Annotated in this window: 52 protein-coding genes, 7 tRNA genes and 1 other RNA gene (2 of these 60 running past the window's edge); 43 read left to right on the forward strand and 17 right to left on the reverse strand. The window is 40.2% G+C overall.

Translation table 11 applies throughout. The annotated features are described in order from the left end of the window. Positions 1-598: the end of an aerobic respiration two-component sensor histidine kinase ArcB gene (arcB, locus tag PTET_RS02950; protein ID WP_096038170.1), read on the forward strand. Its footprint begins 1,721 nt before the window's first position; 598 of the gene's 2,319 nt are visible here — the last part of the coding sequence; its start codon lies off the left edge, out of view; the stop codon is at positions 596-598. 7 nt (positions 599-605) lie between these two features. On the opposite strand, the gene arcA is transcribed toward arcB, so the two are convergent. The 4 genes from arcA to trmB all read right to left on the reverse strand — a co-directional run bounded on the left by arcA (position 606) and on the right by trmB (position 5,363). Continuing rightward, on the reverse strand, positions 606-1,328 hold the full coding sequence (arcA, locus tag PTET_RS02955; protein WP_096038171.1) for a two-component system response regulator ArcA: 723 nt from the start codon (positions 1,326-1,328) through the stop codon (positions 606-608). A 459-nt stretch (positions 1,329-1,787) separates the two neighbouring features. Next, a complete protein-coding gene (locus tag PTET_RS02960) occupies positions 1,788-3,392 on the reverse strand; it encodes an ATP-binding protein (protein WP_024601260.1) in 1,605 nt (534 codons plus the stop codon). Positions 3,393-3,575: 183 nt separating this feature from the next. After that, complete coding sequence (locus PTET_RS02965; protein ID WP_024601261.1) at positions 3,576-4,601, reverse strand: methyltransferase; 1,026 nt, start codon at positions 4,599-4,601, stop codon at positions 3,576-3,578. Positions 4,602-4,637: 36 nt separating this feature from the next. Then, complete coding sequence (gene trmB, locus PTET_RS02970) at positions 4,638-5,363, reverse strand: tRNA (guanosine(46)-N7)-methyltransferase TrmB (RefSeq protein ID WP_024601262.1); 726 nt, start codon at positions 5,361-5,363, stop codon at positions 4,638-4,640. Positions 5,364-5,513: 150 nt separating this feature from the next. Between trmB and mutY the strand changes: the two genes are divergently transcribed. Beyond that, positions 5,514-6,575, forward strand: a complete 1,062-nt coding sequence (gene mutY / locus PTET_RS02975) for an A/G-specific adenine glycosylase (protein WP_090494637.1) — start codon at positions 5,514-5,516, stop codon at positions 6,573-6,575. 33 nt (positions 6,576-6,608) lie between these two features. Then, complete coding sequence (locus PTET_RS02980) at positions 6,609-6,881, forward strand: oxidative damage protection protein (RefSeq protein WP_013464143.1); 273 nt, start codon at positions 6,609-6,611, stop codon at positions 6,879-6,881. A gap of 58 nt (positions 6,882-6,939) precedes the next feature. Here PTET_RS02980 and PTET_RS02985 read toward each other — a convergent pair whose 3' ends face one another. Next, positions 6,940-9,723, reverse strand: a complete 2,784-nt coding sequence (locus PTET_RS02985; protein ID WP_096038172.1) for an ATP-binding protein — start codon at positions 9,721-9,723, stop codon at positions 6,940-6,942. A gap of 306 nt (positions 9,724-10,029) precedes the next feature. Between PTET_RS02985 and PTET_RS02990 the strand changes: the two genes are divergently transcribed. The 8 genes from PTET_RS02990 to PTET_RS03025 all read left to right on the forward strand — a co-directional run bounded on the left by PTET_RS02990 (position 10,030) and on the right by PTET_RS03025 (position 16,608). Then, positions 10,030-10,105: transfer RNA gene (locus tag PTET_RS02990), tRNA-Phe, on the forward strand. Positions 10,106-10,177: 72 nt separating this feature from the next. After that, positions 10,178-10,253, forward strand: a tRNA-Thr gene (locus tag PTET_RS02995). A gap of 39 nt (positions 10,254-10,292) precedes the next feature. After that, positions 10,293-10,368, forward strand: a tRNA-Phe gene (locus PTET_RS03000). Between the two features lie 59 nt (positions 10,369-10,427). Further along, positions 10,428-10,503 (forward strand) — tRNA-Thr (locus tag PTET_RS03005). A 40-nt stretch (positions 10,504-10,543) separates the two neighbouring features. Beyond that, positions 10,544-10,619: transfer RNA gene (locus tag PTET_RS03010), tRNA-Phe, on the forward strand. Between the two features lie 306 nt (positions 10,620-10,925). Beyond that, complete coding sequence (locus PTET_RS03015) at positions 10,926-12,335, forward strand: TolC family protein (RefSeq protein WP_096038173.1); 1,410 nt, start codon at positions 10,926-10,928, stop codon at positions 12,333-12,335. Continuing rightward, entirely contained in the window at positions 12,332-13,528 is a 1,197-nt protein-coding gene (locus tag PTET_RS03020; protein ID WP_013464147.1) for an efflux RND transporter periplasmic adaptor subunit, read from the forward strand. The genes PTET_RS03015 and PTET_RS03020 overlap by 4 nt, the downstream gene beginning before the upstream one ends. Continuing rightward, positions 13,525-16,608: an efflux RND transporter permease subunit gene (locus tag PTET_RS03025; RefSeq protein ID WP_096038174.1), complete on the forward strand. Its 3,084-nt coding sequence runs from the start codon at positions 13,525-13,527 to the stop codon at positions 16,606-16,608. Before PTET_RS03020 ends, PTET_RS03025 begins: the two co-directional genes overlap by 4 nt. A gap of 163 nt (positions 16,609-16,771) precedes the next feature. Here PTET_RS03025 and ssrS read toward each other — a convergent pair. Further along, positions 16,772-16,955: non-coding RNA, 6S RNA (gene ssrS, locus PTET_RS03030), on the reverse strand. Positions 16,956-17,180: 225 nt separating this feature from the next. On the opposite strand from ssrS, the gene PTET_RS03035 reads away from it, so the two are divergent. From PTET_RS03035 to PTET_RS03050, 4 genes are read left to right on the forward strand one after another with little or no spacing between them, the layout of a single operon-like run. After that, complete coding sequence (locus PTET_RS03035) at positions 17,181-17,744, forward strand: UPF0149 family protein (RefSeq protein ID WP_024600851.1); 564 nt, start codon at positions 17,181-17,183, stop codon at positions 17,742-17,744. A gap of 36 nt (positions 17,745-17,780) precedes the next feature. Further along, positions 17,781-19,103, forward strand: a complete 1,323-nt coding sequence (gene pepP, locus PTET_RS03040; protein WP_096038175.1) for a Xaa-Pro aminopeptidase — start codon at positions 17,781-17,783, stop codon at positions 19,101-19,103. A gap of 14 nt (positions 19,104-19,117) precedes the next feature. Next, positions 19,118-20,305, forward strand: a complete 1,188-nt coding sequence (gene ubiH / locus PTET_RS03045; protein ID WP_096038176.1) for a 2-octaprenyl-6-methoxyphenyl hydroxylase — start codon at positions 19,118-19,120, stop codon at positions 20,303-20,305. Next, positions 20,302-21,468: an FAD-dependent monooxygenase gene (locus PTET_RS03050; RefSeq protein WP_096038177.1), complete on the forward strand. Its 1,167-nt coding sequence runs from the start codon at positions 20,302-20,304 to the stop codon at positions 21,466-21,468. The genes ubiH and PTET_RS03050 overlap by 4 nt, the downstream gene beginning before the upstream one ends. Before the next feature lie 160 nt (positions 21,469-21,628). On the opposite strand, the gene PTET_RS03055 is transcribed toward PTET_RS03050, so the two are convergent. After that, positions 21,629-22,828, reverse strand: a complete 1,200-nt coding sequence (locus PTET_RS03055) for an alpha/beta hydrolase-fold protein (protein WP_096038178.1) — start codon at positions 22,826-22,828, stop codon at positions 21,629-21,631. A 403-nt stretch (positions 22,829-23,231) separates the two neighbouring features. Between PTET_RS03055 and rpsF the strand changes: the two genes are divergently transcribed. From rpsF to alr, 9 genes are all read left to right on the forward strand, one after another. Continuing rightward, positions 23,232-23,573 (forward strand): 30S ribosomal protein S6, encoded by a 342-nt coding sequence (gene rpsF, locus PTET_RS03060; protein ID WP_008110420.1) that lies wholly within the window; start codon positions 23,232-23,234, stop codon positions 23,571-23,573. A 43-nt stretch (positions 23,574-23,616) separates the two neighbouring features. Continuing rightward, entirely contained in the window at positions 23,617-23,934 is a 318-nt protein-coding gene (gene priB / locus PTET_RS03065) for a primosomal replication protein N (RefSeq protein ID WP_008466122.1), read from the forward strand. A 12-nt stretch (positions 23,935-23,946) separates the two neighbouring features. Beyond that, a complete protein-coding gene (gene rpsR, locus PTET_RS03070) occupies positions 23,947-24,174 on the forward strand; it encodes a 30S ribosomal protein S18 (protein ID WP_002962753.1) in 228 nt (75 codons plus the stop codon). A gap of 36 nt (positions 24,175-24,210) precedes the next feature. Next, positions 24,211-24,663 carry a 50S ribosomal protein L9 gene (gene rplI / locus PTET_RS03075; protein WP_008110407.1) on the forward strand — a complete coding sequence of 151 codons (453 nt, stop codon included), beginning with the start codon at positions 24,211-24,213 and terminating at the stop codon, positions 24,661-24,663. A 223-nt stretch (positions 24,664-24,886) separates the two neighbouring features. Further along, a complete protein-coding gene (locus tag PTET_RS03080) occupies positions 24,887-25,438 on the forward strand; it encodes an RNA polymerase sigma factor (protein ID WP_024601518.1) in 552 nt (183 codons plus the stop codon). Continuing rightward, positions 25,431-25,910, forward strand: a complete 480-nt coding sequence (locus PTET_RS03085) for a hypothetical protein (protein ID WP_016900128.1) — start codon at positions 25,431-25,433, stop codon at positions 25,908-25,910. Before PTET_RS03080 ends, PTET_RS03085 begins: the two co-directional genes overlap by 8 nt. Positions 25,911-25,919: 9 nt before the next feature. Next, positions 25,920-26,858 (forward strand): DUF4097 family beta strand repeat-containing protein, encoded by a 939-nt coding sequence (locus PTET_RS03090; protein ID WP_024601519.1) that lies wholly within the window; start codon positions 25,920-25,922, stop codon positions 26,856-26,858. Between the two features lie 112 nt (positions 26,859-26,970). Continuing rightward, positions 26,971-28,350 (forward strand): replicative DNA helicase, encoded by a 1,380-nt coding sequence (gene dnaB, locus PTET_RS03095; RefSeq protein ID WP_016900130.1) that lies wholly within the window; start codon positions 26,971-26,973, stop codon positions 28,348-28,350. After that, positions 28,350-29,429, forward strand: a complete 1,080-nt coding sequence (gene alr, locus PTET_RS03100) for an alanine racemase (RefSeq protein WP_016900131.1) — start codon at positions 28,350-28,352, stop codon at positions 29,427-29,429. Before dnaB ends, alr begins: the two co-directional genes overlap by 1 nt. 70 nt (positions 29,430-29,499) lie before the next feature. On the opposite strand, the gene PTET_RS03105 is transcribed toward alr, so the two are convergent. Further along, on the reverse strand, positions 29,500-29,739 hold the full coding sequence (locus PTET_RS03105) for a DUF2960 domain-containing protein (protein ID WP_004588463.1): 240 nt from the start codon (positions 29,737-29,739) through the stop codon (positions 29,500-29,502). A 100-nt stretch (positions 29,740-29,839) separates the two neighbouring features. Between PTET_RS03105 and PTET_RS03110 the strand changes: the two genes are divergently transcribed. Genes PTET_RS03110 through PTET_RS03120 form a run of 3 tightly spaced genes read left to right on the forward strand, consistent with a single transcriptional unit; the run spans position 29,840 to position 31,552 of the window. Further along, positions 29,840-30,091: a hypothetical protein gene (locus PTET_RS03110; protein WP_008110382.1), complete on the forward strand. Its 252-nt coding sequence runs from the start codon at positions 29,840-29,842 to the stop codon at positions 30,089-30,091. Positions 30,092-30,121: 30 nt separating this feature from the next. After that, on the forward strand, positions 30,122-30,745 hold the full coding sequence (pnuC, locus tag PTET_RS03115) for a nicotinamide riboside transporter PnuC (RefSeq protein WP_013464158.1): 624 nt from the start codon (positions 30,122-30,124) through the stop codon (positions 30,743-30,745). Between the two features lie 3 nt (positions 30,746-30,748). Next, positions 30,749-31,552 carry a phosphotransferase family protein gene (locus tag PTET_RS03120; protein ID WP_096038179.1) on the forward strand — a complete coding sequence of 268 codons (804 nt, stop codon included), beginning with the start codon at positions 30,749-30,751 and terminating at the stop codon, positions 31,550-31,552. On the opposite strand, the gene PTET_RS03125 is transcribed toward PTET_RS03120, so the two are convergent. Beyond that, positions 31,549-31,731, reverse strand: a complete 183-nt coding sequence (locus PTET_RS03125) for a hypothetical protein (RefSeq protein WP_008110377.1) — start codon at positions 31,729-31,731, stop codon at positions 31,549-31,551. The two genes, PTET_RS03120 and PTET_RS03125, sit on opposite strands and share 4 nt — an antisense overlap. Positions 31,732-31,968: 237 nt before the next feature. Here PTET_RS03125 and PTET_RS03130 point away from each other — a divergent pair. Next, positions 31,969-32,043: transfer RNA gene (locus tag PTET_RS03130), tRNA-Arg, on the forward strand. Between the two features lie 284 nt (positions 32,044-32,327). After that, on the forward strand, positions 32,328-33,545 hold the full coding sequence (locus PTET_RS03135) for an HD-GYP domain-containing protein (protein ID WP_013464161.1): 1,218 nt from the start codon (positions 32,328-32,330) through the stop codon (positions 33,543-33,545). Here the strand turns inward: PTET_RS03135 and PTET_RS03140 are convergent. Continuing rightward, a complete protein-coding gene (locus PTET_RS03140; protein ID WP_081745107.1) occupies positions 33,505-33,825 on the reverse strand; it encodes a hypothetical protein in 321 nt (106 codons plus the stop codon). The genes PTET_RS03135 and PTET_RS03140 overlap by 41 nt on opposite strands. A 282-nt stretch (positions 33,826-34,107) precedes the next feature. Between PTET_RS03140 and PTET_RS03145 the strand changes: the two genes are divergently transcribed. Next, complete coding sequence (locus PTET_RS03145; protein ID WP_013464163.1) at positions 34,108-35,397, forward strand: outer membrane protein transport protein; 1,290 nt, start codon at positions 34,108-34,110, stop codon at positions 35,395-35,397. Between the two features lie 150 nt (positions 35,398-35,547). Here the strand turns inward: PTET_RS03145 and PTET_RS03150 are convergent, their stop codons facing one another. The 3 genes from PTET_RS03150 to pepA form a co-directional block, all read right to left on the reverse strand. After that, on the reverse strand, positions 35,548-38,400 hold the full coding sequence (locus PTET_RS03150) for a valine--tRNA ligase (RefSeq protein ID WP_096038180.1): 2,853 nt from the start codon (positions 38,398-38,400) through the stop codon (positions 35,548-35,550). 58 nt (positions 38,401-38,458) lie between these two features. Beyond that, positions 38,459-38,905 carry a DNA polymerase III subunit chi gene (locus PTET_RS03155; protein WP_013464165.1) on the reverse strand — a complete coding sequence of 149 codons (447 nt, stop codon included), beginning with the start codon at positions 38,903-38,905 and terminating at the stop codon, positions 38,459-38,461. A gap of 172 nt (positions 38,906-39,077) precedes the next feature. Further along, positions 39,078-40,589 (reverse strand): leucyl aminopeptidase, encoded by a 1,512-nt coding sequence (pepA, locus tag PTET_RS03160; protein ID WP_016900137.1) that lies wholly within the window; start codon positions 40,587-40,589, stop codon positions 39,078-39,080. Positions 40,590-40,896: 307 nt separating this feature from the next. Here pepA and lptF point away from each other — a divergent pair, with 307 nt between their 5' ends. Both lptF and lptG read left to right on the forward strand, forming a co-directional pair. Then, complete coding sequence (gene lptF, locus PTET_RS03165) at positions 40,897-42,009, forward strand: LPS export ABC transporter permease LptF (RefSeq protein WP_024601523.1); 1,113 nt, start codon at positions 40,897-40,899, stop codon at positions 42,007-42,009. Beyond that, positions 42,006-43,073 carry an LPS export ABC transporter permease LptG gene (gene lptG, locus PTET_RS03170; RefSeq protein ID WP_016900139.1) on the forward strand — a complete coding sequence of 356 codons (1,068 nt, stop codon included), beginning with the start codon at positions 42,006-42,008 and terminating at the stop codon, positions 43,071-43,073. Before lptF ends, lptG begins: the two co-directional genes overlap by 4 nt. A 113-nt stretch (positions 43,074-43,186) precedes the next feature. Here lptG and PTET_RS03175 read toward each other — a convergent pair whose 3' ends face one another. Further along, positions 43,187-43,684 carry an RDD family protein gene (locus PTET_RS03175; RefSeq protein WP_024601524.1) on the reverse strand — a complete coding sequence of 166 codons (498 nt, stop codon included), beginning with the start codon at positions 43,682-43,684 and terminating at the stop codon, positions 43,187-43,189. Positions 43,685-43,955: 271 nt separating this feature from the next. Between PTET_RS03175 and PTET_RS03180 the strand changes: the two genes are divergently transcribed. The 5 genes from PTET_RS03180 to PTET_RS03200 all read left to right on the forward strand — a co-directional run bounded on the left by PTET_RS03180 (position 43,956) and on the right by PTET_RS03200 (position 49,119). Beyond that, positions 43,956-44,040 (forward strand) — tRNA-Leu (locus PTET_RS03180). 287 nt (positions 44,041-44,327) lie between these two features. Then, on the forward strand, positions 44,328-45,608 hold the full coding sequence (locus PTET_RS03185) for a diguanylate cyclase (protein ID WP_013464170.1): 1,281 nt from the start codon (positions 44,328-44,330) through the stop codon (positions 45,606-45,608). A gap of 1 nt (position 45,609) precedes the next feature. Continuing rightward, positions 45,610-46,419 (forward strand): substrate-binding periplasmic protein, encoded by an 810-nt coding sequence (locus PTET_RS03190; protein ID WP_041695842.1) that lies wholly within the window; start codon positions 45,610-45,612, stop codon positions 46,417-46,419. 165 nt (positions 46,420-46,584) lie between these two features. Continuing rightward, positions 46,585-47,577 carry a fatty acid desaturase gene (locus PTET_RS03195; protein ID WP_013464172.1) on the forward strand — a complete coding sequence of 331 codons (993 nt, stop codon included), beginning with the start codon at positions 46,585-46,587 and terminating at the stop codon, positions 47,575-47,577. Between the two features lie 402 nt (positions 47,578-47,979). Then, a complete protein-coding gene (locus PTET_RS03200; RefSeq protein WP_013464173.1) occupies positions 47,980-49,119 on the forward strand; it encodes a Na/Pi symporter in 1,140 nt (379 codons plus the stop codon). Between the two features lie 58 nt (positions 49,120-49,177). Here the strand turns inward: PTET_RS03200 and PTET_RS03205 are convergent, their stop codons facing one another. Next, complete coding sequence (locus PTET_RS03205) at positions 49,178-51,247, reverse strand: TonB-dependent receptor (protein WP_096038181.1); 2,070 nt, start codon at positions 51,245-51,247, stop codon at positions 49,178-49,180. Between the two features lie 56 nt (positions 51,248-51,303). Beyond that, positions 51,304-51,960 (reverse strand): YoaK family protein, encoded by a 657-nt coding sequence (locus PTET_RS03210; RefSeq protein WP_013464175.1) that lies wholly within the window; start codon positions 51,958-51,960, stop codon positions 51,304-51,306. Between the two features lie 143 nt (positions 51,961-52,103). Between PTET_RS03210 and PTET_RS03215 the strand changes: the two genes are divergently transcribed. The 4 genes from PTET_RS03215 (at position 52,104) to PTET_RS03230 (ending at position 54,567) form a co-directional block, all read left to right on the forward strand. Beyond that, on the forward strand, positions 52,104-52,352 hold the full coding sequence (locus PTET_RS03215) for a TIGR03643 family protein (protein ID WP_013464176.1): 249 nt from the start codon (positions 52,104-52,106) through the stop codon (positions 52,350-52,352). A gap of 73 nt (positions 52,353-52,425) precedes the next feature. Further along, positions 52,426-52,797, forward strand: coding sequence for a hypothetical protein (locus PTET_RS03220; protein WP_013464177.1), 372 nt, complete (start codon positions 52,426-52,428; stop codon positions 52,795-52,797). Between the two features lie 21 nt (positions 52,798-52,818). Beyond that, entirely contained in the window at positions 52,819-53,898 is a 1,080-nt protein-coding gene (locus PTET_RS03225; RefSeq protein WP_024601531.1) for an endonuclease/exonuclease/phosphatase family protein, read from the forward strand. Between the two features lie 132 nt (positions 53,899-54,030). Next, a complete protein-coding gene (locus PTET_RS03230; protein ID WP_013464179.1) occupies positions 54,031-54,567 on the forward strand; it encodes a DUF924 family protein in 537 nt (178 codons plus the stop codon). 71 nt (positions 54,568-54,638) lie between these two features. On the opposite strand, the gene PTET_RS03235 is transcribed toward PTET_RS03230, so the two are convergent. Next, entirely contained in the window at positions 54,639-56,015 is a 1,377-nt protein-coding gene (locus tag PTET_RS03235; protein ID WP_013464180.1) for an NAD-dependent succinate-semialdehyde dehydrogenase, read from the reverse strand. Between the two features lie 200 nt (positions 56,016-56,215). On the opposite strand from PTET_RS03235, the gene PTET_RS03240 reads away from it, so the two are divergent. Continuing rightward, entirely contained in the window at positions 56,216-57,250 is a 1,035-nt protein-coding gene (locus tag PTET_RS03240; protein WP_096038182.1) for an NAD(P)H-dependent flavin oxidoreductase, read from the forward strand. Positions 57,251-57,256: 6 nt separating this feature from the next. Continuing rightward, positions 57,257-57,671, forward strand: the 5' portion of a protein-coding gene (locus PTET_RS03245; RefSeq protein WP_028834352.1) for a Crp/Fnr family transcriptional regulator. 152 nt of this gene lie beyond the right edge of the window; the window shows 415 of its 567 coding nt (coding positions 1-415); its start codon is at positions 57,257-57,259; its stop codon lies off the right edge, out of view.

Raw genomic sequence — 57,671 nt, forward strand, 5'->3', positions numbered from 1 at the left:
TAATGGTGACGAAGTGGCAAGACAAATTCGTGCTCAAAGTCATTTTGATCAGCTACCAATAGTGGCATTAGCGGCCAATGTACGCAGTGCTGAAGAAGAGCTTGAGGGTATATCTATTCAAGGCGCACTAGCTAAACCAATAAACACAAGCAAGTTAGATAATATGCTCGCTGAACTCTTTGGCATTAAGCAAGCGCAAACCGAGGCTCCTCAACGAGTGGTCAATCAAGCGTTATTAAATCAAATTAATACTGACTTGTTGGATATTGAAACCATTGAAGACTTTGTAAATTCGATGGGCGTTGAAGTATTTAAACGCAGTAGCCAGTTGTTCGCAAAGCTAAATCCGCAGTACCAACAAGAGCTATTAGCTTCGTTAAACGCTGCTGATAGAGAAGAGTACAAATCGGTTGCGCACAAATTAAAAGGTGCCGCTGGTTCGGTGGGTCTTAATGATGTTCAGTTGCATGCAAAGCAAATGGAGCATGGGGCGCTGGAGCAAAGTGATGAAGTGTTAGCTGTGTGGCTTGAGGAGTTAACAGATAAAATAAATGAAGGACAACAGGCCCTTCATTTATTTTTACAGCAATTAGAGTAATAACTAATTAGCTGTCGATTTTACCAATGAAACGGTAACCTTCACCATGGATGGTGCTGATTAACTCAGATGTTGAGTTGTCGCTTTCAAAGTGTTTGCGGATACGACGAATTGTTACGTCAACCGTACGGTCGTTAGCGCGGAGCTCTCGGCCAGTCATGTGTTTAATTAGTTGCTCACGGCTAAATATACGACCCGGAGAGTCAAGCATTAAACGCAGTGCTCTGTATTCGCCTTTAGGTAGACGTAGACGTTTCGCGTCTCCGTTTGGAGAAGTAAGGCAACGACTGTTTTCGTCAAGTTCCCAACCGTTAAAGGTGATCACGCCATTTGTTTCAATAGCAGACTCTTCACCACCTAATGCAGTACGCGTAATTAAGTTACGAGCACGAATAGTTAATTCACGCGGGTTGAAAGGCTTAGTAATATAGTCATCAGCACCAATTTCAAGACCTAAAATACGGTCTACATCGTTGTCACGGCCTGTTAAGAAAATAAGACCAACTTTGCGTTTTTGGCGTAATTCGCGAGCTAAAATAAGCCCGTTTTTACCTGGCAGGTTGATGTCCATAACTACAAGATTGACGTCATCGTTATTTGTAAGCTTATCATGCATATCATCGCCATCAATGGCTTCAATAACTTTGTAACCTTCGGCTTCAAATAAACTAACGAGGTTTAGTCTAGTTACGTCTTCATCCTCTACGATCAGAATGACTGGCGTTTGCATTTTTAATTAACCTTTTTGGAGTGTGTTTTATTTTAAAATCGGTGTGATCATCAAAACCGACTACTAGAATTATAGGATTATATCTAAATGTTAACAAGTAAAAACAAATTAGATAAAAACAGCTGCGCGCCCAAACCTACTTTGACGTATTATTAAAAACCGCGGCTTAATTGATACTTAACGTTGGATGTATAATTTGAATTATAAAGTCGAAGCCATTTCCCTTTAATAATTGATACATCCATCAACCACCTAAAGATACTTAAAATAATCAGACTAATTCAAAACGGAATTATATCACTTTACAATTTTTCATCAATGTATGTGATATGTTAAACACAATTAAGTTCATTAATTGTGTGAAAATACAGCATTAATGGTACAACTGTTCAATGAGTGCTGTCTTAGTATGGTCATAAAGTCGTAATTCAAGAGCAGGCAACGGATTTATTTCACTTTTTAAAATAGCGTAATAATAAATCGTGCTCCTGATTGATACTCAGTATCTAACACAATCTCTCCAGCCAAAGCCTGGGTCACTAAGTTGTAAACTAAATGCATGCCTAATCCACTGGCTCCTTGACCGCGTTTTGAAGTAACAAAGGGGTCAAAAATTTTCGCTCTTATGTTGCTCTCTACACCTAGGCCGTTGTCGGTGTAGGTAATTTGTGTTTTTGTGTTTGTTGCCACAATATCAATTTGCACTACATTGTCACCGCCAGCTACAAATCCGTGTAGTAGGGAGTTTAAAATTAGTTGATGGAAAACTTGCTGCAGTGGCCCTTTTTTACTTTCAACGGTTAAATCTGCTGGACAATTTATAAGAACTTTAGGATTTTTTATTCTTAACTCTTGCCCCATAGACAATAATGTATCGTTTATGAGCTGCTGTAAGTGAACTGTGCTAGTGATTTCATCATCTTTAATCACGGCCACTTTTTTAAAGTTAGAAATAAGCTCTGCGACACGGTTTAAACTACTGTAGATGAGGTCTAAGTTTTCAATGCCATCGTTAGTAAATTGCTCAAATTGACTGGCAGTCAATGACTTATTTTGAAAGTTAATTTGTAGCTCCGCGAGTTTATCCCTTAGTAAAGTAGAACCGGTGATCCCAAGCCCTATAGGGGTATTTACCTCATGAGCTACACCTGCCACCATTTGCCCTAATGAAGCCATTTTTTTGTTTTCGACAATTTGAGTTTGGTATTGGTGCATCTTTTCAAGTGTAGATAGTAACTCTTTATTTGCTTCTCTGAGCGCGATGGTTCGTTGGCTTACTTTTTCTTCAAGATTTGAGTTTAGTAGCTTAATTTCTTTTTTATCTTCTTCGTGGCGCTCTATTTGTCTTTGTGTTCGCGCCAGCATTACATTTAAGCTGTTAGAAAGCCGGGTTATTTCAGTTAAGTTTGTTAAAGGCGCCCGGGCGTAGTAGTTATGATTTTTAGCTATGTTTTGCAGTAACAAGCTTAAGTTTTCTATTGGGCTGGCTATCCTTTTTTGTAGCCTTAAAATAATCAAAGAGATGAAGATAAGTATTAAAGCGATAATGGCAATATCAATTATAATTTTTTTAGTGATAAGCTTATTTAAGTTATCCAAGCTGCCCCTAATATACACATAACCCAGTAACTGATCATTATTGAGTATTGGAGTAATGTACTCAATAAACTCATCACCTACTTGGGGTTCTATAAAGTCGTTAATACTGTCTGTTTTGATTGGAACAGGTGGCGATTTTCGGGCATTAAAACTGGTAAAAAATACTGGTTTATTTGTTTGCTCATCTAGCGCATAAATATGTAAGTTTGTAACCGATGATACTTGTTGAAGAAGCTTTAACCGCCTTTCTTCTGCAGGTCTATTTTTATTTAGTAATGACGGCATTGCATCAAAGGCAATGATCTCTGACACCAGCACAAGTTTACTAATGAGCTGCTTTTTTTGCTCTTGTGTACTTAAGTAAGTAGAAATAGAAAGAGATAATAGCAAACAGATGGCTGTTATAAGCATGATGGTTTTAAACAATATGCTACGAATGCTATTTTGCTCTACAGTTTTAGGCATTGCGAGAGGGTCATCCGTGTCAATTGTGAGTGTAATAAATACTAGTTTAGCAAAAACAGGAAAAAGTGAAGAAAAAAGATTAGCTTAATTACACTATTTATTCTTAGTTAATCTACGTAATAAAGTAAATATGCGGCTAATATACCGCATATTTATGTTTTGATAGGGGATTAATAATAAGTTTTAGCTACTGTATACAGCAAACTTATTATTCTTAAACACCGTTTGATAACTATCAAATTGGGCTTCTAAAATAGGTGGATATTTTAAAAAGCTATTAGCAACAATAGTGAGCTTACCTGTTTTAGTTAGGTGCTGTTTGGCATTATTTAAAAACGATTCGGCCACTGTGTAGTCGGTCGCAATACCGGTATGAAATGGTGGGTTACTAATAATTAAATCAAACTTACCTGCAATGCTGTTTAAACCATCGCTCAGTACGGCTTCACCATTAACGTTATTAAGTTTAAGCGTTTGTGTTGTTGCATAGGCAGCCAGTGCGCTTACATCACTACATGTAAATGTAAGAGCCGGATTTTTTAGCCCTAAAAACGTAGCAATAAGCCCCGCGCCACAACCAAAATCAAGAACGTTACCGTGTTTTATATTTGGTGCATTTTCTAATAGCATTTTAGTGCCTGCATCAAGGCCGCCATGGTTAAACACGCCAGGAATACTTACAGCAGTAAATTCAATATCACTTACGTTGACCACAAACTCTTTGTGGTAAGTACTAATATCAAATGTTGAATTCAGGGTTATTTCTGAAAATGAATATAAAACGCAGTGTTTTGCAGAGTCAATTTTATTACTGAACGCCGTTTTATTGGCGAGTTGCTTTTCAATTGATTTTACACCGCTTTTGTTTTCGCCAACGACTAGCAGCTCAGCTTCTTTGCTTATCACTGCGCGTATGTTGTCTAATGCCATTAATAGCTCGGGCTTAGACTTGGGGTAATAAAGAATTACTAAATCATATTCACCGGCGCTAATCGTGTGATTAACTTCTACATTTATACCCGATATGTTTTTAGCAAATTCACCATTTGCATGGTTATAGCTAAAAGCCGTTATTTTACTTTGTGGGTTGAGCGTTTTTAGCTCATTTAAAAAGCCATCTTGAACAAAGTTGACCACCAATATTGATTTACCTTTTAGCTCCTCGCTGTTGCGAAGTAATAATAGGCTCGGATTGGTTAATACGCTCATAAATGGCTTTACCTTACTTGATTATTTAATTAACGGTTATTTAGTACGTTCGAACATTAAATCCCATACGCCATGGCCTAAACGATGGCCACGTTGTTCAAATTTAGTCAGCGGACGTAAATCAGGACGAGGTACATAGTCGTTAGTCTCTGATTGGTTTTTGTAACCAGGTGCTGCTTGCATTACTTCAAGCATATGCTCTGCATAGTTTTCCCAATCGGTTGCCATATGAAAAACGCCGCCAATTTTTAATTTAGAACGTAGCTTTTCTGCAAACTCAGTTTGTACAATACGGCGCTTATGGTGACGCTTTTTGTGCCATGGATCAGGGAAGAACAATTGTAAGGTCGATAAGCTTTCATCACTTATACAATCTGCAAGGACTTCAACGGCGTCGTGTTCAAATACACGAAGATTAGTAACGCCTGCTTCGTCGGCATCCATTAAACACGCGCCAACGCCTGGGCGATGTACTTCTATACCGATAAAGTTAAGATGTGGTGCGTTTTTTGCCATTTCAACCAATGACTTGCCCATACCAAAGCCAATTTCTAACACTACATCATTGTCATTGCCAAATACTGCGTTTAAATCAAGCAGGCCGTTTTTATGCTCAAGCCCCATTGTTGGCCAGCATTTTTCGATTGCAGCGGCTTGGCCTTTGGTTAATCGGCCTTCGCGTTTTACAAAACTACGAATAGTGCGGATATACTTACCTTCTTGCTTAGCTTGCTCAAGGTTGTTGTTACTTGATTCACTCATATTATTGGCCTGACAAAACAATGTGTTTAAAAATGGTTGCGTATTATCCCTGACCCGCGCGGGGTTGACAAGCTCTAGGGCGTTATAGCTTGATCTTTTCAACAACTACAATAGACTGAGCCGCCATTAAGCATTAGTAAAAAAGTAAATATGTTGGATTTAAAAAAGCAGCAGTCTGATTGGTTTTCTAACCAAGTAGTTGATTGGTATCATCTCCATGGGCGCAAAACATTGCCATGGCAATTAGCTAAAACACCTTATAAAGTATGGGTGTCTGAGGTGATGCTGCAGCAAACCCAAGTTGTGACTGTTATTCCCTATTTCGAAAAGTTTATGCAAAGCTTTCCCGATATTATTGCTTTAGCAAATGCTGATGAAGATCAGGTTCTGCATCACTGGACTGGTCTAGGTTACTACGCACGCGCGCGCAACTTACATAAAACGGCCAAAATAGTGCGAGACAAATATCAAGGCCAGTTTCCCAGCACGCTTGAAGAGGTAATGGATTTACCCGGAATAGGGCGCTCTACTGCGGGTGCTGTTTTATCTTTATCTTTGGGGCAGCATCATCCTATTCTTGATGGCAATGTAAAAAGGGTGCTTGCACGATTTTTCATGGTTGAAGGTTGGTATGGCGTCAAAAAGGTAGAAAATCAGCTGTGGCATTTAAGTGAACAACTCACCCCTAAAAATAATGTGACTGAGTTTAATCAAGCTATGATGGATTTAGGGGCAAGCCTTTGTTCACGAAGTCGTTTTGACTGTGAAGCATGCCCGTTAAAAACACAATGTGGTGCTTTTAATGCGGGTAAGGTTAAAGAGTTCCCACATTCTAAACCTAAAAAAGCAGTGCCTAAAAAAAGTTGTCATCAGTTAATTATTAAACATAACGACAAAGTACTCATGGAAAAACGCCCAAGTAGTGGCATTTGGGGGGGATTATTTGGATTTTTTGAATTTAATGAGCACAGTGAGCTCGATACTTTTTTAGCACAGCAAGGGCTAAAAAGTGAGCTTGAGATATTAGCGCCTTTTAGCCATGTGTTCTCACATTTTGAGCTAACCATAAACCCACATGTGCTCAATGTTCAGCAAATCCCTGATGTGGTGAACGACAAGCAATTAATATGGTATCCACTTGATCAATCAATAGAGGTGGGTTTAGCTGCACCGACTAAAAAGTTGGTTAAACAAATGAGCCCAATAGGTTAAACTAGCAGCATTTAGCGTTAGAGAGAATAAATCATGGCACGTACTGTATTTTGTCAAAAGTTACAAAAAGAAGCTGAAGGCCTTGGATTTCAACTTTATCCTGGGGAAATTGGCGAAAAGATTTTTAATAATATATCTAAAGAAGCATGGGGACAGTGGCAGCATAAACAAACGATGCTGATCAATGAAAAGCATTTAAATATGATGGACCCAGAACATCGTACCTTTTTAGAAGAGCAAATGGTTGGCTTTTTATTTGAAGGAAAAGAGGTTGAGATTGAAGGCTATAAGCCAGTAGAAAAATAATCGTTAAAAAAGGGCTATAAAAGCCCTTTTTTGTTGTGCATACCTATGAACAGTTTAGTTAAATCAAGTCATCTTGTTGATCGTGGTTTCTAATTTGTTCTTTTAAAAATTGTGCTGCTCTTGAATATTCAATTTCGAGCTCATCTCTCATCTCAATTAACTCATCGGCATTGATTTCATCAGCCTTACACTTATCCTCAAATGACTGCGCTAAATCAGCCACAATATTAGCCCCCACTGTTTTTGATATAGATTTCAATTGATGGCAGGCAGCTATAATTTCACTTTGACTCTTCTGTAGTACCGCAAAGTTGATTGATTTAATTTGTTCTTGGCTTTGCTCTAAATACATTTTAAAGAAGCGAATTTTTTTAGCATCATCGCCATTTATATATTTGTTGGCAGACTCCATGTTAATAGGCATGGCTGGCTTTTCAGCTGAGCTAATTTGTTTTGGCTGTTTATTATCTAAATCGCTCCATTGATTTAATATGTCCTCAAGCGCATTTAACTCAATCGGTTTAGTTATAAAGTCATTAATTCCCACAGCTAAACAGCGTTCTCTTTCGCCTTTTAAGGCATTGGCTGTTACAGCAATAATATAAGGTTGGGCGTCGATTGCTTCTAACAGTGCTGCTTCTTCTCTAATCTTTTCAACCATATCGTAGCCAGACATTTTCGGCATATGTAAATCGGTTAGGATGAGCGAATAGCTGTTTTTACGCCACATCTCTATGCCTTCCTCACCATTATTCGCTACTTCCACACTATACCCTAATATGTGTAACTGCTCGGTAAGTACCTCTTGGTTTAGTAAGTTATCTTCTACCAATAAAACAAGCCTATTCGCAGCGAGTGCTTCTTCTGAATTTAAGTAATGATTCATGCTTTTAGCTTTTTTTATTTGCTTAGGTTTATGTAAGCCCGCCGCAACCAAAATTGAAAGCATAAAGTTAGATTTGCACAGTGGTGAAGCATTAATATAAAAAATATTTTTATGATTAATAACGGCTTCATCTAGCTTACTTAATACCACCATTTGCTGATTATTATCTTCTAGTGAGTAAAGTAAACTTCTTAGCAAAGTGCTAATGCTACTCATGTCGTCAATACCATCAACAACCCAAATAATATCCTTTGTGTCTTGATGATCTTCTATATCTTTTTGCTCATGGGCATAGGTTATTTTGGCACCCATGAATGACAAGTAACGATAAATTACCTTGCCGCGTTCAGCATTGTCACTAACAACAACAACATGTTTATTATTGAGTGTATTTTTATGAGCAAATTCAGTTTTACCTGCCGTTGAAAAAGGCAGTTCAACGGTAAACTCACTACCAATCCCCTCATGGCTTGTAACATGTATAGTACCAAGCATTAGCTCGGTTAAGCTTTTACAAATTGAAAGCCCAAGTCCTGTACCGCCAAATTCTCGGGTAATTGAGCTTTCAGCTTGAGTAAACGGGCTGAATATTTTCCTTAATTGAGACTGACTCATTCCTTTACCGTTATCAACTACACAAAAACGGAGTGTAAAATGATCGGCAGTGTTGTGTGCAACTTCAACCGATATTTTCACCCTACCTTGAGTAGAGCCGTTAGTGCTGGTAAATTTAATGGCATTGCTACATAAGTTATAAAGTACTTGGCGAACCCTGACTGAGTCGCCCATAAGGTTATTAGGAATATCCGGTGCAATTGATAAATCGAGTTCTAGGTGACGGTTTTTTGCAACAGACGATAACACCTTTGCGACTTCTTCTAGCGTATCTGCAACAGAGAAGGGAGTCGGGTCTATATTGAGCTTTCCTGCTTCAATTTTAGAAAAATCCAAAATATCATCTAAGATACTGAGTAACGAAAATGCAGATTCACGAATAATTGTACTTAAACGTTGCTGTGCACCATCAAGTTCTGTTTGACGAAGTAAATCAATGGTACCGATTACACCATTCATTGGTGTTCTTATTTCATGACTCATAGTGGCTAAAAAGGTGGTTTTAGTTTCACTGGCTTTTAGCGCTTTTTGCGTTTGTTTCTCTAACTCAAAGGTTCTGCTTTGTACTTCTGTTTCAAGGCTTGTTTGTAATTTTTTTAACTCTTTTTTTGCCGCTTGATCGTCAGCTTGAACCTTACTCACCTTTTTGAGTAATAAATTAACTTGTTGAGCTACCGTTTCTAAACCACCCTCTAGTTGCTCATTTAGGGTGCTTTGATAGTTATCATTTTGCGTAATTTCTTTTAGTTCTTGAGTAAGTGAATCTGTATTTTTATGTAATCGCTTGTTAATGTATTTATTCAACATGAATGCTAATACAAACAGCACCACCAGTGCAGCAAAGGCTACAACATAGGCATTTAGTGGTGAGTGTTGATTTGATGGTGTAACTGAGGGCTGTGTTTGCTTAATAATAAGCTCTCCAATTATCTGCCCCTCTGATGAGATTAAATGATGAAGAGTATTTTGTTCTTTAATATGTTTATTAACAGCTAAAGGCGCAATTGCTTTACTGTTATTGCTATAAACTAACTCGGCTTGATTATTGGCATTAAAACGGTGGAGCGTATATTTATAATCATCATTGAGTAAGGTGGTCATATCGAGTAATTGCGTGACCTTGTCTTGCTCGTATATTGTTAATGCTTCTGCTAAAGGCTGATCAAGACGCTCAGCAAGTTTTGTTAACGATAAAGTAGAGGTTGGAGCAGATGCATTGTTATCAGCATTACTTTGTGAATAAAGCACAAAGGCGACTACAAATAATGCGGTTATTATAAGGTTACTAACTAAGAATAAAGGTAGTAGGCCTTTTATTGCTGAAGAGGGCTTGCTCTGCATGAGTTTTCCTGTGGTCTTATTATTAAAACGGTAAGCCTGTACCGAAAGTTATTATTCAATCGTAACACCTAAAAAAAATAATTCACTACGTTTTTTAAACTCTTTTGTTGGATAAATACACTGTATTAACGAAAATAGCCTCGAGTTGTTTGAAAACCGTTCAAACGATTATAAAGAATAAAAAAAAAGTTGACTTGTAGGGGCAAAACTCGTTTAATACGCCGCACGCCCAGATAGCCAGTCAGTAGAGCTAGCTGGGAATTGCATTAAAAATCCGTTGACATTTTTAATTAGCACTGTTTAAGTGCCTCGATAGCTCAGTTGGTAGAGCAGAGGATTGAAAATCCTCGTGTCCCTGGTTCGATTCCGGGTCGAGGCACCATTATTAAAGTAATAGTGTTTCAAATCATAAGATTAAACATTATTACGCGTGCCTTAGCACACAGTTTAGTGTGCCGACTTAGCTCAGCTGGTAGAGCAACTGACTTGTAATCAGTAGGTCAACCGTTCGACTCGGTTAGTCGGCACCATTTATTTAAATAGTTAATTTAACTATTGCACTGTTTAGTGCCTCGATAGCTCAGTTGGTAGAGCAGAGGATTGAAAATCCTCGTGTCCCTGGTTCGATTCCGGGTCGAGGCACCATTTATTAAAAGTTATCAATCTTTAAAATTGATAAAGTGCCTTAGCACACAGTTTAGTGTGCCGACTTAGCTCAGCTGGTAGAGCAACTGACTTGTAATCAGTAGGTCAACCGTTCGACTCGGTTAGTCGGCACCATTTATTTAAATAGTTAATTTAACTATTGCACTGTTTAAGTGCCTCGATAGCTCAGTTGGTAGAGCAGAGGATTGAAAATCCTCGTGTCCCTGGTTCGATTCCGGGTCGAGGCACCATTTATACAAAGCCTCGCTAATGCGGGGCTTTTTTGTTTCTAAGTTTTTTCTACCCTGCTCTATTTTTCCTGTATGTCATAAACAGTAAGTCCCTTTGTCCTTTTCGTACCGCTTTGAGAACTTTATTCAGCTTTTTTGACTAAAAATTAGATTGTTTATTAATTTGTGATCAATATGTTAATACTTGGCGTATCTACGGCACTTATAATTTCATCGCAAAGTATGTAATGTTATGTAAAGTCAATTGAGCAACGTTTGCTAAAGTGCTTGAATAACATTCATAAATAGCATTAATCAGGTTTAAAAATGATGTGGCAATATAAGCCATCTTTATTGGCAATAAGTATTATGCTGCTAAGTGGTTGTGCGAGTAACTTAAACCCGCAACTGCGTGAGCAAGCACCGAATATACTTCCAGAACAGTGGCAACAAACAGCTGTTGAATCAGTAGTTGCTGTCAACGACACATGGTTTAATAAACTTGCTTCACCAACAGTAAAGCAGCTAGTTACTCAAGCGCTAAAAAATAATCAGCAACTATTGCAAAACCGTTTTGATGTAGAAATACAAAAACAGCAATTAATTGTCACCGGTGCCGCTTTATGGCCCAGTTTAGATATTTCAACGCGAGTAGGGCGAAGCAAAGATAATCGTCCGGTTAGTTATAATAACTCAAGCTCTGTATCGTTAGAGTTAGGTTATGAAATTGATTTATGGGGTAAACTCTCTGATGCAAAGCGTAGAGACAACCTCAACTACCTTGCTCAGCAAGCTCGCTATGAGCAAACTAAACAACAGCTTATTGCAGATGTTATAACAAATTGGTTTAACTTAATCAGTGCAGAGCAATTACTTGATTTGTTTAAGCGCAGAGAAGCTAACGCCCAGCAAAACCTTGAGATTATTGAGTCGGGTTATCGCCAAGGTTTAAATGAAGCGTTAGATGTTTATTTAGCTCGCAATGAGTTAAACAATGAACGCTCCCGTATAGCAACCCAAAAAGCAAATTTGACTCAAGCTGCACGTAGCCTTGAGCGTTTATTGGGGGAGTATCCAAAAGGATTGATAGCAGCGAATAACGACCTACCTGTAATTAATGACGACATTCCTCTTGGTTTACCGTCGGAGCTTATTACTCGCAAACCTGCGTTGCGTGCTAGTTGGTATCAGTTATTAGCCAGCGACGCTTCGCTTGCGTATGCGCATAAACAGCGTTTTCCGAGTTTAAATTTAGCGGCAGGTTTAAGCGATAGCACTAACAGGGTAAGCGACTTATTTTCTGCTTCAAGTCTTGCGTGGTCACTTATTGGTAGCATTTCAGCGCCTATTTTTGACGCTGGGCGTCTCGCTGCGAACGAGGAAATAGCCAGTTTACAAACGCAAAAGCAAGAGCAAGCCTATCTGCAATCTTTATATGATGCATTTGGTGATGTTGAAAATGCTATTACCCAACAACAATCTTTAAAGGCACGCTACCAAAGCACCTTGCAGGCACAAGAAAATGCCTTAGCAGCAGAGCAATTATCGTTTGAACAATATCAAAGTGGTTTAGTGAGCTACACCACCGTATTAGATGCACAAGCACGCTCGTTTGATGCACAAAGTTCACTGATTGAAATTAAAAACCAATTACTCACAAATCGCATTAAATTACATGTTGCTCTTGGGGGCGACTTTGCAAAATCAAGATCCGCACAGGATGAGCAAGCACTATGAAACTAAACAAACAAAAAATAATTGTTCCCGCTGCTATCATTATAGCGACCATTTTTTTGGTGATGTTTATTAAGGGAAACCCGCCTAAAGCATCACGTTTTTCAGCACCGCCAAAAGCAAAAATTAATGTAGCGGTAAAACCATTGCAGTTAATTGACTACCCCGTTGAAATTGATAGCTTTGGTACGGTTAAACCACGGACTCAAAGTATGTTGGTGGCTCAGGTTTCTGGGCTGATTATTGATATAAATGAGCAGTTCCGCGAAGGCGGCTTTTTTGAAAAAGGCGATGTGTTACTTCAGCTAGATGATCGCGATTTAAAAGCGGAAGTTAAATCAGCACAAGCTAATTTGCTCAATGCCGAGCAAAACTTATTAGAAGAGCAAGCACGAGGCCGACAAGCGCTTACTGATTGGCAACGTTTAGGCAATGAGTCTGAACCGAGTATTTTAGTACTTAGAAAGCCACAGCTAGCTGCAGCGCAAGCACAGGTTTTGTCAGCACAAGCACAATTGGAAAAAGCGCAACTAAATCTTGAACGTACTAAAATTAAAGCCCCTTATGCTGGGCGAGTATTAAACCGCAGCGTTGACTTAGGTCAGGTGGTATCTAACAATATGCAGTTAGCGACAATTTATGCAACCGACAGTGTTGAAATACGCTTACCGATAAAGAATAAAGATCTGCCTTTTATTAATTTACCTGAGCAATATCGAGATGGTGCTAAAAATCAGCGTGGCTCAGCGGTTAATTTCACTTCAGATTTAATTGGCGAGCAACAATGGCAAGGCCAACTTATTCGTACTGAGGGCGCAATAGATGAAAGTGCTCAGCAATTGTATGTGGTGGCTAAAATTAATGACCCTTATAAATCAACCAGTGATAATCAATACCCAGTAAAAATAGGGCAATACGTTAAAGCTAAAATTAATGGCAAAGTCGCCTCTCAGGTACTCGTTATTCCCAATAGTGCGATATATCAAGGCAGTTATGTTTATGTGGTTGAAAATGGCACACTACAGCGTAAAAATATTGCTTTAGCGTGGCAAAATGCGCTGCAAGGCATTGTGAGTAAAGGTCTTGAAGCGGGTAGTCAATTAGTGCTGACGCCACTGGGGCAAGTGAGTTCAGGTACACCAGTGCAGATAATGGATGCGACTCCTAAAGCACAAAAAACAGGAGAGCAGCCATGATCGCTTGGTTTACTCGTAACCATGTGGCTGCCAACTTATTGCTAATTAGTATTGTGTTGGGCGGCCTATTCAGCCTGTCTTCTAAGTTACCATTAGAGGTGTTTCCCTCGTTTGTTTCTGATCGTATAAATATTAGTGTGAGTTTACGTGGTTCAACCCCAGAAGATGCTGAAAAAGGGGTCACCATACGAATAGAAGAAGCATTACAAGATCTCGAAGGTATTAAACAAATATCGAGCCGCTCTTCTGAGGGGGCATCACAAGTGAGCGTTGAGGTTGACACTGGCTACGACGAGCGTGAATTGTTAGCGGATATAAAGAGCCGTGTCGATGCCATTAATACCTTTCCAGCCGATGCAGAAAAACCAGTAATAGGGTTAATCCAGCGTAAGCGTGAAGTAATAGCAGTCACTGTTTCAAGTGACTACAACGAAAAAGAAACCCTAGAATATGCAGAGCAAGTCCGTGATGAATTGCTGCGTATTCCGGCGATTACCCAAGTTGAACTTAGTGGCGTACGTAATTATGAGCTGGCAATCGAAGTAAGCCAAGATACGCTGCGCCAATACGATTTAACCTTGGCGCAAATATCCAGTGCCATTGCCAATTCAAGTTCTGATATTTCAGCAGGAAACCTTAAAACAGAGGGCGGCGATGTACTTATTCGCTCTAAAGGGCAAGCTTACCGCAAAGATGAATTTGCAAGCATTGTGATAAAAAATCAAGCCGATGGCACTATTATTCGCTTAAGTGATATTGCAACCATTAATGATGATTTTGAAGAAACCCCTGTGCGCACCCGCTTTAATGGCAAACAAGCCGCATTTATCGATGTGTATCGCATTGGTCCGCAAAGTGCGATAGAAGTGGCCGATGCAGTTAAAAACTATATTACCAGTGAGCAAGCTAATTTACCGCAAGGGTTTTATTTAAGCTATTGGGATGATGACTCTGAGGTAGTAAAAAGCCGTATTGCTACCCTAACTAGCAATGCTTTACAGGGCGGTATTTTGGTACTGGGGTTACTGACTTTATTTTTAAGACCTGCCATCGCGTTTTGGGTATTTATTGGTATTCCGGTTTCATTTATGGGCGCGTTTATGGCAATGGCCGCCTTTGGCGTGACCATAAATGTGATCAGCTTATTTGGTTTTATATTGGTGCTAGGGATTGTGGTGGACGATGCTATTGTTACCGGTGAAAACGTGTATACCCATTTAAAAACCGCCAAATCGGGCGAAGAGGCTGCTATAAAAGGAACTCAAGAAGTAGCCACGCCAGTTACATTTGGCGTGTTAACCACCGTGGCCGCTTTTTTACCGTTAGGTTTTATAGAAGGCGCGCGAGGCGCTATTTTTGCGCAAATTCCGGTGGTGGTTATTCCGGTATTATTGTTTTCATTGATTGAATCTAAATTTGTGCTGCCAGCGCATTTAAAATATATCAAACTGCGCCAGCAAAAAGGCAAAGGTTCTAAATTAGAGCAACTCCAACAACGTTTTGCAGATGGTTTTGAGCATGCCATTTTAAAATATTACCAACCCGTATTAGGGCTAGCGCTACGCAACAAACTGGCCACAGTCAGTTTATTTATGGGCGTGTTTTTAATTATTTTAACCATGATCACCAGTGGTTGGACTAAGTTTATTTTCTTCCCACGTATTCCCAGTGAAACAGTTCGGGTTAATTTAACTTTTCCTGCGGGAACACCGTTTGAAGTCACGAATAAATACATTATTGATATGTCAGATAAAGCCAGAGAGCTTCAGCGTAAGTATCAAGATGAAGAAACAGGGCAAAGTATTATCCTTAATATTTTAGCCAGCACTGGCGGGCGAGGCGGTGCCGCTAATTCGGGTAGCGTGCGCTTTGAAATCACCCCTGCAGAACAACGAGAGTCTGATATTGGTTCGCGTGAGTTGGTAAAAGAGTGGCGGCAATTAATAGGGGTGATCCCTGGGGCTGAAAGTCTCACATTTAGAGCAGAAATAGGCAGAAGCTCAAACCCAATTGATATTCAATTATCGGGTAATTCCATAACCACACTGCAAACAGTGGCTGAGCAAATTAAACAACGACTGGCTACTTACCCAAGTGTGTTTGATATTGCCGATAGCATGTCTGATGGTAAAGAAGAGCTACAAATAGAGCTAACAGAGCAAGGGCTTGCACTTGGATTAAATAGAGTTGATGTATCAAGACAAGTGCGTAACTCGTTTTTTGGTGTACAAGTACAGCGCATTCAACGCGGGCGTGATGATGTGCGCGTTATGGTGCGCTTACCTATAGATGAAAGGCGCTCAGTTGCTGATTTAAAAGATATATTAATACAAACGCCTAATGGTGGGCGAGTGCCGCTGTCACACGTGGCCACTTTAGTACCTGGTCAAAGCCCATCAACCATTACCCGTATTGATCGTTACCGTACTCTTAATGTGTCGGCGGATGTAGAAAAAACCGATACCAATATGACCGTGCTTCAAGCTGATTTAAAAACCTACTTAGATGAACTGGTGCAACAATACCCAGGTGTAAGCCATTCATTAGAAGGTGAAGCCAAAGAGCAGCGCGAATCGTTTGGTTCATTATTGTGGGGAATGGTATTTGTATTTTTTGTAATTTATGGATTGCTCGCAATTCCCTTTAAATCGTACTTACAGCCACTGGTGGTGATGAGCATTATTCCTTTTGGCATGATTGGCGCAGTAATTGGCCATTGGATCATGGCTATGGAGCTTACCATTATGAGTTTGCTGGGAATGCTCGCGTTAATTGGGGTCGTGGTGAACGACTCGTTAGTATTGGTTGATTTTATTAATAAAAAACGCAGTGAAGGGCTCGATTTAATGGAAGCTGTTAAAACCGCCGGCGTAGCGCGTTTTCGCCCGGTTATGCTAACTAGTTTAACCACCTTTATAGGCTTAATGCCGCTGCTGTTTGAAAAGGCGACTCAGGCGCAGTTTTTAATTCCTATGGCAGTAAGCCTAGGTTTTGGGATTATATTTGCGACCTTTATAACCTTATTACTCGTTCCGGTTAACTATATGCTGATGGAGCGCTTTCAAGGCTGGTTTAAGTAAGTGCAGACTACATAGATAAGTAGAGGTTTCAGGCACTAAGTTTCAGGTACTAGTAAGTAAAGCATCGGACTGTAAAAATTCAGTTCGGTGTTTTTTATAATAACTAGGTGATTAATAAAATAAGGATATAAAAGTAATTGCTGGGGAATTAAAGTTATTGGAGGTGTTCCCCGAGAATGCGGTGCCGGGTGTCAGTCCTGAAACCTTGAGGTTTCAGGGCGGAAATCTGCGGTTTACCGTAGGCTTCTCGGTACATGCCGAGCTTGCACAATAGTAGACGAACAAAAATCCTGGTATAAAATTTATCGGCTCAGGGACTTAACCAAGCTCCTGCACCCCAGGGAACAAATTCAGTATATAAGACATATTCCAATCCTTAAACCCCAAACGTAAAAAATTAAACCGTTCGCTCAGTTTTCCTGCAAATTTAATCTTGTATTTACTTTTAAGATTGCTTTTTGAACTTAATCAGCTTTTCAATCGCTTGCTTTTGACCTCAGTCATAGAATTCATTGGAGTTGCTTTTTATCGAGTGGTAGCATTGCTTTAATTAGCAAAGCGAAGACGTCATTATGAATAACTTACCAGATTACGAAAAAGCCCAACTTCTTTTAGAGAAAAACGAAATATTTGTATCACCTGCTGAAGCGCATGGCGTTATTAGCGGCTTACTTGCTTGTGGGCTAAGCATTGACGATAAAGAATACTTAGGCTTACTGAGCGACGTATTTAATGATGGCGAGTCGTTTAGCAACGATTTAAAACAGTTTTTTGGTAAAGTCTATCAACAAGTTGTTGAAAGTTTTAATAACGAAGAGTTTCAATTTGACTTGTTTTTACCTAGTGATGACGAAACACTCATCGATCAAGCCAATGGGCTCGTATCATGGGTAGCTGGGTTTATGTTGGGTTTTGGCTTAAAGCAAAAAGATTATGGCAAGCTGTCGGCAGATGTAAAAGAAGTGATCAGCGACTTTAGCGAGATTACACGCCTAGATACAACCTTTGAAGAAACCGAAGAAGATAGCCAAGCACTGCATGAAGTGATTGAGTACGTACGCGTATCGGCGTTACTGTGTTTTGCTGAACTTGGCAAAGAGCAAAACCCACAAAGCAACAAAAAAACACTGCATTAATTTAGCAATACAACAAAAGTAATGGGTTAGTTATTAATGGTTGAAATACAAAAGTCAGAGTTTAAAGCGCGCCGCGAGCATTTATTGGCGGCAATGGATAGCAACAGTATTGCGATAATTCCCGCAGCAACCGAGCTCACACGTAGCCGTGATACTCATTATCCGTTTAGACAAGACAGTGACTTTTTTTACTTAACTGGTTTTAACGAACCCGATGCGGTATTGGTGTTATGCAAAGACAGTGATACGCCTTCTATATTGTTTTGTTTAGATAAAGATAAACTTGCAGAGGTATGGCACGGCAGACGCATTGGTTTTGAAAAAGCGCAAAGTGAATACTTATTCGACAAAACTTATGCATTAAGTGAACTAAACGAACAATTATTGAATTTGGTGAACGGCCAACAGATTTTATTTTATGCACAAGGGACGTATCCTGCCTTCGACGGCAAAGTATTTTCAATGCTTAATACTTTGCGTAGTGCCCCCAAAAAAGGCGATACAGCACCGAGTACCCTTAAAGATATTCGTCCGCTATTACACGAGATGCGCCTATTTAAATCGCCAAGTGAAATTAACATTATGCGTGAAGGCTGTGAAATAAGTGCCCGAGCACACATGCGTGCCATGCGCTTTTCCCACGTTGGCGCAATCGAGTTTCAATTAGAGGCAGAGCTTCATCATCACTATGCAATGAACGGTGCGCCATATCCAGCTTATGGCACCATTGTCGGTAGTGGCGATAACGCTAATATTTTGCACTACACCCAAAACAGCGATGTATTAAACAATGGCGACCTAGTGCTGATTGATTCAGGTTGTGAGCTACAAGGTTACGCAGCCGACATTACCCGTACTTTCCCCGTTAATGGTAAATTTAGCACCGAGCAAGCTGCGCTTTATAATATTGTGCTTAAAGCGCAAGAAGTCGCATTTAGCGAAGTAAAGCCCGGTGGCTACTTATCGCAGGCTAATAAACTCGCTATGCAAGTGCTAACCCAAGGTTTACTCGATTTAGGTATTTTAACCGGCGACTTTGATGAGCTAATGGCGCAAGGAGCCTGTAAAGAATACTACATGCATGGTCTTGGCCATTGGTTAGGACTCGATGTTCACGATGTAGGTGGTTACAAGGTTAATAACCAAGAGCGTGCTTTTGAACCTGGTATGGTACTGACCATTGAACCTGGGCTTTATATTAATAAAGATTCAAACGCACCCAAAAAATACCAAGGCATAGGTATTCGTATTGAAGATAACTTATTAGTAACTGAGTCTGGTCACGAAAACTTAACGATTACCGTGCCTAAAAAAATTAGCGAAATAGAAGCGTTAATGCAAAGCGCTAAAAACGCATAAGCTTGGAGATAAAAGTGGCTAAGCAGTTTGATATTGTAGTAATTGGTGGTGGTTTAGTCGGCGCAAGTTGTGCTCTAAGTATAAGTAAAAAAAATCCCAGCTTAAATATTGCTGTAATTGAAGCAAATCAAGTAACCACTGATTATCATCCAAGCTTTGATGACAGAAGTATCGCACTTGCCCAGCAGTCGGTAGAGTATTTACAAAGCCTCAATTTATTTGAAATGAACGCTCCCTATGCTGCGGCCATAAAAAAAGTCAGTGTGTCAGACAAAGGGCACTTTGGTAAAACCCATATACACAGTGATGAGTTTACAAAACCCTCATTAGGTTATGTGGTAGAGGTAAACCCATTTGGCAGAGCGCTGCATCAGCGTTTAATGCAATCAAACATATCGCTTTTTTGCCCAGATAGCGTAACAGCGATAAAACAAAACGCCGATAGTAATGAACTTACACTACAAAGTGGTGAAAAACTGAGTGCCAAGCTGTTGGTGATTGCCGACGGTGCACAGTCGCCAACTCGTAATTTATTGGGGCTCGGCTTCAATACCCAGCCTTATGAACAAGGTGCGATTATTGCCAATATAGAAGTCGCTGGTGGGCACCATCATCAGGCGTTTGAGCGGTTTACCCAAAATGGGCCAATGGCTTTATTACCCATGAGTAATAACCGCTATTCGTTAGTATGGTGTATGCGCCAAGAGCATATTGAGCAGTATATGTCGCTAAGTGAACCAGACTTTATAAGTGCGCTGCAAACTGCCTTTGGTTATCGTGCAGGACAGTTTATAAAAGTCGGTATGCGCGCTAGTTACCCTCTAGTTTATGGGCAAATAGAATCGTTAACGACGCACCGCACAGTGGTGATAGGCAACGCGGCACATGCCATTCATCCTATTGCAGGCCAAGGCTTTAATTTAGGGCTGCGCGACGTACAAGTGCTTAGTGACTTAATAGCAAACAGTGAACACGATTTAGGTAGTTATGCCTTTACCCGTCAATATTCAATTAAGCGCAGTGATGATATAAACACCGTAATGACATTGACCGATGCCTTGGTTCGACTTTTTTCAAACTCATCACGGGTGTTAGCGCTTGGTCGTAGTATTGGGCTATTTTCAATGGATTTATTCCCCGCATTCAAAGCCCCATTGGCTAAACAGTTAATGGGACAAGTTAAACAAGGTACACGTTTATGAAACAAGTACAGGTTTGTATAGTGGGTGGTGGCTGCGTAGGTTTAACGCTGGCGCTAGGGCTTGCTAAAGCGAATATCAGTGTGGTTGTGTTAGATGCAGCGCCAACTCAAGCTCCACCGAGCGATGACTATGGTTTACGTGTAAGCGCATTGAGTATTGCCAGCCAAACTTTGCTCGAGCAGTTAAATGTATGGCCACACATAATAGCTGAGCGTGCTTGTGCTTATACGCACATGGATGTACGCGATGCCGATAGCTTTGGAAAAATAGCCTTTAATAACGAGCAACTTGAGCTTGAGCATTTAGGCCACATTGTTGAAAACGATATTATTCGCTTTACACTAATAAAAGAGCTTGAGCAGCAAAGTAATGCCACACTCATGTTTAATACCGAGTATCAGCAAATACACCAAAGCGAGTCTGATGTATTTATTAATTTAAAAACTGGCGAACCTATTATTGCTAAGTTGCTGGTGGCGGCTGATGGTGCAAATTCAGCGATTCGTAAACAGTTTAATATGGCGCTGAGCTTTAAAGATTACGATCACCATGCGTTAGTAGCGACAGTTAAAACCAAAGAGTCACATGCAAATACCGCACGCCAAGTGTTTTTACCTACAGGGCCGCTAGCGTTCTTGCCATTGAGCGATGAGCATACTCATTCAATTGTGTGGTCTACCAGCCCTAATCATTGTGATGAATTGTTAGCAATGGACGACACCACTTTTAATAAAGCAGTTATGGCTGCAATAGATGGCCAATGCGGTTTATGTGAAGTGCAAAGTAAGCGCGTCGCGTTCCCACTTAAAATGCGTTACGCCCAACAATGGGTAAATGGCAACGTGGTGCTAATGGGCGATGCAGCGCATACCATTCATCCATTAGCAGGGCTGGGTATGAACCTAGGTCTAAAAGATGCGGCTTATTTAATCGAGCTACTAAGTCAAGACGCCAAAGAATTTGCAAGTACTCGCACACTGCGTGATTACGAGCGCACCCGTAAGCTCGACGCACAAAAACACATCGCCATGATGCAAGGGCTAAAAGAGCTATTTGAAGGTGCAAACCCGGTTAAAAAGCTGATTCGTGGAGTAGGGCTTTCGTTAGTTGATAACTTGGGCCCAATCAAACACCTATTCGCTAAAGAAGCGATAGGGAAGTGATAAAGACAAGCGGTCAGTTTTTAGCTGTCAGCTTTCAGCCAAAGAAAAACCGATGTTTAGTTTAAGCATCGGTTTTTTTATAGGCTAATGCTTTCTTTAGTGTATGCGTACAGCTTGCTGACGCGACGAGCAAAGCTCGTAATGCTTTTAAATTAATGAGCTACAAATTTTCTTGTGCTTCATTCACCATATCTTGCAGTGCATCGATTAACAATGGGTCACGCGAGTTCTGTTTAGCAAGTTCTAGTGCGTGTTTCATACTAGTGAATGCCTCTTTGAACTGTTTATTAGCAGTGTAGCCTTGCGATAATCGCATGTGAGAGTAAGCAGCATTAGGGTAATCGTTAGTAAAGTGTTTTAGTGTTGAAATAGCTTTTTTAGTGTTACCAAACTCTTGCTGGCTGTGGGCAAATTCTACGTACACATCTTGTGGAATTTTAAGCTCAAATCCGTACTTATCACTAAGTGCTTGGTAGTAACCGGTAATCAATGATACATCTGCAAATTTTCCGTGCTCGTCAGTCACTTTAAATATTAGGTCGCTAAATAAGTGAATTAGGCTATCGCTAAGTGCTGGAAGTATGGTGCCCATATGAGTAAAAGTGGGATAATGCTTATATTCCCATTTTAGCTGTGTGGGCATTTGTTGCTCTAAATTTACTAAAGTATTTAATACGCCGGTATAAAAGCGTGCGCCTTCACTTGCAACACTAATAAATAACGCTTGAGCGCCTTTGGTGTTTTTAGTGTATTTAATAATATTACTTTTTAACTCTTCATCACTCCACCAACTATTTGGGCTTATAGCGATGTAGTTGTTAAATAGTGCCGGTTGATTAACTAAAGTATAAAGCGCTAATGTACCAGCATTAGAATGACCAATTAAGGTGTTGTAACCATTAGTTGGGTAGTTGCTATTTATATAGGGCATGAGCTCATCAGACACAAACTTTAAAAAATTATCGGTTTGCCCTGCGTCAGGCCATTTATTTTTAACAAAGGTTTGAAACTCCGTTTTAGGCTCACCTTGTACTTTTGGTAAGTAATCACGAACGCGGTTGGTTGTATCAATAGCAACAAGCATTGCATTAGGTATCTGCTCGTAATCAACAAGGGATTTTATAACGCCAGACGCCGTATGAAAGTGCTCAACACCATCAAGTAAATAAATAACATAGAGCGGCTGATCGTCTTTTACATTGTCAGGTATGAATATTCTGATAGGTCTGTCTTCGTTAAGTATTTTTGATTGTAGAATGACCTTTTTACCCACGGTTATGTCGGTTGTAGCGGTGTCTGCATAGCTTAAAATAGGTGTACTAAAAGTAAGTATTAACACAAGCGATAGTAAAAGCTTCATAAATATCCTTATTAAATAATGTGTTGCTCAATAATTGCACGGCTTTAGGTTTGAGTAAATGTTTATATTTTAGAAGCAAATGTAGAGCTTAAATAATTTAAAGCTATGCTTTTCAAGCTCGGCGTCTACCTCGTAAATATTAAACACTTATCTTGATTTTACTTATTGATATAAAGGGAGCATCCAATAATCTCTTCCCGAACCCCGAACCCCGAACCCCGAACCCCGAACCCCGAACCCCGAACCCTTTAACGCTTATCTATTAAAGCTTAAAAAACCTGCTTGCTTAATTATCCTACTAAGCGTAAAATGCGCGCTCATTTCGGCTTTTAAACTATTAATTCCTTGCCTTAAACCGACCGGCCGAAACGGTAGAAGGCTCTATTAACCGTAAGGAATATCCATGCGTCATTACGAAATCGTATTCATGGTTCACCCTGATCAGAGTGAGCAAGTATCTGGTATGATCGAACGTTATACTGGTTCTATCACTGAAGCTGGTGGTACTATCCACCGTCTTGAAGACTGGGGCCGTCGTCAACTGGCTTACCCAATCAACAAGCTTCATAAAGCTCATTATGTTCTTATGAACGTTGAAGCACCAACTGAAGTAATCAGCGAGCTAGAAACTACTTTCCGCTACAACGATGCAGTGCTTCGTAACTTAGTTATGCGTACTAAAAACGCTGTAACTGAAGCGTCTCCTCTTGTAAGAGAAGAGAAGAAAGAAGCACCAGCTGCTTAATTGTTTTGAGTCCTAGCATGGCACGTAGTCAGCAGTTACTATAATGGTTAGCCCATATACGAATCAGCTGGTTATATCGGGGGTTGTTTGTAAAACACCCAAGTTTAGCCAAAGCCCCGCGGGCATACCGCATTGTATTTTTGTTGTAGAACATAAATCAATGCAAGTTGAAGCAGATCTTAACCGTAATAGTTATGTGAGGCTTCAGGTAGTTGCCAGTGGTAAGCAAATGCAACAACAGACTCAACATTTGCACGTTGGGCAGGCATTGCAAGTGAGTGGTTTTTTAAATCGCCACGAAGGTCGTAACGGCCTTAGCCAATTGGTTTTGCATGCTCAGCATATAGAAAGAATTATTTGAGGAATTAATCTCATGGCACGTTATTTCAGACGTCGTAAGTTCTGCCGCTTTAAAGCGGAAGGCGTACAACAAATCGATTACAAAGATCTAGCTACTCTTAGAAACTATGTTACAGAAAGTGGCAAAATCGTACCTAGCCGTATCACAGGTACTAGCGCTAAATACCAGCGCCAGCTAGCAACTGCTATTAAGCGTGCTCGCTACTTAGCCCTTCTTCCATACACTGACTTACATAAGTAAGCAGCGGATTAACACGTTTTTAAAAGGTGTAGAAACATGCAAGTTATTCTACTAGATAAGATCGCTAACCTAGGTGGCCTAGGTGACCAGGTTGTTGTTAAATCTGGCTTCGCACGTAACTTCCTTTTCCCACAAGGTAAGGCAGTTCCTGCAACTAAAGCAAACATTGAAACGTTTGACGCACGTCGCGCAGAACTAGAAGCAAAAATCGCTGAACAGTTAACTGCAGCACAAGCACGCGCTGACAAACTTGAAGCATTAGCAGAAGTTACATTAGTATCTAAAGCTGGTGATGAAGGTAAATTATTCGGTTCAATCGGTACTCGTGACATCGCTGACGCTATCTCAGCTGTTGGTGTTGAAGTTGCTAAATCAGAAGTTCGTTTACCTCTAGGTACTATCCGTGAGACTGGCGAATTTGACGTTGCAATCGCAGTACACTCAGACGTAACAGCTACTATTAAAGTAATCGTTATTGCTGAAGCTTAATTTTTAAAATTAAGTTAAAAAAAACCGTGCTTTGCACGGTTTTTTTGTATCTAAAATTTATAACCCAAAGTAATAAATTGTTTGTTGTGGATTAAATCAAACACTTTTCTAAGTTAAACCTTTATTTTCAAAAAAAATTTTATTTCATTTAAACCTTTCTATTTCTCCTCGCGTCTAATAAGTTAAATTGCAATTATATAATTATAAACAGGAAAAATTTGCGATGTTAATGGACGCTAATCAGCCAATAACTGATCAAGTGCAGCAAATGCTTATTGATCAAGTTAAAAACGGCGACCAGTTAGCCTATAAAGCGCTCTATGACATGCATAAAGCAAAAGTTTATGGCTTATGCCTGAGGCTAATTGCCGATGAGGGGCATGCGCAAGATGCAACTCAAGAAGTATTTGTACAGGTATGGCACAAAATAGCGCAATTTGATGGGCGTTCGCAATTTTCTACCTGGCTTTACAGTGTCACCAGTAATATTGCTATTAGCTATGTGCGTAAGCAAAAACATTGGCTTAATAAAGTTATTAGCTTTGAACAAAGCGGTATGGATGAGCAATCTGCAAATGACTGCAATGGCTTAAATAGCTTAGATAAATTAATCGTTAGGCTGCCTGAGCGCGCAAGAATGGTATTTGTACTGTATGCCGTTGAAGGTTATAGGCATGAAGAAATAGCAACCTTGCTAGGCATGGCTGTAGGCTCTAGTAAGGCGCAATATCATCGTGCAAGGCAATTATTAAAACAGTGGTACGAAAATGAGTAAAACAAATTTTGATGACTACTTAAATGAGTCGCTAACACAATTAAATAAAAATATAACACCCGATAAAGAGCTCTGGGATGGGATTGAGCGCGCCATAATGACTAATAAGCAGGCAAGTACAGTTAAGAGTGTAGTTTGGCCGAAGCTAACTGCTATTGCGGCATGTTGTGTGGCTGCTTTGGTTAGCACTATGGTGTTTTTTACATCTCCAGAGACAAATACCGCTGTGGCGATGAGTGATTTTTTTACTAAGCAAAAACAAAGTTTACTTGTTCAATACCAAAGCCAAGCGGCACTAACAGATAACTGGCAAGTGCAGCTACAAGAACTTGAAGATGCTGAGCAGGCTATAAAGCAAACACTTGAAAATGAACCACAAAATAAGGCGCTACTGTCTATGTTAGCGCAAGTATATCAACAACAGCTCGACTTAATTAACAAGGTGCATGCACCGCGTTGGCAACAAATCTAGGAGAAATAAATGAAAGCAATAATACTTGGAATCGCTTTATTACCAATGGCTGTATTTGCCGGTGAAAAAATAGAACAACAAATTGAAGTACCAAACGGTGGCGTTATTCATATAGAAAATCAGCGCGGCAATGTAAATATTATGGGCTGGGAGAAAAATCAATTTAAAGTGAGCGGCGAGCTTGATGATAAAGCACAAGGCTACACTCTTAAAACACAGGGTAATAAAACTCAGTTTATTGTAAAAATGCCTGATCTTTCAAACTGGGATAATAACAATAATGGCTCAACGCTAACTATTTTCATGCCGCAAAGCAGTGCGCTGGAGTATGTTGGGGTTAACGCTTCGGTAACTGCAAAAGAGTTAAAAAGAGGCACTGAAATTGATGTAGTCAATGGCGCCATTACAGTAAATGATCTTAACGGCGATATTAAGCTTACTAGTGTTAACGGTGACATCAACGCAAAAAACCTCAGTGGTAAAGTGCAATTTGAAACTGTAAATGGCGCAATTGATGATCAGCAATCTAACGGAGAAGTTCGTTTTAATGCGGTTAATGGGAATATAAAATCAAACTCGACTGCCAATGATATTCGCTTAGAAAACGTAAACGGTGATATCAATCTTACCTTCGATGCAATCAAAGAGTTACAAATAAGCACTGTAAATGGCGAAGTTGAAGTGCGTATTAATCGCCTTTTAAGTGATGCTGATGTAAGTTTTGAATCTGTAAGTGGCAATGCTGAGTTTTACTTTCCAGCTGATTTATCGGCACAATTTGAAGTGCAAGCCCATGCCGGCGGTAAAATTGACAACCAGCTAACGAGCGACCAAGTGCAAAAAGCCAAATATGGCCCAGCAAGTGGAATTAAGTTTAATACTAATGGCACCGATGCCAGTGTAGAAATGAATACCATAAGTGGGACGATTGGACTTAAGCGTCAATAATCATCCATTTTATTTTAAGTTACAAAAAGCAGGAAAGATTTCCTGCTTTGCTATTTGCACAGCCCCGCCAAGTCGATAGAATAGAGCCATTCAATTTTAGTACTGTGAAGTTATGGCCAAACCAGATAAGCAAGTCGACACTCTTAAAGTTCCTCCCCATTCAATAGAAGCTGAACAATCTGTTTTAGGTGGTTTAATGCTTGATAATCAAGCATTTGATCGCGTAGCTGAACTTGTTGTGTCACAGGACTTTTATACCCGTACCCATAAGCTTATTTTTGAGGCAATGACAGCACTGGCTGAAATTGGCGATCCGATTGATTTAATTACTATTTCTGAAAGTTTAGAAAAAAATAATCAGCTTTCAGGGATTGGTGGCTTTGCGTATTTAGCCGAAATAGCTAAAAACACCCCAAGTGCTGCTAATATTGATGCTTACGCTAGCATTGTACGCGAGCGTGCAGTTGTGCGTGAAATGATTGGTGTCGCCAATGAAATTGCTGAGGCAGGCTTTAACCCAGAAGGGCGCACAAGTCACGATTTACTCGACTTTGCTGAGAGCAAAGTATTTAAAATTGCTGAGCAACGTACAAAAAGTAGTGATGGCCCGCAAAGCATTCACAACATACTTGAAAAAACCGTTGATAAAATAGAAGAGCTTTATCAATCGCCACAAGATGGTGTTACCGGTGTAAGCACAGGTTACGCTGATTTAGATAAAATGACGACTGGTCTGCAGCCCTCAGATTTAATTATTGTAGCAGCACGTCCATCGATGGGTAAAACTACCTTTGCGATGAACCTTGCTGAGCATGCAGCAATGACCCAAGACAAGCCTGTACTTATCTACTCACTAGAGATGCCCTCTGAACAAATTATGATGAGGATGCTGGCGTCCCTTGGCCGAATTAACCAAACCAAAGTACGTACTGGTCAGCTAGATGACGATGACTGGGCGCGCCTTTCATCAACCATGGGGTTACTCATGGAAAAAGGCAAAATGTATGTTGATGACGCCTCAGGCTTAACACCCACTGATGTACGTTCACGTGCACGTCGTATTGCCCGCGATCATGGTGGTATTAGTATGATCATGGTCGATTACCTACAATTAATGCGCGTACCTAGCTTGTCAGATAATCGTACCTTAGAAATTGCCGAAATTTCACGTTCACTTAAAGCATTAGCAAAAGAATTACAGTGTCCGGTTGTTGCACTATCGCAGCTTAACCGTACCCTAGAGCAACGTGCTGATAAACGCCCAATTAACTCAGATTTGCGTGAGTCGGGCTCTATTGAGCAAGATGCCGATTTAATCATGTTTATTTATCGTGACGAAGTATACAACGAAGACAGTACTGATAAAGGTGTTGCAGAAATTATCATCGGTAAACAGCGTAACGGTCCGATTGGTAAAGTGCGCCTAACCTTCCAAGGTCAATTCTCTCGCTTTGATAATTACGCGGGGCCTGCTGTAGATGATGATTACTAATGCGCTTAGCTATTGCCGAAATTAACTTACAAGCACTTGCTCATAATTTAGCGCAAGTGCGACAGTTTGCGCCTAACAGTAAAGTTATGGCGGTATTAAAAGCCAATGCTTATGGCCATGGTTTAGTTAAAATAGCGCAGCACCTTAATGATGCCGACGCATTTGCAGTGGCACGAATAGATGAAGCGCTCGCACTTCGAGCAGGCGGGCTGACCAAGCCTATTGTGTTGTTGGAAGGTTTTTTCCATCAAGATGACTTGCCGATTTTATTAGCCAATAACTTTCAAACCATAATCCATGATGAAAACCAGCTCAGAGCACTTGAAAATGCAAAGCTCGATGCACCAATCAGTTGCTGGTTAAAAATCAATACGGGTATGCATCGTTTAGGGGTTGCACCAACGCAATTGAATGATTTTTATCAGCGCTTGCAAGCGACTAATAACGCTAAAGATACAATCAATTTAATGACGCACTTTTCCAGTGCCGATGATGTTAATGATCCCAAAACAGCTGAGCAAATTGCTTTGTTTGATTCATTAGTGCAAGGCAAACAACAAGCACATTGTTTAGCAAATTCGGCCGGTATTATTGCTTGGCCTGCCGGTCATGGCGAGTGGGTGCGTCCAGGCTTGATGATGTATGGTGTATCACCAATGCTTAACACTTCAGGCAAAGATCATCAGCTTAAGCCGGTGATGCGCTTAACCACTAAGGTTATTGCAATTCGCGATGTTGATGCTGCGCAAGGTGTTGGTTATGGTGGTAGTTGGCAAAGTGCTCAGCCGACTAAGCTTGCAGTGGTTGCTATGGGCTATGGTGATGGTTATCCGCGTCATGCTAAACATGGTACCCCAGTAGTGATTGCTGGCAAACGTTATGGTATTGCTGGCAACATCTCTATGGATATGATCAGTGTTGATATTGGTGAAAATGCTGATGGCATCAAAGTCGGCGATGAGGTAGTAATGTGGGGCCCTGAGTTGCCGGTAGAAGAAATTGCACAATGTGCTGATACTATATCTTACGAGTTATTGTGTAATATTACACCGCGCGTAAGTTATGAGTACCAGCGCTAATATTTATTTTAAAAATACCCATTAAGTTTACATTGCTAGAATGATCGTGATGCTCACTTAATCGGTATCGTTACTCTTTTATAAAGTAAATATCGCTAAAGCCCATGCGAGCAAATTCTTGATCACGAAAGTTACGCACAGCCGATGACCCTTTAGAGGTCATTTCAATTTGGCGTACCATGTTTAAGTAGTTAGTTAAATCGATACCTTCGGCAGCCGCAATAGCCTGATACATATCGTGGTATTTATCTTTGGCGAAGTTAATTTCGCGCGGTTGATTTTTAAAAGTGTAGGTAATTCTGCGTGCCATAATGAGCTCATTTAAGTTGAGTGTTAGTGTAATTTTACACTGTATTTAAGTTGCGTTGAATGATTAGTTGAAATCAAATAATTAAAAAGGTGAGTTTGAAATGAAGTTATCAGTAGAGATCAGTAAATACCCGCTCCACCAAGATTACATTCCTTTTATTAAAGGCTTTATCGACAGAGTTAATGCCTACGAAGAACTCAAAGTGATCACTAATACGATGTCGACCCAAATATTTGGTGATTATGATCTAGTTATGCAAGTGATCAGCACAGAAATTAAACATTCATATGAGCAATTTGGTAAAGCTATATTTGTGTGTAAATTTATTTCGGGCGATTTATCTCCCGAATAACCTCTTAACAAACACGGTCGTTTTATAATGATGGATTTTGTAACGCAAATACTCAGTGGTTTTACTGCTATGTCGCATTGGGAATATATTGCGGTTGCTTTGTCGATGGCGTATTTATTACTGGCCATTAAAGAGAACTTATGGTGCTGGCCTGCGGCTTTTTTTAGTACGCTTATTTATACCATTATGTATTGGAATGGCGCGCTGCTAATGGAGTCGTTACTAAACTTTTATTATATGTATATGGCGGTGTTTGGTTGGGTCGTGTGGCGCAAAGGCAAGGCTAATCAAGCGCAGCGACTAATTACATCCTGGCCGGTAAACCGACATATTATTTTAATTGTACTGACTACATTAGTGTCATTAGCAATTGGCTATGTAATGCAAAACTATACGCATGCAGATTTTGCGTATCTTGATAGTTTCACAACTTGCTTTGCTGTGGTTACTACGTATCTGGTAGCTAAAAAAGTACTAGAAAATTGGCTCTATTGGATAGTCATTGATGCGGCCTCTATGTATTTGTACTATGAAAAAGGCTATTACCCAACCCTTGTTTTATTTGTATTTTATACCGTTATGGCAGCATGGGGATTTAAAACGTGGTACGAAGAATATGAGCAAAGCCAAGCCAAGCCCATGGCGCAACTTTAATCTATGAACCCGCATTCTCAGTTAGTTAATATTTGTGGCGCGTTTTTAGTACCGAGCACAATAACCTCAACAGAGTATTTGGTTAACGGTTTAAGCAACGATAACTTTTTGATCCGTACTGACAGCCAAGCTTATTTATTAAAGTGTTATAAATCGTATTGGCCACAAGTAGGGTTACATGCCCAGTATGAGCTCAGTAAACAACAAGTTTGCTCTGCTCCCATCTGGCTTGATAAGCAAAATAAGCGCGCAGCTTTTAACTATATTGATGGCGACGTCGCGCAGTCTTATTTGGCGATGCCGCTACTGACTAAACTTGTTAAGCTACATGCGTATACAACTAATAATGAGGCAATGAATATAGCTTTGGAATTGCAAGCCTATCAGCATTTATTAGTGTTTAAACAGTATGAAAAGCTCATAAACAAGACATTAAAAAGCATAGCCAACATGCCCGTAGATAGCGGCTTTTGCCATAACGACTTAGTCAAAGAAAATATCGTGGTAAACCCGCAAGGCGTTTATTTAATCGATTTTGAGTATGCTCAAACAAATGATGTGTATTTTGATCTTGCTGCGTTAGCGGTTAGTTTTAAATTAGATGCTTCAGGCAAGCAGGCTCTGCTTAACAATTACAAAATGCACACCCTATCAGAACAATTTTATTTATCTATGCATAAACTCAATTGCTATCAGTTAGTTTACTTACTGTTATGTATAGGTTGGTATGAGCAACGCGCTATAAACAATCAGGTTGTTGTATTGCGCGCGCAACTGGATGAGCTTATTGCTTTTATGGAGGGTTAAAGTCCGCCAAAGCGTTCCGCAAGCTCTTTGTATTTTGCTACTTCATCAGCGTCAAATTGCATTTCGCCGTTATCATCTTCTGATTTAGCGATTAATAGGCTTTCTCGAGCAAGGCGTTTAACGCGCTCTGCTTTTACACCTAAAAATTCAGCAACTTGCTCTGTTGACATTAACTTCATAATTACTTCCTCGTGTTTAATCTTTCCGTTCAGTGACAATAATAGATAATATGTGTCTAAAGCGTTACTGTTTTTTTATAGAATATAAACAAATAGCGCTTTTTTTACCTTTTGTGAAGTGATTAGTTTAAATTATAGACATGTAAACGAATCATGCTGGCATTTATACAAAGATGCCTTTATTATTGCGCATGCTAAAGCATTGATATCGCGAGTTGATGTGGCGGCAACAAATGTGCTCTCGTGGTGAAATGGATATCACGTGGCCCTCCGGAGGCTAAGTTGTAGGTTCGATCCCTACCGAGAGCGCCATTTGCGTTTAAAGTATCATTTCCTGTTTCTTCCTCAAAATACCTACAATTATTTAAATCAGTCCGCTGCCTTACCTTATTTAATTTTCGATAATAAAATATGTAGCAATCTATTTTATACCTTTAGGCGTATATTCATTGCTGAGCTTATGATTTATTCTTGGTGGTGCGTATAATTATTGATGTTAATCATTTATTATTACCCTGAACTCAAAAGCTAGACTTTTATATCTAAATAATGCTATTTAAAGTATATATTCATTAATTATAGAAACCCTCATTTTTATGCTAATCACCTTACCTATATCAGAACTCGTTCCAGGCATGTACGTAAATAGCGTTACTAAGCAGCAGGAGAGTGTGGATGGCATAAAAATTAAAACCAGTGGTTTGGTTCGTGATAAATCAATCATTCAGCGTTTAATTACCGAAGGGGTGCTTGAGCTTCTCATCGACTTTACAAAAAGTGATGTCGCCGTACCAGCTAAATACAAAGAAAAACAAAAACCACAAGCTCCTGTAGCTAAGCAAGATAAGCCAGTTAAGGCAAAGGTTGCTATAAGCTTAGAGCAAGAGTTTGCAAAAGCCAGTGTGAGTTATGATGCGCACAACAGAAAACTACAAAGTATTTTTGGTGATTTAACATCAGGTTTGTCACTTAATATTGAAGCGCTCAATGAAATAAGTAATGAAATAGTGAGCTCTGTATTTCGTAATGAACACGCTATGACTATTTTAACTCGGATCAAAGATAAGCACAGTTACAACTGGCGTCATATGATCAACTGCACCATTTTTACAGCGGTGTTTGCTAAATACTTAGGTTATAAACGCGCTGTTGTGCAAGAGCTTGCAATGGGGGCTTTAATGCATGACTTAGGTCAGGCTAAGTTACCGCAAGGGATATTTTCCAAACCAGGAAAAGTCACAGGTAACGAAATGACGGCAATAAAAAAGCATGTCGCACAAAGCTTAGGATTGTTAAAAGGCGGAAAAGGTATTACGCCTTTAATGCTTGATATGATTGTAAATCATCATGAGCGTCTTGATGGTTCAGGCTATCCAAGAGGTGTAGATGGAAGCAAATTAAGCCGCCCAGCTCGGATCATTGCTATTGTAGACGTATACGATGCATTGACAGCAGATAGACCGCATCAAGAGGGTGATGAGCCAATTAATGCGCTTCGCTATTTGTTGGCTAACAAACAGCTGTTTGATGCAGAGTTAGTACAGTTATTTATTAAGTGTTTAGGTGTACACCCAGTAGGAACTATTGTTAAGTTAACTAATGAGCGTTTGGCGTTGGTGCTAGAGGGCAATCATTCAAACCCTATCAAACCTAAAGTGAAGCTTTTTTACAATGCTAAACATAACCACCATGTTACCGCAAAAGATATAGATTTAAGCTTAAATAATAACGAGATAAAAATACAGGCAAGTGTCAAACCCGCTGATTATAAGATTAATTTGCCTCGGCTTTTAAAAGAGCATTTACTGCTTTAGCGTTACATCTTCTTTTTTCGTTTGTTTTAACAGAAATATAGCCACCCAAAAAACAACTTCCCATCAGCGTTAACCACAGTAATGTGCCTAGTTCTACATGCAGCGCTAAGCAACAAAAAACCAAAGAAATAATCGCCATGGCAATGGCTGCGAGCCAATATTGATTGACAGGATTGTCACATTTCCCAGCACGCGTACACGCGCAATAATTTGCCTTATAAAAGAAATAAACACTAATGCCGCAAAAAATAAGCCCAGCAAGAATAAGTAAAATGATCACAGTTTTCTCCCTTTGTGATTTTAATTGCAGTGTAAATTGCAAAGTATTTTAAGTCAATGCAAATAAGAATTAATCTCATTAGAGTATATACTCTAATACCACACTTCTTGTCCGATGAGTTTTAAATAGTTGTTAAATTGTCGTTAAAAAACGTGTTTTTTGGCCTTCTTTAACGTTTTAGTAAGGTTTTTTATAAAAAATTAAGGTAGGGTACGCAGGTTTGAAACTCTAATAACAACACACATAGCTATCCAAACAGTAAGTTTGGCTAAGGACACAACAATGAAATTTACTAAAACTCTTATTGCGGCATCGCTGGCATTTGTTTCAGCTGATACTTTTGCAGCGGCTTTTCAGCTTGCTGAGCAAAACGTATCTGGTTTAGGTCGTGCATACGCAGGTGAAGCGTCTGTAGCAGACGATGCGTCTGTGGTTTCACGTAACCCAGCATTAATGACGTTGTTTAAAGAGAAGCAACTTAGTGTTGCAGCTATGGCTGTCATTCCTGATGTTAGCCTTAAAGGCACAGGTAATGCCTACGGTTTAGATAACAGCGCACTAGATGATGACAGCATTGCACCAAGTGCGATTATTCCAGCGGGTTATTTCACTATGCCAGTAAACGATAAGGTATCGGTTGGTTTTGGTGCTTTTTCTAACTTTGGCCTTGCTACTGAGTTTAACGATGATTACGCAGCTGGCCAAATTGCCGGTGAAACTGAAATTGTTACTGTAAACATGAACGCAAGTGTTGCTTATAAAGTATCAGAGCAGTTTAGCTTTGGTATTGGTTTGAATGCAATTTATGCAGAAGCGAAGATTATCCGTAAGTTTGGTTTCGTACCTCCTGTAAACCCTGTTATTGCATCTATTCCTGCAAGTGCTGATGCGGTTAACCTTGAAGGTGATGATATGGGTTACGGCTTAAACGTTGGCTTAATGTATCAGCTAGATGAAAATAGCCGCTTTGGTTTTAATTACCGCACAGAAACAGACATCACTTTTGAAGGCGAGTACTTTACACAGCTTCCAGTATCACCACTTCAAAATCAAGTTTTACCAGGCTCTGTTGAAATCACATTGCCAGCAATTGCTGAGTTCTCTGGTTCTCACCAGTTAGATGAAAAGCTAGGCGTTCACTACAGCGTATTATGGACAGGTTGGAGCAGCTTTGATTCATTAGAAGCACAAGTTACTGCGCCTACAGGCGATAAGTTCAGTGCCTTCGAAAAAACAGAAGATTTCTCTGATGCAATGCGCTACTCAATTGGTACTGATTACCAGTACAGCGAAAACTTAATGCTTCGCGCTGGTTTTGCGTTTGATGAATCACCAGTATCACAACAGCATTTATCAATTTCTATCCCTGATACAGACCGTTTCTGGTTCTCGTTCGGTGGTAACTACGCGATTGATCAAAACTCAAATGTTGATTTAGGTGTGAGTGTATTACGTGGTAAAACGCAAAAGTTCACTGAAAAAGTAGAAAGCGAAACGCTACCTCAGCAATGGTCTTTTGAATCAAAAGGTCATGCAGTACTTATTGGTGCTCAGTATAACTACACGTTCTAATGCTGCCTAGAGCCTAGAGCCTAGAGCCTAGAGCCTAGAGCCTAGAGCCTAGACACAAAAAAGCCGCTTACTTCAAATGAAGTAAGCGGCTTTTTTTATACTTATAAATTAACTGTTTACGAATAGCATAAGCCATCCGTAACGGTTTAATTATAAGCTTTCAATCTTCGTTTTTTGCTCAAGTAGCTTAGTTTTAGCATCTGTAAATTCAGCTAGCTTAGCGTTTTCTTTAGCCAGTACGGCTTCAGGTGCGTTGTTAACAAACTTTTCGTTAGCGAGTTTATTTTGCACTTGGGCTAGCCCTTTTTCTGCTTTTTCAAGTTGCTTGTTAATTCGTGCAAGCTCGGCTTCAACGTCAATTAAGCCCGCCATTGGGATCATAATCTCAAGATTGCCAACATAAGAGGTCGCACACGCTGGAGCATCGTCTTTGTTTTCAAGCAGGGTAAACGCTTCAAGCTTAGCTAATGACGCTAGGAATGATTCATTCTCGTTTATACGGCGCACATCATCGCTTGATGCGTTAGCCAGTAAAACGCTAAGTGGTTTACTTGGGCTGATATCCATTTCACCACGGATATTACGAATTGCTAAAATGAATTGCTTAACCCACTCTAAATCGTCCATTGTTTGTGCATCAACATTGGCTTGGTTATAAACAGGGAAGCCCTGAACCATAATACTGGTACCCGCTGTTTCAAGGCCAGCAAGTGGTGCAACACGTTGCCAAATCGTTTCAGTGATGTAAGGCATCATTGGGTGCATTAAGCGTAATAAGCTTTCAAGTACGGTAATAAGGGTATGACGTGTACCGCGCTGCTGTGCTTCATTGCCTTTAAATAATACCGGCTTAGTCAGCTCTAAGTACCAATCACAGAACTGGTTCCAGGTGAATTCGTACAGCGTGTTCGCCGCTAAATCAAAACGGTAGTTATCAAGGTGTTCGGTGTAGGTTTTAACCGTTGCTTCATATTGGCCTAAAATCCAACGATCAGCTAACGAGTACTGTTTTTCACTGTCGTTAAAGCCACAGTCTTGCTCTTCTGTGTTCATTAATACGTAACGGCTTGCGTTCCATAATTTATTACAGAAGTTACGGTAACCTTCAAGACGGTTCATATCCCAGTTGATATCACGACCGGTTGATGCCATGGCAGCTAAAGTAAAGCGTAGTGCGTCGGTACCGTGTGCTTCAATACCGTTTGCAAATACTTTGCGGGTATCTTTTTCAATTTTAGCGGCAAGTTTAGGCTGCATCATATTGCCAGTACGCTTTTGTACTAAGTCTTCAAGGCCAATGCCATCAATCATGTCTAGTGGGTCAAGTACGTTACCTTTTGACTTCGACATTTTATCGCCGTTATCGTCACGTATTAGGCCAGTTACATAAACTGTTTTAAAGGGAACTTGTGATTTACCATTTTCATCTTTTATAAAGTGCAGCGTCATCATGATCATACGCGCGACCCAGAAGAAAATAATATCAAAACCGGTTACCAACACGTCAGACGGGTGGAAGGTTTTTAAGTCATCAGTATTTTCTGGCCAACCTTGAGTTGAGAATGTCCAAAGTGCAGATGAAAACCAGGTATCAAGAACGTCTTCGTCTTGGCTAAGTGCTACGCTATCTGCAATGTTGTTATCGCGGCGAACTTCCGCTTCATCACGGCCTACGTATACGTTACCTTCGCTGTCGTACCAAGCTGGAATACGGTGACCCCACCAAAGCTGACGTGAAATACACCAATCTTGTACGTCATTCATCCACGAAAAGTACATGTTTTCATATTGCTTAGGTACAAACTGAATGTCGCCATTTTTAACAGCCTCTTTTGCAGGCTCTGCAAGAGGAGCTACACGCACATACCATTGGTCAGTAAGCAGTGGTTCAATAACCACACCAGAGCGGTCACCGTAAGGAACGGTTAAGCCGTGGTCTTCAATTTTTTCAAGTAGGCCGAGCTCTTCAAATTCAGCAACAATGGCTTTTCGTGCGTCAAAACGGTCAAGGCCATGCAGGCGCTCAGGAATAGGCGCGTCAAATTCAAGTTCTTTACCATCAAAGGTGTAGGTTTCACCTTGAGTTAAAATAGCCGCGTCTTTATCGAAGATATTAATCATCGGCATTTGATGACGTTTACCTACTTCGTTATCGTTAAAGTCGTGCGCAGGGGTGATTTTTACACAGCCTGTACCTTTGTCTTTATCGGCATGTTCATCGGCAACAATTTTAATACGACGATTAACAATCGGTAGTAAAATCTCTTTACCGATTAGGTCTTGATAGCGCTCGTCATCTGGGTTTACTGCAACACCTGAGTCACCCAGCATGGTTTCTGGGCGCGTGGTTGCAACAACAATGTAGTCTTTACCGTCTTGTGTCGTTACACCATCAGCAAGTGGGTAACGTAAGTTCCACATGTGACCTTGCTTGTCTTTGTTTTCAACTTCAAGATCAGAAATCGCAGTGTGTAATTTTGGATCCCAGTTTACTAGGCGTTTACCACGGTAAATTAGGTTTTCTTTATGAAGGCGTACAAATACTTCTTTAACAGCTTCTGATAGGCCATCGTCCATGGTAAAGCGTTCACGGTCCCAATCAACAGAAGCACCAAGGCGACGAAGTTGTTTTGTAATCGTGCCACCAGACTCGTTTTTCCATTCCCAAATTTTATCGATGAATGCATCACGGCCTAAATCGTGGCGTGTTTTACCTTCTTCTGCCGCAAGCTTACGCTCTACTAGCATTTGTGTGGCAATACCTGCGTGGTCAGTACCTACTTGCCACAACGTATTGTTACCTTGCATACGTTTAAAGCGCGTTAAGGTATCCATGATAGTATCTTGGAAAGCGTGGCCCATGTGTAAGCTACCCGTGACATTTGGCGGCGGGATCATAATTGAATATGGGGTGCCTTGGCCAGATGGCTTAAAGTAGCCTTTTTGTTCCCAGTCTTGATAGAGAGACTGTTCAATATCTTGCGGATTGTAGGTTTTATCCATTACACAGAACCTTAAATAAGTACTTAAATGAGTTAGTTAGCTTTGTACGCAGTGAGCGTTAGCGATTAATATCTTGCGTGGTGATATTGGCACCGAGTTGGCGTAGTTTTTTAAAGCGCTCACGAGCGGCTTGTTTGGCTACGGGCTCTACGGGTACAAAATCAAAAACTTGGTTAAACCGACGAATAAAATCCGGTAAGTGATTGGCCAAGTTAATTAATACTTTACGATTACCAACGGGTGGTGTTGTGCCTATTTCTACAGGTGCGCCGCCTTTTGGGCCTTCGCCTTGTAAATTGTGAGGTACAAAACTGTCGGCATCAAATGTCCAAATAGTTTCGTCAATGCTGTTGGCGGTTTCTTCGCTATCTACAAAAATAAATACGCGTTGACCAAGCCGATACTGTTGCCCAGCTATTTGAGCTGCTAAAGCAAAGTGATCATCGGCTTTAGCTAATGACTCATCTTGTTGCTTTAAAATGAAAAACTGGGCATTCATGTTCATTGTATCGGGATTTCCCATGACATTGATTGTGCTGTTATTAAATACACACAAATTAAGAAGGGGATTTTGCCATATAACGGGGTTTGCTTCAATTAATACCCAATAAATAAGGCGCTTTAAAAGCGCCTTATTTTATACTCTACATTGAGCTGTGAAGCCCTGTGTTGGTTTGTTAGTCGTGAGTTGCTTCGCTAATACCAGCTCGGTTTAATAAATACTGAGTCAGCATAGGAACAGGACGACCTGTTGCGCCTTTTTTAGCGCCGCTGCGCCATGCAGTACCGGCAATATCTAAATGAGCCCAGTTATACTTTTTAGTAAATTTAGATAAGAAACAGGCCGCGGTAATAGTACCTGCAGCGCGCCCACCTAAATTAGTAAAGTCGGCAAACGGGCTTTCAAGTTGATCTTGATAATCATCCCATAATGGCAGTTGCCATGCACGATCGCCACTTTGCTCAGACGCTTTTAATAAATCATGCGCCAGTGGATTATGATTAGCTAATAAACCCGTAGCATGGGCACCTAAAGCGACAATACACGCACCGGTTAAGGTTGCAACATCAATCACGGTTTCAGGCTCAAAACGTTCAACATAGGTCAGCGCATCACATAATACTAAACGGCCTTCGGCATCGGTGTTAAGTACTTCTACCGTTTGCCCAGACATAGTTGTTAGTATGTCTCCTGGGCGATAGGCGTTTGAGCTTGGCATGTTTTCACAGCCGGCTAAAACACCAATTACGTTTATAGGTAGCTGCATTTGTGCAAGTGAGCGCATAGCGCCAATAACACCAGCTGCGCCCCCCATGTCGTATTTCATTTCATCCATGCCTTCGCCTGGTTTTAATGAAATACCGCCTGAGTCAAAGGTTAAGCCTTTACCAACGAGAACGATAGGCGCTTGGTCATCGCCTGCGCCTTTGTAGTTAATTACCGACATAACTGATTCGTTATCGCTGCCACGACCTACTGCTAGGTATGAGTTCATTCCTAGTTCGGCCATTTTATCTTCGCCAATTAGCTCAACAGTGATGTTATCAAAATTAGCTTCCAGTTCTTTGGCTTGCTCGCCAAGGTACGCTGGATTACAAATATTAGGCGGCATATTAGCAACGTCTTTACACAGCTTACTACCTGCTGCAATCGCTAAACCATGCTCAATGGCACTTTCGCCTATAGTAAGTTCACGGCGAGTAGGGACGTTAAATACCATTTTACGTAGTGGGCGGCGAGGGTCTACTTTTTTACTTTTCAGCTGATTAAAGGTGTAAAGGCAATCTTGTGTTGTTTCCACCGCTTGACGTACTTTCCAATAGGTATCACGCCCTTTAACATGTTGTTCAGTTAAAAAGCACACGGCCTCCATTGAACCCGTTTCGTTTAGCGTGTTGATAGTTTTAGAAATAATTTGCTTATATTGTTTATCGTCAAGCTCGCGTTCTTTACCGCAGCCAACAAGTAAAATACGTTCGCTTAAAATATTGGGCACATGATGCAATAGTAGTACTTGTCCTGGCTTACCTTCTAAGTCGCCACGGCGTAATAAATTAGAGATATAACCATCGCTAATTTTATCAAGTTGTTCACCAATGGGGGATAACCTGCGTGGTTCATATACACCCACAACAATACACGCACTGCGTTGTTTTTCTGGGCTACCACTTTTTACGTTGAATTCCATTGTCACTCCTGATTTTGAGTCATCTATAGAAGCTAAATTGGGACTAAAAATGTGTTTTCTAGTCTTTTTACCTAAATTTTTAGGTCTAGCGCTAATATTAGTAGATTTTACTCGACTCTTACTGTGTATTTGAACTTTATATGCTTAAGGGTAACTAATGCAACATTATATCGTGATGTTAGGTAGGATAATTAATATTGATGGCTTATAATATGTGCTTAATACTCATTTAAAATGAGTGAATTAACTAGTTCACTCATCGTTTTTTATTATTATATTGAAATTCCATGTTTAACAGGGGCGAATGTTGCTAATTTTCCGTTATTTGACCACTGAGGTTTTAAAATCGCAGGTCGCCGTATTTTTAACTTTGATGACCATATTTTTGTCGCAAAAGTTTGTTGTTATTCTTGGTGATGCCTCAGAGGGGAGTATCCCAGCAAAACTCGTGTTCTCAATGATTGCGCTTAAGTTGCCACAGTTAGCATCATTAATTTTACCCCTGAGTTTATTTTTAGGAATTATTTTAGCTTACAGCCGTATTTACGCTGACAGTGAAATGACAGTACTTAAAGCTTGTGGCGTGAGTGAGTGGTATGTGGTGCGCATTACGCTTATTTCTAGTGTCATCTTAGCGTTACTCGCCGCGGTACTTACCTTGTATGTTGCACCTTGGGCTAGCGAGCAAGAATATCAATTAAAAGAGCAAGCAAAGGCGGATGCTGGATTATCGGCGCTTAGAGCTGGGCGTTTTCAACAAACCGGTAACGAAAAAGCCGTGGTATTTATTCATAATATTGAAAATGGCGGCAAAGAACTTAATAAAGTATTTGTTGCGCAGTTACCAGATAGTGAAAAAGGCGATTTAGCGCGTTTAGTATACGCTGAGCAAGGCGTTGTAATTGAAGCACAAAATGGTGAGCAGCAGTTAGTACTTACTGATGGTAAACGCTACGAAACTGATGGCGAAGCGCCTTCGCTTAACTTAACTGAGTTTGATGGTTACAGCGTACAAATTCGCGAACAAGAAATAGAGCATCAACGTCGTAAATTAGAAGCTGTGCCAACCCGTGAACTTATGTCAATTAATACTCCCGAAGCAATTGCACAGTGGCAGTGGCGTTTAGCGATCCCACTTTCCATTCCGTTATTAACTTTGCTGGCCGTGCCTTTGAGTGTAGTAAACCCTCGCCAAGGTAAATTTGCAAAATTGGTACCCGCTATCAGCTTGTATTTAGGCTATTTTATTTTACTTAATGCGGCCAAATTTGCAGTAGAGGATGGCAAAATTCCGCCATCAATTGGACTGTGGTGGATTCATTTAAGTGCATTATTTATTGGTAGCTTATTAATTATTAGAGGTCGTCCATTGGGTGCTTGGCTTAAAGCTGTCGTCACTAAGCGGGAGCAAAACCTATGATGAAGACACTTGATTGGTACTTAGGTCGTAGCATTTTGCAAACCACAGGGTTTGCGTTAATGGTGCTCGTGGGTATTAGTACATTAATAAAGTTTATTGAGCAGCTTAAATCTGTAGGGCGCGGGAGCTACGATATAATGACTGCCATGCTGTACACTATTTACAGTATTCCAGATGATTTAGTGGTGTTTTTTCCTATGGCTGCACTTATTGGTGGCTTAACTGGATTAGGAGCGCTTGCCTCAAATAGTGAGTTGGTAGTAATGCAAGCGGCGGGGATGTCGCGTTTACAAATTATTGGCTCAGTAATGAAAACAGCTATTTTTATGGCATTGTGCGTAATGGCTTTAGGCGAGTGGGGCGCTCCTGCTGCACAGCTGCACGCTAAGGAAATGCGTAATCAAGCGATTCATGGTGGTGATGTGTTTAATGCGCAAAAAGGAGTATGGGCTAAAGATGGTAATAACTTCATTAACATTGAAGATGTTGACCAAAATGGCATGCTGCGCGGCGTTAACATGTATCATTTTGATAAATCGTTATCACTAACACAAATCACCAAAGCAAAAGAAGCCGTAGGGCGAGATAGTGGTTGGCTATTGCGCGATGTAAATAAAGTGATGATCAGCGAAGAGTTAATTACCACTGAACAAGTTTCTGAAGAGTTTTACCCTTCGCAGCTTACCGCCGAAAAGCTAGGCGTGGTATCGGTAAAACCAGAATCACTGTCGTTTTCAGGGCTATGGTCATATTTAGCTTACTTACAACAAAATGAGCAAGACACCAGCACCTATGATTTAGCGCTCTGGCGTAAATTAATGCAGCCCGTGTCTATTGCCGTAATGTTGTTGGTTGCCTTGTCGTTTATATTTGGTCCGCTGCGAACTGTAACTATGGGGGCACGAATTATTATGGGGGTGGTAACCGGTATTGTGTTTCATCTAACCAATGAGATATTTGGGCCTGTGGTAATGGTATATCAAATTCCTGCAATTATAGGCGCCGTTTTGCCGAGCATCTTATTTACAGGGTTTGCAGCTTATTTAATGAATAAGCGGGTATAACTAAATTTAAAGCTTAAATAAAAAACGCGGCCTTTGTAAAAAGCGCCGCGTTTTTTATTCTTTAGATTGAGATTATACCAATTCGCTTAATTAAGTATTATTGCGGATTGATATCATAGTTCGCGATAAACGCGTTTATTTTCTTCTTTGGTGAGCGTAACCACTTCGGTTTTTGATAGGTAATCTTGTAGTGCTTTTTTATTTTTAAAATCCACTAATACCACTAAATTACCTAAACCCAGCAATGCGCTGATACTGCGGATAATGGCTTGTGGCCAGCTAATTAAGTTTCCCTGATGGGTTTGTACTTTTAATCGCCACGCACGCATACCAATTGTTTGCCCGCTTTTAGTCCAAAAATAACCAAAAAACACCAAACCAACCAGAACTAACAGTGAGCTGCGAATCCCTGAAAGTAACAGTGAGTCCTGAATACGTGCTGAGACATCTTCAGCGCCATTAAGAGCAATAACATCAAGGGAAATAAGCCCTTGAATAGCAAATAAATACAATACCACCGTTAGCATCGCAAAAGCGATAATAGCTAATGTATCGTACACCAATGACGCAAAACGGCGCCAAAATCCTGCCCGTGGAAACTCAGCCAACATAAATATACTCTCAATGTTAATGTGCGCGATAGTTTAGCAAATAAGCCGTCAAATACTACCTATTACGCTACGTGCTTAACTCGATATTGGCTCAAATGTTAATGGTTGCCTAAATGTTAAGCGGTTGATCATGCTTAATACATAAAACGCTTGCCGCTTTGCTTATTGTTTGTATAATGCTTAGCAATGAGATGGAAGAGGGTACATAATCTTTCACTCTAAAGTGGTTTTTCTTTATCTTCTCTTGTTTAGAAGGTTAAAGAAAAATGATGCCAGCGTGATGAAATTGGTATACATGGGGGATTCAAAATCCCCTGCCGCAAGGCGTGCCGGTTCAAGTCCGGCCGCTGGTACCACTTTTTATAGCCCCTGCTAGATTTAGCAGGGGTTTTTTTATGCCTTAAATTTGAGTGGCTGAACTTGAGCGGCACGTGAGGTGCCGCTGTTATAAGTAAAAGTCCGGCCGCTGGTACCACTTTTATAGCCCCGACCAAATTGGTTGGGGTTTTTTTATGCCTTAAATTTTAATAGCCTAAAGCCGCCAGAAATGAGAACACTTATTCCTTATGCTGTTCTTTGCTTCCATTAAGAATGTAATTAACCTAAGCTCAACTATAAAGTTTATTAAGAAGTGCCATTGTTAATGTTTGCAAGTTACCGTAGTCCAAACAGTTTATCTAAAAAAATGATGCGCGTTATTTTCTCTATCTACTTGTTTGTAACCTGCCTCATAACAAGCATGCAGTTTTTAACTGAATACTTAAAAACACAAGACTCAATCTCCTATGAATTAAAACAGTTGCAAGAAACTGTTCAGGGTCCTGTTTCGACGAGTTTGTGGCAATATGACCAAACTCAGTTAGGTGTACTCGTTGATGGGCTTGTTAAAATGCCGGTTATTGAGGGGGTTGATGTTTTTGACAAACATGGCAACAGCATGATTTCTAAACGTTCTTACACTCAAGCCTCACTTCCTCTCTCAATTTTTGAAACTAAATCTGAGTTGTATTGGACGCTTAATGGTACACGGGTTTTTCTTGGCACATTGGTGCTCTATTCATCGTCTGAGGTGGTTTTAGATCGTGTTTTATTTGGTTTTTTCTTAATTGCTATTACGGCAATGATAAAATTATCAATTTTGTTTGGGTTATTTATTTGGGCTTTCGATCGTTACCTAGCCAGGCCTTTAAAAGAATTGATGCAACAAGTTAATGAGGTCCAATCAAGTAAAAATACACGTAAACGGATCAATCTTTCACATATTGAAAACAACGAGCTCAGCCAGCTCCAAGATCATATGAATACGATGCTCTTTAGTATGGAAAGGGATCGGGAGCGATTACTCGAGGATGAAAAATCTAAACGAGATTGGCTGGAAGAGGCCGTTACAAAACGTACAAAAGATCTACAAGTATTAAATGAAAAACTTAAAACGCTTGCAACAAGAGACTCTCTAACGGGTACTTTAAATCGGGGGAGCTTTTTTGATACAGCAAATCATTTGCTAGAACTTTCTCAGCGACAGAAATTACCCGCATCTTTTATTTTAATTGACTTAGACTACTTTAAAAACATTAACGATACGTATGGACATTTTGTTGGTGATAAGGTGCTTATTCATTTTACCGACACAGTTCAGAGCATGATAAGAGAGTCTGACCTTATTGGTAGAGTGGGTGGAGAGGAGTTTGCACTATTTCTTCCAAATACAGGGCTTGATAACTCGTTCAAACTCGCTAATAAAATAAGAAAGGCTGTGGTTGATTCAACCTTAGAAGTTGATGGTGAAACTGTAATCTATACTGTAAGCATAGGCGTTGCCTCATCCGAGCTAAAAGACTGCTCAGTTACTGAGTTATTCAAAGTCGCTGACTTGAAGCTTTACTGCGCTAAAGACAAAGGACGTGATCGTGTTGAAAAATAAAATGTTTAAAGGTAAAAAAAAGATCTCTCAAGTGCTGCTTATATCCTTATTGTTAGCATTGAGTATAGGTAATTTTAGTCATGCCAATACATTAAAAGTTTGCTACGACCAATGGCCTCCTATGACCATATTTCCGTCAGAGGGTTTTCCTGCCCGCGGCTTTGTGATTGATATGCTAGAGCAAATATATACATCAAAAGGCTATCAATTAGAATATTACGAAGTGCCTTTGGCAAGGGGGCTCGATATGGTTGCGGATGGTCTTTGCGATATGTTGCCAGAATATTTATTTTCGCAAGACATCGAAGTGGGTTTCGAGTACGCCTCAGAGGCAACATTTGCATATCCAACTGCTTTTGTTGTTAGGCAGGATGAATCCTGGCGCTATGATGGGATTCAATCCATACAAGGAAAGCGTGTTGCAACAGGGCCTGGGTGGGATTACAGCTCGGTAAGTGTTGATTATCAAAATTATATTGATGATCCAAATAATTCTGATTTAGTGGAAGTAATCGCGGGCTCTAGCGATGTGGTAGAACGGATTTTTCAGATGATTAAAGCGGGAAGAATCGATCTATATGCAGATAATATGCTGGTTTTACAGTACATGTTGAATCGATTTGATTGGAACAATGGATTAAAAATAGTGCGTCCAGGCTTAGAAAATAAATTGGTTGAAATACCTATTTTTTCAAATAAAATGCCCGCAGAAAGAAGGCAAACGCTAATAAATATATGGAACAGTGGTCGTTTATCTATCAAAGGAGATAAACAAAAAATGCTTCTTAAAAAGTATAATGTGGCTTTATAAGTGCTTTAAAATGCCCCAATAGCACGCGCTAAGAAAGTGAGATATTTAATTTGATTATGATCTTATACTTTTTTTCCCCGTAAATTAATTAGTATTAAATTACTTTGTACTGAGTTTTTTACTCGGATATTATATACCTCAACCTCTTGTTGCGAATAAAACATCATGACTCAATTGACCGCAAAACAGAATATTCAAGCCATTGTTAAAGCGATTAAGGCGGAAGAAGCGCTGCTTCGTCAAAAACATCCATTGTTAATGCATCAAAACACCTTGGGAATGGCTATCTTATTGCTCTCGCTAAGTGCGTTAATTGGGGTTGGTACTTTGTATTACTTTGCCATTATCCCTGCTTGGCTTTGTATTGTATTGGCCGCTATAGCCACCTCTATTTCGCACGAGCTTGAGCACGATCTTATTCATAAGCAGTACTTTAGCAACCAGCCTTTTTTACACAATTTTATGATGTTTACTGTGTGGTTGATGCGCCCTAATACGATTAGCCCGTGGTATCGTCGCAAGATGCATTTGCATCACCACAAAACGTCGGGCACTGAGCAAGACCTAGAAGAACGTTTGGTAGGTAATGGTATTAAAAACCCGTTTTTACGTGCATTGGTGATTGTTGATGGATTGCTTGGTTTATTAATTAACGCAAAACGTTTTAGTAAAGAAATTAAAGGGTTTAGCTTTTTTAAAGTGTTTAACGCAGGTTTTCCAATTACTACTGCTTATTTTGCTATTTTATACAGTGTGATAGGGTTTCATTTAATTAATTTATTTACCCCAATTGCGGCTAACTCACCGGCATTATTGCTCGATGTAATGAATGTGTTCGAGTTTTTAATGGTGGTGCTGATAGTGCCTAACATTGTACGTTCGAGCTCACTTAATTTTGTTACCTCCAGTATGCATTATTACGGCGGTGTTAATAATATGCTTGAGCAAACTCACGTAATTACTAGCCGTTTGTTTATGCCGTTTAATTTGTTTTGCTTTAACTTTGGCCACACCCACACAATTCATCATTTTGTGCCGAATCAGCCGTTTTATTTACGTCAAATGATTAGCAAAAAAATTCTTGAAGTGATGCGCCAGCACGGTGTGCGTTTTAACGATTTTGCTAGTATAAAAAAAGCTAATTTGTATCAATCATAAAGCTTGTTTTTACTCAATCTTCGAGGTTGCTGCTTTATTAACCTTGCCTAGCCTAAGGCTAGGCAATACCCCTAGTAAAATCAGATAAAGCTTATAAAACTTCCCTTTAGTACCTACTTAATCTATTACTCAGAGCTTTTTAAATTTAGTCCTTAATTGATGCCACTTAGCGCTTTGTTATGTAATTGAATACTAAGTTTAATTTTTTGATTTTAATTGATTTTTTTTAGAGTTATGGCTTGCCTTATACTCAATTTTTCACCCTTATGTTTTTATGTTATGAATAAAAAAGCACGTTAATCGAATTGAAATATTTCTGTAATATTTAGGTGTTCTAATGCGCTCTGAAACAAAAACGTCATCAAAATGCCATAATCGGTAAGACAAAACTGAGATTTAAACATGAGTGAATCAAAGCGCAATACGCTATTAATAAAAACGCTTAACTGGGCTGCTATCGCCTTTTTAGTTTATTTAGTCCTTGTAGCCGTTGGCACTGTCAGTGGTGGTTTTAAATTAGCGTCGGGCGGTACTGAGGGAGCGAAAGAGATTTTTGCATTCGCAACCAACCCGTTTATCGCATTATTATTAGGTGCTTTAGCAACCGCTTTAGTGCAATCATCATCAACGGTTACCTCAGTTATAGTGGGACTAGTTGCTGGCGGTTTACCGTTAAGTATTGCTATTCCAATGGTGATGGGTGCAAATATTGGTACCACTATTACTAACACCTTAGTGTCTATTGGCCATATTCGCTCTAAAGAAGAGTTCCAACGTGCATTTGCGGCATCAACTGTTCATGATTTCTTTAATTTATTTGCCGTTATTATATTTTTACCGCTAGAAATAATGTTTGGTTTGCTGCAAAAAATGTCTGCTGCTTTATCGCACTTATTTATTGGTGATGCCGACTTATCATTAAAGAGCTACAACTTTATTAAACCACTCGTAAAACCAGCTGTGGGCGTAATAAAAGATGCATTTAGTTTTTTAGATACAAAAATGCTAGGTGCAGCGATGGTTATTGCAGGTATTTGTTTGATTTTATTTGCCGTAACTACATTAGGTAAATTACTTAAAAAAGCGCTGGTTGGCACTGCAAAAGATATACTGCATGGAGCCATTGGGCGCGGGCCTATCGCGGGTATCACATCAGGTGCGGCAGTAACAATTATGGTTCAGTCATCATCAACGACAACCAGTTTGATGATCCCACTTGCTGGAAGTGGTGTGTTTACTACGCGTCAAATTTACCCATTCACACTGGGAGCTAACATCGGTACAACCATTACTGCTTTATTAGCGGCCACATCAATTACAGGGCCTATGGCTGAGGTTGCGCTAACAATTGCATTGGTACACGTTATGTTTAATGTATTTGCAGTTGCACTTATTTACGGCGTTCCTGTGCTGCGTGAAATACCGCTAAAACTTGCTGAAAAGCTAGCCGAAATTGGTACAAATAATAAATCAGCAGCATTAGGCTATATACTAGGATCGTTCTTTGTGGTGCCTGGTTTAATTGTACTGGCCGTTCGATAAGTAGAAATAAACGTATAAAAGGAATGCGCTATATAATTTATATAGCGCATTTTTTGTTTTACCACTGGTAACTTACAGACAACATGGCATTACGTGGTTTACCTGGGAAGTAACGATCCCCAGTAAAGCTGGTGTAATCGGCGCGCTCAGCGTAGGCTGTGTTAGTTAAGTTTATAATTCGGGCACTCAGTAATAGCTGTGGACTAATTTGCCACTGGCCGCGCAAGCTTAAAATATCGTGGCCTTGATATTCATGTAAGTTTTCAGGGTCGGAAAAGTAGCGGCTCACATAGTGCCATTGCAGCGCAAGGCTAATACTCTCGTTGGCTTGCCAGTTAAAATCGATATTAGCAACCTTTCGAGGTGCGGTATCAATATCGTTACCTTTAATATTAATGCTGCCAATAACTTGCTCATTCGAGTACGTATGCTTGGCATAGGTGCCTGCAAAATTAACAGATAAGTGCTGATTAAAGCTATGCGCTAATTCAAGCTCAATACCGCGATGCCGAGTTTGGCCGTCATTAACAGTAAAAAAGTCACTGTCGCGGTAGATGGTATTGTGCTTGCTCATCGCATACATCGATAAGCCATAGCGAGTATTGTTGTACACCCCTTTAATACCCATCTCAGCATTATTAGCTATTTCTGCGTCTAAGTCGGCAGTACTTTGCTCGCGTTGTAATTGATAGAGCTCAGCCGCTTGGGGGGCTCGATAGCCTCTTGAAAAATTAGCGTATAATGTATTGTTAGTATTAAGCTGATAGCTCACCCCGAGTTTTGGCGAAAGATTACTAAAGCTGTTTTTAGTGCTTTCGGGGCGGCTATAACGACAGCCACCAAAACCACATTCGTTGCCATCCTCTTTTGTACGCCCTGCAAGCATATTATTTTGATAGTCATATTGCATGTGCTCATAACGCAGTCCTGCGGTTATAAGCCAATTATTTAGTTGCCAATCAATAGCGGCAAATGGAGCATATAAGGTGGCGTCAACTTGGTAATCGTAATGTTTACCTTGCGGCACTGTGGCTACTAAAAACGCAGAACCTTGAGTCGGTTTATCTTGGGTTTGTAAAAAATCGGCTTGAGTAAACTCACCATCAAAACCAAGTTTTAGGTTGGTATTGTCGTTCACATAATGTTGATAAAGCGATTGTAGGCCAAACCCTGTTTGACTGTTTTTTTCGAGCGGAGTACCGGGTAAAAAGTGTTTGAAAAAGTCCATGCTTTGGTCACGAAGATAAGGAGTAACAACAAGCGTGTTCTCACCTAATTGCCAGCTTACTTTACTCCAAGCCCTAAGCGAGCGAGCTTTTCTAAAGGCGTCAGGATCAAAATTTTGCTGTGCAATATCTTCATCTTTATAGCTTTGAAAGCCACTAATATATCCTGCGGTTTGTTGGTCTAAGTCGGTATAGGTCAACCCCGATATTAAACTTAAGTTGTTGTTAGCGTATCGATGTCGCACATTTATTTTTTGTTGTTTAACGCTTTCATCATCTCGGTAACCGCCATCATCGGTAAAGCTGGCATTAATACCGAACCCTGAATTATCCATAGCATGGCCTGCACGCAATTTATAGCGAGCATAACCGTAAGAGCCATAATCAACACCCAGTAAACCACCACCTTGGGTCGTGTCTGGTGTAATGACGTTAATTACGCCATGCACTGCATTTGAGCCATACAGTGCAGAGCCTGGGCCTTTTAATACTTCAATACGCTGTGCCATCTCACTATGTGCTTCAAATAGCTCATTAATATTACAAAACCCAGCTGCACGAAGTGCAATACCATCTTCAGCAGTTAAAATCCCTCCACAAGCCCCCGTACCAGAAAGCACCTGCGAGCGCAGGGCGGGTAAATACTCTTGACCATTACCACGTTGTACATTGGCACCTGCAACGCGTTGCAGTGCTTCTTCTACATGGGTAGGGGCAATAAGCTCAAGCTGTGATTCGCTTAATACACTGATCACCAAAGGTAATGGGGTGGAAAGCGCTTCACTACGTGATGCTGTGGTTGTGATACGTTCAATTGATTGCGCGGTATCTTCAGCACACGCACTATTAATTAAACTTAACTGACTGCATAACAATAAAGGGGGTAAATAGTAGTATTTCATAAATTCCAGCACATCGGCAATTTGATAAGTTTAGGGTAGGGGATTTTGTGAATTGGTTAAAGCACACTCAACCTATAAACCCGATAAGTAATCGATAAAACAATACAAAAAATGCCGGGCACAACTAAAGTCAGCACTGAGTAATGTTTAAATAGCAATACGCCTACCACTCCGCCGGTTAAAAAACCGGCAATAATTAATACAAAAACAATGCACTTTCTAGTATCGAATGTTTGTCCTTTTAGGGCTTTTCCAAACATTAACCCTAGGTCGGTAAATATACCGGTTAAATGAGTGGTACGCACTACAGCGCCGCTGTAGTTAGTGGCCAAAGCATTTTGTAAGCCGCAGGCAGCAGAGGCAAGTGTAAGTGCGTAAGGGTAAGAATATTGAAGTAGCTGTGCGCTTAACAGCAGTAAAATACCCTCAATAAATAAGAGCGTATCGTAATGGCGGCCTAGCTTAAGTGAACCGCCTGAAAGCATTAAGCCTGTTAATGCCGAGCCGAGTATAAAACTCAGTACAATCGCAACTAAAAATAACGCCGCCTTGATGTTGGTAGTAAGTTCAATAGCTAATGAAGTCACCGACCCTGAAACGTGAGAAATTGCTTGCTGTTCAAACCCTAATAAACCTACTGCGTTTACCATACCGGCAATAAAAGCGAGGGTAAACGCACCATATTCGACCCACTTAGGTAGTTTTGTAAACATCCTTTTAGCTCCGGTTTCAGTGTGTAGATTAATCATACACTTAATTAAAGTTAATAAATGAAAAGAGATTATATTTTTAACATCACAACCAAGTGATGATCGCTAAATTTAACTTTTGCGTATTAACCAAATTTGGAATTAATATGTTTAACCAAGAACAGCAATCACGCATTATAGAAATGGCATGGGAAGACAGAACGCCATTTGAAGCCATTGAAAATCTGTATGGGCTAAATTACTCTCAGTTAGTTAATTTTATGCGTGACCACATATCTAGCGGCTCATTTAAAGTATGGCGTAAGCGCCATGCTGGGCGTAAAACTAAACACCTAAAGTTACGCGACCCCGCGATTATGCGCAGTCATTGTAAAACACAGTACAAGCAGCGTTAATTTTTCTCATTTCATGTAATGTTCAGGCTTAACCGTTAATACTCTTCAGTAATGATCACACTGGAGAATCGCCATGAAATCACTAATCAGTATTTTAGTAATGGTTTTTGCGCTAATGGCAACAAACGCATTTGCTGTACCACACAAAGACAAACATGCGAATAAACACGCAAACAAGCATCACTGGAAAAAGCATAAATATAACCAATACCATGACAAAAAACGAATCTCTAAAAAACAAGCAAGGCATTTAATTCGCCAAGGGTGGACTCCACCAGGATGGCACACCCGTTATCATCAAGGCGATATCCTCGAGCATGATATTTATAAGCGTGCTAGAGTAATAGACCGAGAAAGAGACACAGTGCGAATAGAAGTTGATCGCACTATTATTCATCTAGTGCACGACACTCGTGAAATTCTCTCTATTTTACAGCGCCATTAGGCACCATATAAGGACTTATAAATGCTCATAGTGTTGGCGGTAATTACTGGCTTTTTGTTGTTAATAACCTTATTGCCGCTGTCATACAGTCAGCACTATTTAGTCCGTAGCTGCGATTTTGTGCGCTTGCAGGTGTGTTACCTAGCAAGCGCTGTAATTATCGTTGCACTAATAGGTATGTGGCAAATCGACTTTATTGCATACTCATTAATAGCGGCTGTTGCTTTAATTATTTGTGCGCTTCAAGCTAAGTGGATTTATCCTTATACATGGCTTGCTAAAAAAGAGGTGCAAAGCGCACCGGAAAATATCAACCACAGCATTCGTATTATGTCGGCTAATGTACTTATGTCGAACCACAATAGTGAGCAGCTCATTAGCCTTGTTAATACCTATGAACCCGACCTACTCATCACTCTAGAAAGCGATAGCTGGTGGCAAGATAAGTTATCTGTGCTTAAAAAAAACTACCCTTATCAAGTACAGTGCCCAAAAGATAACCGCTACGGCATGCATGTCTTTAGTAAATTTAACATACTCGATGCACAAATTTGTGAACTCATAGAAGATAATATTCCCTCTATTCATATTTTGTTTGAAAATCATCAAGGGCTAAAAATGCAAGGCCACTTTATTCATCCTGCCCCACCGAGCCCAACCGAAGAAGATTCATCGCGTCCGCGCGATAGCGAACTAATAATGGTGGCTAAAGCGCTTAAAAATCCAAGCCGCCCGACGATAGTCGCCGGCGATTTAAATGATGTAGCTTGGTCACGCAGCACCCGTTTATTTATGCAAATCAGTGGCTTTTTAGACCCACGTAAAGGACGGGGCTTTTATAACACTTTTCATGCTGGTTACTTTTTTATGCGCTGGCCGCTCGATCACTTATTTCACTCTACAGGTTTTACTGTAAAGCGTATCAAACGTCTTGCTAAATATGGCTCCGATCACTTTGCTCTGCTTACCGAACTTGTTTATGAAGATGCTAATCAGCAATCACTCGAAACAAAGCCCAGCGAGCTTAAACAGCAGGACATACAAGAGCTTGCTATGAGCAAAGCCGATAAACGTAAAGTGCCTAGGTTTGAAAAAGGCTAGATGAAGTACAGGTATTAGGTTAAAGGCTTTAGGCGAAAGGCAAAATTAATACATTAGGGGCGTGCTTTTAAATTTGCGGGATTTTATATAGCGAGCTATTTAGTTGAGTGTTAATTAGCAAAGAGATTCATTATGTTTAATAAAATTATCTACTTTTGGTTTACAGAGCTTGAGCCTAAGCAGTGGTGGCAAAAAGATGAGGCGTTTGATTTGATGATTCAGGCTCGTTTTGGCCAATTACACCAGCAAGCGAGTGCGAGTGAGTTATTTCAATGGCGTGAGAGTGCATTAGGCAGCCTAGCTGAAATTATCGTGCTTGATCAGTTCTCGCGCAATATTTATCGTGACAAGCCAGCATCATTCGCCTGTGATTCAATGGCTTTAGCGTTAGCACAATCGGCCATTACAAAAGGGTTTGATAAGAAGTTGACGGATGAGCAGCGAGTATTTTTGTATATGCCTTTTATGCACAGCGAATCGAAGTTAATTCATAAGGAAGCGGTTAAGTTATATAAGGGATTAGGTATTCAAAATAACTTAGACTTTGAGTATCAACATAAAGCGATTATCGATAAATTTAATCGTTACCCGCATCGTAATAAAATACTGGGGCGGGAGTCTACAGAAGAAGAACGCGAGTTTTTAAAACAGCCCAATTCAGGTTTTTAGATTCATCAGACAAAAAAACACCGCGCTTATTACAAGCGCGGTGTTTAGTTTTATTAACCAGATACCTGATATTAGCTATTAATCATGATGCTTTTAACATTCACAAACTCGCGAATACCAAAGCCGCCATGTTCTCTGCCATAGCCACTGTCTTTAACACCGCCAAATGGTAAGTTCGGTTGTGCCAGTCCGTAACCGTTTATGTTGATCATACCGGTATCAAAATGCTTTTTAGCCAGCTCAATGGCTTTTTTCTCATCTTTTGAAAAGATACCACCGCCTAGTCCATAACGGGAGTCGTTGGCAATACGCATAGCGTCATCATTATCTTTGGCTTTAATCAAAGATGCCACAGGGCCAAATAATTCGTCATCGTATGCAGGCATCCCTGGTGATAAATTTTCTAGTACTGTAGGCGGGTAGTAATAGCCTGTTTGCTGCGGAATTTCGCCGCCTACAATTACTTTTGCGCCTGCATTTACCGAGTCTTGCACTTGCTGATGAATTTTGTCGCGTAAATCTTCGCGTGCCATAGGACCCAGTTCCGTATCTTTATCCATAGGGTCGCCCATTTTAATTGCTTTAAATTGCTGGCTCAGCGCTTCTTTAAAGTCATTGTATAATGAGTCAACTACCACAAAGCGCTTGGCAGCCACACAGGTTTGCCCATTGTTAATAATGCGGCCCTGCAAACAGGTTTTAACTGCTAGTGCGAGGTCGGCATCATCAAGTACAACATAAGCATCGTTACTGCCAAGCTCCAATACCGTTTTTTTAACGTGCTTACCGGCTTGCTCAGCTACTTTTTTACCTGTGCCATCACTTCCTGTGAAGGTAACGCCACTAATGTGTTCATGAGAAATAAGTGCGCTGGCTGTTTTTCCGTCAATTAGTAAGTTACTAAAGCAATGCTCAGGGAACCCAGCTTGTTTAAATAAGGTATCTATTTTTTCAGCCATACCAAATACATTGCCCGCGTGTTTTAATACCGTGGTATTACCCGCCATAATATTTGCGGCACTGTATCTAATAACTTGATAAAGTGGGAAGTTCCATGGCTGAATACCTAGCAACACGCCAGTAGGGCGATAACTTATAATTGCACGACCGCCTTGCATATCGCGTTCTTCGTCGCTCAGCATATCGGCGCCATGTTCTGCGGTATAACGGCAAATGTCAGCACAAAGCTGCACTTCTTGAAAGCCTTGTTCGTACACTTTACCCATTTCTTCGGTCATCAGTTTAGCAAGCGCTTCTTTTTGCTCTTCAAATAAAGAGGCTAGCTTATTCAAGTATTTAGCGCGCTCAGTAAACGAGGTTAATCGCCATGTTAAGTATGTTTCATGAGACTTTTCGATCACTTGTTCTGCTTGAGCTTGAGAAAGCAGCGTATAGCTATTGATGACTTGCTCGGTTGCTGGATTGATCGTATCTACTGTGTTACTCATTTTACCTCCTAACAAATTATGTAATAGGGTAGGTGCAAAACCAAAGCCAGTTGGGCGATAGTTTATAAAAATTCATAACTTTTTGTTAATAATGGTTTTTATATTACTTTATACAAAAATCTAGATTTTGTTTGTTCGTTGTTTTTGCTATGGTTCTGTAAATACTGCAAGTTGTTGAAAAAGTTACAGGGAGTAGTTAGATGGTACAGTCATTGTTTAATATCGATTTACCTCTTATTCAAGCGCCTATGGCGGGCGTACAAAACGTTGAATTGGCTGCAAGCGTTTGTGAAGCTGGCGGGCTAGGGTCGTTGCCTTGTGCTATGTTATCGCCAGCACAGTTAGTTGAACAGCTCGACTTACTTACTCAAAAAACAGATAAACCATTTAATCTAAACTTTTTTTGTCACTCGGTTACTGATTACACCAGCCAACAAAAGCAGCAATGGCATAATATGCTGAGCCCTTATTTTGCAGAGTATGAAATTGACCCGCAAAGTTTAACCGCAGGGGCATCCCGTCAGCCTATAAACCAAGCCGTTGTTGATATTATTGCACCCTATAAACCGGCAGTTGTGAGTTTTCATTTTGGTTTACCTAAGCACGCTATTGTGGCGCAAATAAAAAGCTGGGGCACTAAAGTAATTTCAACGGCGACCACTTTAGATGAAGCTATTTGGCTCAGTGAAAATGGCGCTGATGCTGTTATTGCTCAGGGTTTAGAAGCTGGAGGGCATCGAGGGCATTTTTTATCAATGGATTTAAGCTTGCAACAAACCACTGAGCAGTTAGTTAAGCGTTGTGTTGAGTATTTATCATTACCGATTATTGCTGCAGGAGGTATTGCAACGGCAGATGATGTAAAGCATATGAAAGCGCTGGGAGCCAGTGGAGTTCAAGTTGGTAGCGCTTATTTATTATGTAAAGAGGCAAAAACATCTGCTTTACATCAGCAAGCTATTTTAGAGCAGGCTCAAGATAGCACCGCACTAACTACTTTGTTTTCAGGTCGAGCCGCGCGGGGTATTCAAAACCGCGTCATGCTCGAGTTAGGTACTATGCCTGAGGGCGTGCCTTCGTTTCCTCACGCTAGTAGCGCAATAACTGCATTAAGAACATGCGCTGAAAAAGCAGGCCAAAGTGATTTTTCGCCTTTATGGTGTGGTCAAAAGTATGTGCCTCGGGTGGGGGTATCAGCTGCGGATATTACGCATATTTTAATGGAAAAATGGTAATGTTTAATGTCTGATAACCCACTTTTATCGCTTGGCGATAGTTATGAAGTGCTTATAAATAAGCTTAAAACACAATTGGCAGGTATTTACCCTCAACAGCTTGTCGCGCGCAATACCGTGTTATTGCCCCAAGGCGATGTACAGCGTTATGGCTATTTAATTGTGGAGGGGGTTTTAGGTGCTATTCATGATGATATTGATGGCGGGCAAAAATGCAAAGAGTTTTATTTTAAAAATGAGTTTGCATTGCTGTTTGCCAATTGGATGACCTCAAGCCCCGCTTTTTACCAATTAAAAGTAATTAATGAGGCAAGTGTAATTAAAGTACCGCTGACACTATTTGAGCAAGCACAGTACCAACTCATTAAGCAGCAACTCATTGCGCAGCAACTAATATTTAAAGAAGCCAAAGAAGCATTTT

It is taken from the genome of Pseudoalteromonas tetraodonis (assembly GCF_002310835.1).
GTDB classification, from domain to species: Bacteria; Pseudomonadota; Gammaproteobacteria; order Enterobacterales; family Alteromonadaceae; genus Pseudoalteromonas; species Pseudoalteromonas tetraodonis.

Bases quoted from the DNA above. Each gene is read 5' to 3' on its own strand.
- lptG (WP_016900139.1), top strand. From the start codon at position 42,006: ATGATGAAGACACTTGATTGGTACTTAGGTCGTAGCATTTTGCAAACC.
- PTET_RS03230 (WP_013464179.1), top strand. From the start codon at position 54,031: ATGTTTAATAAAATTATCTACTTTTGGTTTACAGAGCTTGAGCCTAAG.
- PTET_RS03015 (WP_096038173.1), top strand. From the start codon at position 10,926: ATGATGTGGCAATATAAGCCATCTTTATTGGCAATAAGTATTATGCTG.
- PTET_RS03220 (WP_013464177.1), top strand. From the start codon at position 52,426: ATGAAATCACTAATCAGTATTTTAGTAATGGTTTTTGCGCTAATGGCA.
- rpsR (WP_002962753.1), top strand. From the start codon at position 23,947: ATGGCACGTTATTTCAGACGTCGTAAGTTCTGCCGCTTTAAAGCGGAA.
- PTET_RS03135 (WP_013464161.1), top strand. From the start codon at position 32,328: ATGCTAATCACCTTACCTATATCAGAACTCGTTCCAGGCATGTACGTA.
- PTET_RS03155 (WP_013464165.1), bottom strand. From the start codon at position 38,905: ATGAACATGAATGCCCAGTTTTTCATTTTAAAGCAACAAGATGAGTCA.
- arcA (WP_096038171.1), bottom strand. From the start codon at position 1,328: ATGCAAACGCCAGTCATTCTGATCGTAGAGGATGAAGACGTAACTAGA.
- trmB (WP_024601262.1), bottom strand. From the start codon at position 5,363: ATGAGTGAATCAAGTAACAACAACCTTGAGCAAGCTAAGCAAGAAGGT.
- alr (WP_016900131.1), top strand. From the start codon at position 28,350: ATGCGCTTAGCTATTGCCGAAATTAACTTACAAGCACTTGCTCATAAT.
- PTET_RS02965 (WP_024601261.1), bottom strand. From the start codon at position 4,601: ATGAGCGTATTAACCAATCCGAGCCTATTATTACTTCGCAACAGCGAG.
- PTET_RS03120 (WP_096038179.1), top strand. From the start codon at position 30,749: ATGAACCCGCATTCTCAGTTAGTTAATATTTGTGGCGCGTTTTTAGTA.
- pepA (WP_016900137.1), bottom strand. From the start codon at position 40,589: ATGGAATTCAACGTAAAAAGTGGTAGCCCAGAAAAACAACGCAGTGCG.
- PTET_RS03210 (WP_013464175.1), bottom strand. From the start codon at position 51,960: ATGTTTACAAAACTACCTAAGTGGGTCGAATATGGTGCGTTTACCCTC.
- pnuC (WP_013464158.1), top strand. From the start codon at position 30,122: ATGGATTTTGTAACGCAAATACTCAGTGGTTTTACTGCTATGTCGCAT.
- priB (WP_008466122.1), top strand. From the start codon at position 23,617: ATGGTTAGCCCATATACGAATCAGCTGGTTATATCGGGGGTTGTTTGT.
- PTET_RS03215 (WP_013464176.1), top strand. From the start codon at position 52,104: ATGTTTAACCAAGAACAGCAATCACGCATTATAGAAATGGCATGGGAA.
- mutY (WP_090494637.1), top strand. From the start codon at position 5,514: ATGTTGGATTTAAAAAAGCAGCAGTCTGATTGGTTTTCTAACCAAGTA.
- PTET_RS03020 (WP_013464147.1), top strand. From the start codon at position 12,332: ATGAAACTAAACAAACAAAAAATAATTGTTCCCGCTGCTATCATTATA.
- PTET_RS03205 (WP_096038181.1), bottom strand. From the start codon at position 51,247: ATGAAATACTACTATTTACCCCCTTTATTGTTATGCAGTCAGTTAAGT.
- PTET_RS03200 (WP_013464173.1), top strand. From the start codon at position 47,980: ATGAGTGAATCAAAGCGCAATACGCTATTAATAAAAACGCTTAACTGG.
- PTET_RS03225 (WP_024601531.1), top strand. From the start codon at position 52,819: ATGCTCATAGTGTTGGCGGTAATTACTGGCTTTTTGTTGTTAATAACC.
- PTET_RS03035 (WP_024600851.1), top strand. From the start codon at position 17,181: ATGAATAACTTACCAGATTACGAAAAAGCCCAACTTCTTTTAGAGAAA.
- PTET_RS03085 (WP_016900128.1), top strand. From the start codon at position 25,431: ATGAGTAAAACAAATTTTGATGACTACTTAAATGAGTCGCTAACACAA.
- rplI (WP_008110407.1), top strand. From the start codon at position 24,211: ATGCAAGTTATTCTACTAGATAAGATCGCTAACCTAGGTGGCCTAGGT.
- PTET_RS02960 (WP_024601260.1), bottom strand. From the start codon at position 3,392: ATGCCTAAAACTGTAGAGCAAAATAGCATTCGTAGCATATTGTTTAAA.
- PTET_RS03185 (WP_013464170.1), top strand. From the start codon at position 44,328: ATGTTTGCAAGTTACCGTAGTCCAAACAGTTTATCTAAAAAAATGATG.
- PTET_RS03190 (WP_041695842.1), top strand. From the start codon at position 45,610: ATGTTTAAAGGTAAAAAAAAGATCTCTCAAGTGCTGCTTATATCCTTA.
- PTET_RS03025 (WP_096038174.1), top strand. From the start codon at position 13,525: ATGATCGCTTGGTTTACTCGTAACCATGTGGCTGCCAACTTATTGCTA.
- PTET_RS03195 (WP_013464172.1), top strand. From the start codon at position 46,585: ATGACTCAATTGACCGCAAAACAGAATATTCAAGCCATTGTTAAAGCG.
- PTET_RS03235 (WP_013464180.1), bottom strand. From the start codon at position 56,015: ATGAGTAACACAGTAGATACGATCAATCCAGCAACCGAGCAAGTCATC.
- rpsF (WP_008110420.1), top strand. From the start codon at position 23,232: ATGCGTCATTACGAAATCGTATTCATGGTTCACCCTGATCAGAGTGAG.
- PTET_RS03145 (WP_013464163.1), top strand. From the start codon at position 34,108: ATGAAATTTACTAAAACTCTTATTGCGGCATCGCTGGCATTTGTTTCA.
- PTET_RS02985 (WP_096038172.1), bottom strand. From the start codon at position 9,723: ATGCAGAGCAAGCCCTCTTCAGCAATAAAAGGCCTACTACCTTTATTC.
- PTET_RS03050 (WP_096038177.1), top strand. From the start codon at position 20,302: ATGAAACAAGTACAGGTTTGTATAGTGGGTGGTGGCTGCGTAGGTTTA.
- dnaB (WP_016900130.1), top strand. From the start codon at position 26,971: ATGGCCAAACCAGATAAGCAAGTCGACACTCTTAAAGTTCCTCCCCAT.
- PTET_RS03105 (WP_004588463.1), bottom strand. From the start codon at position 29,739: ATGGCACGCAGAATTACCTACACTTTTAAAAATCAACCGCGCGAAATT.
- PTET_RS03240 (WP_096038182.1), top strand. From the start codon at position 56,216: ATGGTACAGTCATTGTTTAATATCGATTTACCTCTTATTCAAGCGCCT.
- PTET_RS03090 (WP_024601519.1), top strand. From the start codon at position 25,920: ATGAAAGCAATAATACTTGGAATCGCTTTATTACCAATGGCTGTATTT.
- PTET_RS03055 (WP_096038178.1), bottom strand. From the start codon at position 22,828: ATGAAGCTTTTACTATCGCTTGTGTTAATACTTACTTTTAGTACACCT.
- PTET_RS03125 (WP_008110377.1), bottom strand. From the start codon at position 31,731: ATGAAGTTAATGTCAACAGAGCAAGTTGCTGAATTTTTAGGTGTAAAA.
- PTET_RS03175 (WP_024601524.1), bottom strand. From the start codon at position 43,684: ATGTTGGCTGAGTTTCCACGGGCAGGATTTTGGCGCCGTTTTGCGTCA.
- PTET_RS03150 (WP_096038180.1), bottom strand. From the start codon at position 38,400: ATGGATAAAACCTACAATCCGCAAGATATTGAACAGTCTCTCTATCAA.
- pepP (WP_096038175.1), top strand. From the start codon at position 17,781: ATGGTTGAAATACAAAAGTCAGAGTTTAAAGCGCGCCGCGAGCATTTA.
- PTET_RS02980 (WP_013464143.1), top strand. From the start codon at position 6,609: ATGGCACGTACTGTATTTTGTCAAAAGTTACAAAAAGAAGCTGAAGGC.
- PTET_RS03080 (WP_024601518.1), top strand. From the start codon at position 24,887: ATGTTAATGGACGCTAATCAGCCAATAACTGATCAAGTGCAGCAAATG.
- PTET_RS03110 (WP_008110382.1), top strand. From the start codon at position 29,840: ATGAAGTTATCAGTAGAGATCAGTAAATACCCGCTCCACCAAGATTAC.